Here is a 56,191-nt window from a genome sequence, read left to right on the forward strand (position 1 = left end):
GAGAACGACGGGCGCCAGGTCATGCGGGAGGGCGAGTGGCTCTGCTGACGCCGGCCGGCGGGGATGCCCACGAGCTCCCGGCCCGGGGCCTGTTCGGGGTGCTCAACCTGTTGACGGAGAAGCCCGGGACGCTGCGGTATGCCGGGTCCGTGGACGACGCGCGCAGGCTGGCCGAGGAGTACCGGGAGGCGGGCTTCTACTCGGTCGACCTGGGTGCCCAGTCCTCGCACTACGCCAGCCGGGGCCTCGGCGAGGCGGAGGAGCTGCAGGTCCTCCTGCCCGTCGTGGAGGCCCTGGCCAGGGAGGGGCACACCGTCTGTGTGGAGACGGCCCGGGCGGCCGTCATCGAGCAGTGCACCCAGGCGGGCGCCCGGGTGGTGAACCTCACCGGCGGCATCGGGGACCCGGACGTCGTGTCGGCGCTCGCCCGGAGCGGCTGCTCGGTGATCACCGCGTTCACCCCGCGGGACTCCCCGCACCAGGTGCAGGACGTCAGCCTCGACGAGGACCTGCGGGAGCGGCTGTCCCAGGGGCTCGCCGACAACATGGACACGCTGCGGGCCGCGGGGGTGCGCTCGATCATCGCCGACGCCGGCATCGGGTTCTCCTACCCCGTCCCCTACAAGGAGTTCTCGCAGTACCAGGTCGAGACCATCCGCCGCACGCCCAGGCTGGCGGAGGCGCTCGGCGCCCCGGTCCTGGTCGCCGTGCCCCGGTTGCGCAACCTGTGGACGACCGCCGCCTTCGCCACCCTGGCGCTGGAGTTCGACGCGCACTTCCTGCGCTGCCACGACCCCGAGGTCGCCAGCATCGTCCAGCTGCTCACCGAGGGCGTGGACGAGTAGCGGCTACGGCCGACTGCTCAGGAGCCCTCCCCCGCTTCACGCTGCCACGCGGCGTGCCAGTCGGCGATGGCCCCGGCCGCCGTGGCCCGGACCGTGCCTCCGACCCCGCGCACCGGGAGGGACCGCTGCGCCGGTGGCAGCGTCAGCTGACGGTAGAACTCGGTGTCCTCGAAGCCGGCGGGGGCGGAGTCCTCCAGCTCCGCGGCATACCAGACGGTGGCGACCTGGCTCCAGTAGCAGGCCATCAGGCACAGCGGGCAGGGGTAGGCGCTGGAGTAGAGCGTGGCCCCCTCCAGCAGGTGGTTGCCGATGGTGCGGCACGCCTGCCGGATGGCCAGGACCTCGGCGTGCGCCGTCGGGTCCACCAGCGCCCCGACGGAGCTGATGCCCTCGCCGATGATCTCGCCGTCCAGCACGACGACGGCACCGAACGGGGTCAGCCCCGGCTCGTCCTCGAAGCTGCGGGACAACTCGATCGCGCGGGCCAGGTACTCGTCGGTCGTCATGGTGGATCACCTTCCCAGTAGGCGTTGTGGTCCGGCCCGGAGGGGTCGTCCCGCCAGTCGTCCGGAGGGTGGATCAGGCGGGGGCGGATCCGCTCCAGGTGGGCCTCTGCCTCGTCGTCGACGAGCAAGGCGTCTCGGGGAGCCGGGTCCGTGTCGGTCGAGTGGTAGATCCGGATCCGCATCCCGTCCGGCAGCGTCCCGGTGATCGACACCACGTCGAGCCAGTCCCGGAACCGTGCCGGATCGGTGCTCGTGGCTCGGGCAGGCAGGTCATAGGGAAGGACTCGGGTCAGCCGGCAGCGATCGGCCCCGGGTGTGAGCTGCAGGCGGGCCAGTTCCCGCTCGAGCGCGACCAGCTCGGTCCACGCCCCGTCCGGGAACCAGTCCGGGGAGCACTGGACCAGCAGGACGGCTCGATGGGCGGTGACTGACTCCCGGAACTCCGGCAGGGAGATGGGCACGGTCATCCCTCCTCGGGGCCTGCTGCGGCCACAAAGCGCGGCCACAGCGGTTCGTCCTGGGTGGCGCCGAGCAGTCCCACCACCCTGTGCCGCACCAGCGGTGCGAGATCGGACGGCAGCAAGTCCAAGAAGTCCTGGCACCGGGCGGGCGCCCCCTTGTCCACGACCGCCAGTCGCGCCAGGTGGGAGACCGCCAGCCCGATCACCAGGGCCGGGCCGGACGGGCGTCTCGGTGGGTGCGCGAAGCCGGGGACCGGCTCGTGGATCCGCGCGCTGTGCGCCAACCAGGATCGGCGGGCGGCCCGGGCGTCGGTGAAGGCGCCGAGGCTGGCGGCGATCCGCAGCACCCCGCGGACGGTGCGCTCGTCGTCCGCGGCATACCAGTCGGCACCGGGCGGGTGCTGCCCCTCCCGGCTGGTGCAGGTGACGATCTGCTCGGCCACGATGAGTTCCAGCGCCAACGCGGCCTGGTCGGACACCTCGGGGGACGCCTTGAGTTCTTCCAGGATCGGCGCGCCGGCGTAGTAGTTGCCGCCGAACCGCTCACCGCGGACGTGCTGGTAGAGGGCGTAGCACACGCTGCTCGCATCGGGCACCGGTCGGATGGTCAGCGCCCGGTAGCAGGTCAGGGCCGTCTCCAGGTCGAGGTCCAGGGTGACCGACCCCTCGTCGTGCTCCGTCCGCTTGGGCTGGGGATCGAACAGCAGTCGCAGGTTCTGGTGCACGGCCAGGGCCCCGGAACGGACGTCCATCGCGTGGGCGACCGAGGCCACGCCCGCCCCGGCGAGCATCCGGGCGCGGTGCTCGAACCGGGCCACCGTGGGAGCCGACTCGACGATCACCCTCGTGAGCAGGTCGGCGCGGTCCTGCGCGGAGTCCCAGGTGGGGGCGTAGCCGAACAGCGCCTCGCGCACCGCGTGACCGGCGGTGCCCCCGTCGAAGTCACCGACCAGCGCGGCCCGCACCACCGTCGTCGCGTACGAGGCCTGGAGCTCCCGGCCCGCCGCCAACTCCGGGGCCACCCGGCGGACGTGGCTCAGTTGGCCGGTGAGGTCCCGCACCCGGACCGGGTCGGACTGGGCGAGTGCCTCGCGCGCGGCGAGGTGGAACGGCTCGAGCGAGCGCCCGGCCCGGACGGTGGCGAGGAGTTGCTCCGACATGACCCCGTTGAGGGTCGTGGCGTTCGACAGCTTCACCACCCTCACCAGGCTGAACGTGCCCAACAGCGCCGCCGCCACCCAGACCGCGGCCCCGGCCCGCCCGAGCTCGTCGCTATCGAGCATGGCGCCCAGCCAGGACAGGACCATCGCCACCGCTCCCAGGAACACCCAGGTCCGCAGCCAACAGTAGCGCGCGATCTGACCGATCGCGGGCCAGTACCGCGCGTGCGTGAAGGCGATCGCGAAGACGATGGCCGCGGCCCCGAGGAGGAAGCCGTAGTAGATGGCCGCCATCTCCCCCGCGGCGAGCGAGTCCCCGACGTCCGCGTCGACCAGGAGCACGGTCAGCACCCCGAGGGCGACGGCACCGAGGACCGCCAGGGCGCCGAGGACCCGTGCCCGCACCGCCCCGGGGTGCCGCCACCCCGCCGAGGACCCGTGGAGCCAGCGGCTCAGCCGGCCGGGCCGCGACGGTGTGCTCATGTTGGTCCCCTTCGGCGTGGCTCAGGCCCGGTCGCGGGTGAGGAAGTCTCCCACCTGCTGCTCCCAGAGGGCGGTGTCGGTGTTCCACTCACGGCAGTGCAGCGGGCCGTCCCACAGGTGCAGGGTGACCAGGTCGGGTCGCCGTGCCGCGAGCCGCTCGGAGGGTCCGTAGGGGACCATGGCGTCGGTGCGGGAGTGCAGGATCAGCATCGGGTGGACGAGTTCGTCGGCCCTGGTCACCCAGTTGGCGACGGTCAGGTCGATCGGCTCGGACACACCGACCAGGGGCCGGGCCCACCGGCGCCCCATCAGGCCGCTGGCCAGCAGGGCCATCGACCGCGGCAGCCGGTTGAGGTCCGCCTGGTGGGACAGGACGTCTCCCCAGTCGATGACGGGGCAGTCCAGCACCACGTCGTCGACCCACCCGGACAGCTCCGACCGGTTGAGGGTCTGCAGCACCACGGCGCCCCCCATCGACCACCCGAAGAGGACGATGTCGCGCGCGCCGTGCCCCACGGCATACCGGATCGCGGCCTCGACGTCACGCCACTCCGACATGCCGAGGTTGTAGCGGCCGTCGCTGCTGGGCGGGGCGCCGAGGTCGTTGCGGTACTTGGGCACCAGTGCGGTGTAGCCGAGGCGGTGCAGCAACGGGAGGGCGCGCAGCGTCTCCTCCTGGCGGGCGCTGCGGCCGTGCACGAGGATCACCCAGCGGCCGGTGGCCGTGGCAGGCGGGACCCGCCACGCGGGCAGTTCCCCGATGTCGGAGGTCACCATGACCTCGTCGAAGTCCAGGCCGAGTGCCGACCCCGGGTCGCCGGCGTAGTAGTAGGAGTTCCAGCGGGCGGGTCCCGGCTCCAGGACCCCGCTGTCGATGCCGTGCACCTCCCGGGTGACCGTCCGGTCGATCGCCCGCCGCGGCGACAGGTCCTGGGAGAGCACCTCCCCGAGCCGGGCGTGGCCCTGTCCCCCCTCGAGCCACAACCCGTAGCGGCCCGGTGACAGGGTGTGCGGGGCGGCCCGCAGGGTCACCATGTCCCCCTCCACCGCGAGCACCCACGTGTCGTCCTTCTTCTCGTGCTCGGGGGTCACCACGCGCCGGGCGAAGTAGGTGGCCGCGCCGAGGGAGGCCAGGGCGCTGGTCACCGCCACCCCGACGCCACCCACCGCGGCGGTCGCGGCCACCTTCGGGCCGGTGGCCCGGGCGGCATGGCGCGCGGAGTCTGCGAGTCTGCTCACGGGTCACATCGTGGCACGGAGTGGCTCATCCACTGGTGAGGACCTCGGACACGTCGAACGACACGGGCTGCTCCAACTGGGCGTAGGTGCAGCTCGCCGGCTCCCGGTCGGGGCGCCAGCGCACGAACTGTGCGGTGTGTCGGAACCGCGCCCCCTCCAGGTAGTCGTAGCGGGCCTCGACCACGAGCTCGGGACGCAACGGGACGAAGGACAGGTCCTTGCCGGCGTTCCACCGGCTGGTCTCGTTCTTCCGGGGCGTGCGCTCCCCCTCCAGGTGGGCGGCCCAGTTCCACGGGTGGTCCTCGAAGTCCGTCACCAGCTCCTGCAACTCGGTGAACAGCTCCTTGCGGCGCGCCATCGGGAAGGACCCGATCACCCCGACGCTGGCCAGGCTCCCCTCCTCGTCGTAGAGACCGAGCAACAACGACCCGATCGCATCCGGTGCCGACTTGTGGACCCGGTAGCCGGCGACCACGCAGTCGGCGGTCCGCACGTGCTTGATCTTGGACAGCACCCGCTTGTCGGGTTGGTAGGTGCCGGCGGGGTCCTTGGCGATCAACCCGTCCAGGCCGGCCCCTTCGAACTGCTCGAACCAGCGTTGCGCCACCTCGGTGTCCCGGGTGAGCGGGGTCAGGTGGACCGGTGGCGCCACGTCGGCGAAGGCCTCCTCCAACCGTGCCCGGCGCTCCGAGAGCGGCCGTCCGGTGAGGTCCTCGTCGCCCAGGGCGAGCAGGTCGAAGGCCACGAAGCTGACCGGCGTCTCCGAGGCGAGCTTGCGCACGCGAGACTCGGCGGGGTGGATCCGCTGCTGGAGCGCCTCGAAGTCGAGCCGGTTGGCCTCCGGGTCCGCGACCACGATCTCCCCGTCGACGACGGCCCGCTCCGGGAAGCTGGCCAGCACCGCCTCCACGAGCTCGGGAAAGTAGCGGGTCATCGGTCGCTCGTTGCGAGAGCCGATCTCGACCTCGTCCCCGTCGCGGAAGATGATCGAGCGAAAGCCGTCCCACTTGGGCTCGTAGAACTGGTCGGGCGGGATCCCCTTCACCGGCTTGGCCAGCATCGGCTTCACAGGCGGCATCACGGGCAGGTCCATCGGCTCACTCCTGGTCCTGGGCGTCCCGGTCGGGGACGTCCGGTGGGTCGGGCAGGTCGTGCCGCTTGCGGCTGGGTTGGACCCGACGCGGCTCCCCGGGCATCTTCGGGTGGTCCGGCGGGAACGGCATCTCCCCCAGGCCGCGCTCCAAGTCGGCCTCCCACAGCGCGTAGGCAGGGTCCAGGGAGGCGGCGGTGGTGTCCATCTGCTCCCACGGGTCACCGGACTCGGCGACGCGGTCCGGGACGGTATGCACGGTGAACCCCTGCGGGTCGACCTCCGGCAGCTCCTCCCACGCCAGCGGGGTCGAGACCGGAGCTCCCGGCAACGGCCGGGGGCTCCAGGCGGAGGCGATCGTGCGGTCCCGGGTCGCCTGGTTGAAGTCGACGAAGATCCGCTCGCCGCGCTCCTCCTTCCACCAGGCCGAAGTCACCAGGTCGGGCATCCGCCGCTCCAGCTCCCGGGCGATGCCGATCACCGCGTGCCGCACCTCGAGGAACTCCCGGTCGGGCAGCACCCGGGCGAAGACGTGCACGCCCCGGCTGCCGGAGGTCTTCACGAACGGGGTCAGTCCCAGCTCGGTGAGCAGCTCCCGCAGGCCGAGGGCCACCGTCACCACGTCGCCGAAGTCCCGCCCGGGCTGGGGGTCCAGGTCGATCCGCAGCTCGTCGGGATGGTCGTTGTCGGCGCTGCGCACCGGCCAGGGGTGGTAGGTGATGGTGTTCATCTGCACCGCCCACACCGCGGTCGCCACCTCGTCGACGACGACCTGCGGATGGCTGCGGCCGGAGGGGTAGGTGCACATCGTGGTGCGCGCCCAGTCCGGATAACCCTTGGGCGGGTTCTTGGAGTAGAAGGCCTCCCCGTCGATCCCCCGCGGGAACCGCTGGAGCGTCACCGGCCGGTCGCCGAGCACCCGCAGCAGCGGGTCGCCCATCGCGATCACGTAGGCCGCGAGGTCGGCCTTGGTGACGGCCTGTCCACGGTCGGTCTCCGCCCAGACCACCCGGTCGGGGCTGGACAGCCGCACGCTCCGCTCCCCCGCGGGGCCCCCGACCTGCAGCGTCGTCGCGTTGCTCGCCATACCGGCCACCGTAGACCCCGGGGCCGACAGGCGGGTGCAGAAGCGCGGGCAGACCGCATACGGCGGGTAGCATCCGGCGCATGACAGGACTGGTCGCGGGCTCCTTCCTCATCATCTTCCTCGGGGTCCTCGCCGTCTTCGCCGTGATCATCGTGCTGATCGTCACCCAGGTGCAGCGGGCCCGACGGGAACGCCAGGCCAACGAGGCGGCGCCCGTGCTGACCTTCCCCGCGCAGGTGGTCGCGAAACGCACCGGCACCTCCGGCGGCGGCGAGACGCGGACGCGGACCCACTACTTCGTCACCTTCCAGCGCCCCGACGGGATGCGGATGGAGCTGTCCGTCTCCGGCGAGGAGTACGGCATGCTGGCCGAGGGAGACACCGGCCAGGTCACGCACCAGGGCACCTGGTACCGCGGCTTCACCCGCCAGTAGCACTGGTCGCACCCCGGCGAGACCCGACGACACACCGGGAAAGACCCGCGTGTTGTCAGTCACTGACTGACAGGTTACGGTCGGGTACAGGAGCACCGAACCTGGGAGGACCCCGTGGCGGACGACCGCAGCTGTTCGTTCTGCATGAAGCTCGACGTCGAGGCGCGATACCTGATCGCCGGACCCGGCATCTTCATCTGCGACGACTGCGTCCGGCTCTGCGCCCAGATCCTGGACGACCAGCTGACCCACTCCCCCGCAGGCACCGCCTCGGCGGTCCTGCCCTGGGGCGAGTTGTCCGACGAGGAGATGCTCTACCGACTGCCCCGGATGCGGGCACTCGCCGACCAGGCCGAGGACGGCCTGCAGCAGTGGGTGACCGAGCTGCGCCGCCGCTCGGTCACCTGGGAACGTATTGGCAGCGGACTCGGGATGACCCGCCAGTCCGCCTGGACCCGCTTCCACCGGGAGGTTGTCTCATGAGCACCGGTAACGACCAGCCCACCTGCTCCTTCTGCGGGAAGAGCCAGAAGCAGGTCGGCCGCCTGATCGCCGGCGCGGGTGTCTACATCTGCACCGAGTGTGTCGAACTCTGCACGGAGATCATTGAGGAGGAGTTGGCGGAGTCTTCGGAGTTGGGGTTGGGGGAGTTGCCCAAGCCGCGGGAGATTTTTGGGTTCTTGGGTGAGTATGTGGTGGGGCAGGAGCCGGCGAAGCGGGCGTTGGCGGTGGCTGTGTATAACCATTACAAGCGGATCCAGGCGGGGTTGGGGTCGGTGGGCAAGGGCGAGGACGCGGTGGAGATCGCGAAGAGCAATATCTTGTTGATTGGTCCGACGGGGTGTGGGAAGACGTATCTGGCGCAGACGTTGGCGCGGATGTTGAATGTGCCGTTCGCGATCGCGGATGCGACAGCGTTGACGGAGGCGGGGTATGTCGGGGAGGACGTGGAGAACATTTTGTTGAAGTTGATCCAGGCGGCTGATTTCGATGTGAAGAAGGCCGAGACCGGGATCATCTATATCGATGAGATCGACAAGATCAGTCGGAAGAGTGAGAACCCTTCGATTACCCGGGATGTGTCGGGTGAGGGGGTGCAGCAGGCGTTGTTGAAGATTTTGGAGGGGACGACGGCGTCGGTGCCGCCGCAGGGCGGGCGTAAGCATCCGCATCAGGAGTTCATCCAGATCGATACCTCGAACGTGTTGTTCGTGGTGGGTGGGGCGTTTGCCGGGTTGGAGAAGATCATCGAGGCGCGGGCGGGGAAGCAGGGGTTGGGGTTCGGGGCCCGGTTGCACACGGCCAAGGATGATGCGCAACGGTTGGGTGAGGTGTTGCCCGAGGATCTGATGAAGTTCGGGTTGATCCCGGAGTTCATCGGCCGGTTGCCGGTGATCACGACGGTGGCCCCGTTGGACCAGTCCGCGTTGGTCTCGATCCTGACCGAGCCGCGCAATGCGTTGGTCAAGCAGTACCAGCGGATGTTCGCGATCGACAACGTGGAGCTGGAGTTCACCGACGAGGCGATCGCCGCGATCGCCGACCAGGCGTTGTTGCGGGCCACCGGGGCCCGGGGGTTGCGGGCCATCCTGGAAGAAGTGTTGAACCCGGTCATGTTCGACGTGCCCTCGGAGGAAGACATCGCCCGGGTCGTGATCACCCGCGAGGTCGTCCTGGACAACGTCAACCCCACCATCGTGCGCCGCGAGACCACCCGCACCCCCCGCAAACGCACCCCCCGCAAGGAATCCGCCTGACGGGCGTAGCGTTGACCTCACCATGACCGATTCCGCGCAGAGCCAGAGCACGTCCACCTACCAGGTCACCAAGACCGACCAGGAGTGGCGGGAGCAGTTGTCGCCCGAGGAGTACGCGGTGCTCCGGCAGGCGGGGACCGAGCGTCCGTTCGTCGGCGAGTACACCGACACCACGACCGAGGGTGTCTACTCCTGCCGCGCGTGCAACGCCGAGCTGTTCCGCAGCGAGACCAAGTTCGAAAGCCACTGCGGCTGGCCGTCCTTCTACGCGCCGCTGGCCGAGGACCGGGTGGAGTATCTCGAGGACCGCTCGCTCGGGCGGGTCCGCACCGAGGTGCGGTGCGCCACCTGCGGCTCCCACCTGGGCCACGTCTTCGAGGGCGAGGGCTACGACACCCCGACCGACCAGCGGTTCTGCATGAACTCGATCAGCCTGACCCTGAGCCCCCTCGGCGACTGACCCGCCGGGGCGAGCCGGTCAGGGCAGGCGCTCGACCAGGTCGGCCACCGCGACCCGGGGGCCGGTGAAGAACGGGATCTCCTCCCGGACGTGCAGCCGGGCCCGAACCGCCCGCAGCTCGCGCATCAGGTCCACGATCCGGTGCAGCTCCTCGGCCTCGAAGGCCAGCAACCACTCGTAGTCGCCCAGCGCGAAGGCCGAGATGGTGTTGGCGCGGACGTCCCCGTAGTCCCGGGCGGCCAGGCCGTGCTCGCGCAGCATGGCGCGCCGGTCGTCCTCCTCCAGCACGTACCAGTCGTAGGACCGGACGAAGGGGTAGACGCAGACGTAGGAGCCGGGCTCCTCCCCGCTCAGGAAGGCCGGCACGTGCCCCCGGTTGAACTCCGCTGGCCGGTGCAGCCCGACGTTGCTCCAGACCGGCTCCAGGAACGCCCCCAGGCGGGTGCGCCGCAACCGCTGGTAGGCGGACTGGAGGGCCTCCACGTTGTCGGCGTGCCACCACACCATGAAGTCGGCGTCGGCCCGCAGACCGGACACGTCGTACACGCCCCGGACCACGACCCCCTCCCCGGCGAGTCCGTCCAGCAGGGCGGAGACCTCGGCGGCCAGGTCGGCCCGGTCCTCGCCCAGCGGGGAGACGGTGCGGAACACCGAGTACATCGCGTAACGGATCTCGCTGTTGATCCGCTCGGTGTCGAGGGGGGCGGGCTCAGGCTGCTCGGTCATGGCCCCATTGTCCGATGAGCGCTTCCGGCTCGGACAGCCGGGTCAGGGTCGGTCGACCAGCCGCCGGGCGGCCGCGCGGGCGGCGCGGATGCAGGCCGGGATCCCGACCCCGTCGTAGGCCGCCCCGGTCACCTCGAGCCCGCGGACCGGGGCGGTCTCCGCGCGGACGGCGGCCACCCGGTCCAGGTGGCCCACGGCATACTGCGGCAGTCCCCCGCCCCACCGTTGGACGAGGGCGTCGACCGGTGCCGGGACCGGCCCGCCCAGGAAGTCGGCCAGGTCCGCCAGGGAGGCCGTGACCAGGTCGGCGTCCGACCGTTGCAGCGCCCGTTCCTCCCGGTGGCGGCCGAGCGAGGTGCGCAGGACCACGAGGTCCTCCCCCGCGGGCCCGGCGCCGACCCCGGCCTCGGCGACCCAGGCCCACTTGTTCGCGCTGAACGTGGCCGCCTTGACCGCGCGCCGCTCCACCGGCGGCACCAGAAGCCCGGTGCCGGTGAGCGGGGGCAGCTCCGCGGCGCGGAAGGCGAGGGCGACGACGGCCATCGAGGCGGTCTCGATCCCCCCGACGAGGTGGGCCGCGCCAGGGCAGTGGTCGCGGAGCAGCCGGGCCGTGGGAGCCGGCGGGAGCGCGAGGAGCACCCGGTTCGCCCGGTATGCCGTGGGGGCGGGCACCGGGCCCGTGACCAGCTCCCACCCGGCCCCGTCCGGGTCGCGGTGGAGCTCGCGGACGGTGCAGCCGGTCCGGATCGTGACCCCCCGCTCGGACAGTGCGGCCGCCAGCGCGGCGGGCAGCCGGTGCAGCCCGCCGCGGAGCCCGGCGAAGACCGGTGCGGGGGTGGCCGTGGTGTCCGGGGCCGGGAGCGCCCGCGCGGCGACGTCGAGCAACCGTTCGCCTGACCGGTAGGCCTCCCAGAGGACCGGCATCGTAGCCGCGGCGGAGATCGACCGGGCGTGCCCGGCATACACACCGCCGAGCAGCGGCTCGAGGAGCCGGTCGGTGACGGCCTCCCCCAGGCGCTGCGCCACGAGCGAGCCGATGCTGAGGTCCGGCTCGGTGCCCGGGGCGGCCGGCTCCTCCCGCCGCACCCGGTCGACCTCTGGCCCGGTGAGGAGACCGAGCAGCGCGTCCGGGTCCGCGGGCACCCCCATGAGGGTGCGCGGCGGCATCGGGTGCAGGGCGCCGCGGCTCCAGATGGCGGAGCCGCGGGTGGCGGGGTGCACGACGTGCTCGGTCAGTCCGACCTCGTGCATGAGGTCGACCGCCTCGGGCCGACGCGCCAGCACGGACTCGGCACCCACGTCGAGGGTGACCCCCGCGACGGTCCCGGCCCGCAGCTTGCCCCCGACCCGGTCCGTACCCTCCAGCACCGTGATCGAGGACGGCGGGACGTGCCGGGTCAGCTCCCAGGCGGCGGCGAGGCCGGAGATCCCCGCCCCGACGATCAGGTGGCTGGCGCCGGACACCGGATCAGGAGGCGGTGTCGGACTTGATCGCCGACAGTTCGTACTCGACGTTGATCCGCTCGGACACCAGGACCCCGCCGGCGTCCAGCGCGACGTTCCACTCCAGGCCGAAGTCGCGCCGGTTCAGCCGGCGGCTGCCCTCGAAGCCGGCCCGCAGGTTGCCGTAGGCGTCGCGCTGCACCCCGATCAGCTCGATCGGCATGGTCACCTCCCGGGTGACGTCCCGGATGGTCAGCCGGCCGGTGACCAGGTAGGCGTTCTGCTCGACCTCCTCGACGGAGGTGCCCACGAAGACGATCTCGGGCCACCGCTCGACGTCGAAGAAGTCGGCGCTGCGCAGGTGCTCGTCGCGCTGGGCGTTGCGTGTGTCCACCGCGGCCGTGGCCAGGGTGATCCGCACGCTCGTGTCGGTCGGGGTCGCGCCCACCGAGAAGCGGCCCTGCACCTGGTTGAACGCTCCCCGCACGGTGGTGACCATCGCGTGCCGGGCGGAGAACCCGAACCGGCTGTGGTCCGGGTCGATGGTCCAGTCCCCCGCGATGTCGTGGTGCTGTGCTGCGGCGTGACTCATCGTGGTGCGGCCTCTCGCTGGACGGACGTGTAGCCGGAGTGTATGTCGTGCCGCCCCCCGGGGGCCGGTCCCCGGGCGGCAGGGGGCACGATGTGCCGGTGGCGGAAGAGCATCAGGATCACACCGAGGCGCTGGGTCTGCGCCGGATGACGCCGGCGCAACAGCTGCGGGCGGGCCGCCTGCCGCGGCGCCTGGTCCAGCTCTTCGTCGGGCTGACCCTGTTTGGGCTCTCCATGGCGATGCTCATCCGGGCCGGCCTCGGGATGATCCCGTGGGACGTCCTGCACTTCGGGCTGGCCCGGCACCTGCCACTGAGCTTCGGGGTCATCGTGATCCTGCTGTCCGTGGTGGTCCTGCTGCTGTGGATCCCACTGCGGGAGATGCCCGGCCTCGGGACGGTCGCCAACGCCCTGTGGGTCGGCGTCGCGGCCGACCTGTCGCTCGCGCTGCTGCCCGAGCTGACCCGCCTCCCGGCCCAGGTCGGCCTGATGGCTGGGGGCATCGTGCTCAACGCCGTCGCCACCGGGCTCTACATCGGGGCGCAGCTGGGCCCCGGCCCCCGCGACGGGCTGATGACCGGGCTGCCCCGGGTGATCCCGCTGAGCCTGCGCACCATCCGGACCGGCATCGAGGTCGTCGTGGTGCTGCTGGGCTGGTTGCTGGGCGGCGTCGTCGGGGTCGGCACGGTGCTGTTCGCGATCAGCATCGGTCCGCTCACCCAGTTCTTCCTGCCGCACCTGGTGATCCGGCTGCCCGAGGGCCCCGGGACCCCGGAGGACCAGCCTCCCCAGGTCGCCATCTGAGGCCTCGCTCGCGGGCGCGGGGTCAGCGGGCCGAGACCTCGTGCACCAGCTCGACGACGCGGGTCAACACGGTCGGGTCGGTGTCCGGCAGCACGCCGTGGCCCAGGTTGAAGATGTGGCCCGGCGCCTGGCGCCCCTGCTCCACGACGTCCCTGACCTTGGCCTCCAGCGCCTCCCACGGGGCGAACACCAGCGCGGGATCGAGGTTGCCCTGCACGGCATACCGGCCGCCCGTCCGGGCCACCGCGTCGGTGAGGGACACCCGGTAGTCGACCCCGATCACGTCCGCGCCGGCCGCGGCCATGTCCGGCAGCAGCTCACCGGTCACCACCCCGAAGTGGATCCGCGGGACGCCCAGGTCCGCGACGCCCTCGAGCACGGCGCGGCTGTGCGGCTCGACGAAGCGCAGGTAGTCCGCCCGCGGCAGCGCCCCGACCCAGGAGTCGAAGAGCTGCACGGCGGACGCCCCGGCCTCCGCCTGCACCCGGAGGAAGGCGCCGGAGATCTGGGCGAGACGGGCGCACAGGTCGTTCCACAGCTCCGGGTCGCCGTACATGAGGGCCTTGGTGTGCTGGTGGGTCTTGGACGGCCCGCCCTCGACCAGGTAGGAGGCGAGCGTGAACGGCGCCCCCGCGAAGCCGATCAGCGGTGTCGCGCCGAGCTCGGAGACGGTCTGGCGGACGGCTTGGGTGATGTCCGGCACCGTCTCCGGAGTCAGCTCGGGCAGGCGATCCAGGTCGGCCCGGGTCCGGAACGGCTGCGCCACCACCGGCCCGGTGCCCGGCACGATGTCGAGGTCAACGCCCACGGCGTGCAGCGGGACCACGATGTCGCTGAAGAAGATGGCGGCGTCCACCCCGTGCCGGCGCACCGGCTGGACGGTGATCTCGGTGACCAGGTCCGGGGTGCGGCAGGCCTGCAGCATCGGCACGCCCTCGCGCAGGGCGCGGTACTCCGGCAGCGAGCGGCCGGCCTGGCGCATGAACCAGACGGGGGTGTGCGGCACCTGCTCGCCCCGGGCGGCGCGGACCAGGATGCTCTCGGACGGGCTCGGGGACGAGGTCGGACTCGGGTCGTGGGAGGCGGCAGGGAGGGTCACGGTCCGATCCTCGCATGCGGCCGCGGCGTGGCCTCCGGGCGTGCCGAGGTCAACCGGCATAACCTGTCATGGTGGTGAGCCGCATCGACGTCGGCCGTGACCGCACGGCGCCAGCCGGGACCGGAGTGGACCCGGCTGCTTTCGAGCGCGCCGTGGAGGCGATCCGTGCGGCCGCGCTCCGTCCGGAGCTCCTCGTCGAGGAGGTCCCGGCACCGACCCGTCTCGCGCCGGCGGCGCTCGCGCTGTCCGGCGAGGTCTTCCCGACCCGGGGCGAGGACGAGGAGCCCACCGCGACCGGACGCTTCGTCCTGCTCCACGACCCGGGCGCTCCCGAGCCCTGGGAGGGCGTCTGGCGCGTGGTGACCTACGCCAAGGCCACCATGGAGCCCGAGGTCGGCGGCGACCCGATGATGGGCCACGTGGGGTGGTCCTGGCTGACCGAGGCCCTGGAGTCGCGGGGGCTGGCCTTCGCCGCCGAGGCCGGCGCGGTGACCTGCGTCATCTCCGAGAGCTTCGGGGCGCTGTCCGACCGCGACCAGACCGTCGAGATGGAGATCCGCGCGTCCTGGACCCCGGTGGACGACGACACGATCGACCAGCACCTGCAGGCCTGGGGCGACCTGCTCTGCACCATCGCCGGGCTGCCGCCCCTGCCAGACGGGGTCGTCCCGCTGCCGGGGTCCCGGCGGTGACCGAGGACACGGCGCAGCCCGAGGGCCCGCCGATCGAACACCTGACCGAGCCCCGCGAGGGGTTGCCCGACCTGGTGACCGACGACGGCCACCTGCAGGAGGCCCTCGACGCGATCGCCGACGGCACAGGGCCGGTGGCCGTCGACGCCGAGCGCGCCTCCGGCTACCGCTACGGCCAGCACGCCTACCTGGTGCAGCTGCGCCGCCGGGGTTCGGGCACCTGGCTCATCGACCCCGTCCCCTTCGAGGAGCTCGCGGAGCTCGGGGACCTGCTCTCGGGGACCGAGTGGGTGCTGCACGCCGCCACCCAGGACATCCCGTGCCTGGCCGAGCTGGGGATGCGGCCCACCCGGTTGTTCGACACCGAGCTGGGTGCGCGGCTGGCCGGCCTGCCCAAGGTCGGGCTAGCCGCGGCCCTCGAGCACTACCTCCAGGTGAGCCTGGCCAAGGAACACTCCGCGGTGGACTGGTCGACCCGGCCGCTGCCCGAGCCGTGGCTGCGCTACGCGGCCCTCGACGTGGAACTCCTGGTCGAGCTGCGGGACGCGCTCGCGGCGGACCTGGAGTCCCAGGGGAAGGCCGACTGGGCCGCCCAGGAGTTCGAGGCGCTCACCCACTTCGAGGGCACCGCCGACCGACCCGACCCGTGGCGGCGCACGTCCGGCATGCACCGCATACGGAATCGCCGCGGAGCGGCCCTGGTGCGCGAGCTCTGGCAGGCGCGGGAGGAGATCGCGCGGGAGCGCGACGTCTCCCCCGGCCGGGTGCTGCCCGACGCCACGCTGATCGACCTGGCCACGCGCGCCCCGCGGACGGCCGCGTCCCTGGTCGGGGAGCGCAGCGCCGAGTCCACCCGGTCCCGGCAGCGGCGCGCCCACCAGGGGCTGACCCGCTACCAGGGCGACTGGCTCGCCGCCATCCGGGAGGCCAGCGCGCTGCCCGACCAGGACCTGCCCGAGCTGTCCCGCCGCTCCGACGCGCCGCCGCCGGCCCGCGCGTGGGCCGACCGCGACCCGGTCGCCGCGGCGCGGTTGGCGCAGGCCCGGCAGGACCTGGCGGACCTCTCCGAGGAGCACACCATCCCGGTGGAGAACCTGCTGACCCCCGACACCGTCCGGCGGGTCCTGTGGGAGCCGCCGGAGCCGTCCGACGGCGGGGAGCTCACCCTTGACGACCTCGGGTCGGTGCTCGGCGCGCACGGGGCCCGGCCCTGGCAGATCCAGCTGGTCGGGCCGATCCTGCACCGCGCGATCGGCGACCACGCCGACGACGCGTGAGGCAATATCTCATATGTGATCTACCATGGTGGGTATGACCGAGACCTACCTGTCGCGCATTGGCAACCTCATCCGGGACGCCCGGCGACACAAGGAACTCACCCAGGCCGAGCTCGCCGGCCTGCTGGGGACCAGCCAGAGCGCCATCGCCCGGATCGAGCAGGGCAAGCAGAACCTCTCCCTGGAGATGCTCGCCCGGATCGGCGAGAGCCTGGACTCCGAGATCGTCTCCGTCGGCAGCGCCGTCCCGCAGAACCTGCGGATCACCGGTGGGGTGAAACTGTCCGGCGAGATCGACGTGCGCACCTCCAAGAACGCCGCCGTCGCGCTGCTGTGCGCCTCGTTGCTCAACAAGGGCCGGACCACGCTGCGCAACCTGGCGCGGATCGAGGAGGTCAACCGGATCACCGAGGTCCTGACCAGCCTCGGTTTCAAGATCCGCTGGCTCGGGGAGAGCAACGACCTGGAGATCGTGCCGCCAGCCAAGATCGACCTGGCCGCGATCGACGAGGCGGCCGCCCGGCGCACCCGGACCATCATCATGTTCCTCGGCCCGCTGCTGCACCGGTTCGACAACTTCGAGCTGCCGTATGCCGGGGGGTGCGACCTCGGCACCCGCACCGTCGAGCCGCACATGACCGCGCTGCGCCAGTTCGGCGTGGACGTCACGGCCACCCACGGCTCCTACCACGCCACGGTCGACGCCTCCCGCCGCCCGACCCGGCCGATCGTGCTCACCGAGCGCGGCGACACGGTCACCGAGAACGTGCTGCTCGCCGCGGCGCTGCACCCGGGCACCACGGTCATCCGTAACGCCTCCTCCAACTACATGGTCCAGGACCTGTGCGTCTTCCTGCGCACCCTGGGCGTGCAGATCGAGGGCATCGGCACCACCACGCTGAAGGTCACCGGCGTGGAGGAGATCGACATGGACGTGGAGTACTCCCCGTCCGAGGACCCGATCGAGGCGATGAGCCTGCTGGCCGCCGGCGTCGTCACCGGCAGCGAGATCACCATCAAGCGGGTGCCGATCGAGTTCATGGAGATCGAGCTCGCGGTGCTCGACACGATGGGGCTGCAGTACGAGCTGAGCGAGGAGTACACCTCCGCCAACGGTTTCACCCGCCTGGTCGACCTGCGCACCATCCCCGGTCCCCTCAAGGCGCCGCTGGACAAGATCCACCCGCTGCCCTTCCCCGGGCTGAACATCGACAACCTGCCCTTCTTCGCGATCATCGCCGCGTGCGCCGAGGGCTCGAGCATGATCCACGACTGGGTCTACGAGAACCGCGCCATCTACCTCACCGAGCTCACCACGCTGGGCGCCAAGGTGCACCTGATGGACCCGCACCGAGTGATGGTGGAGGGCCCGACCAAGTGGCGTGCCGGCGAGATCATGTGTCCGCCTGCGCTGCGTCCGGGCGTCGTGATCCTGCTCGCGATGCTCGCCGCCCCCGGCGTATCGGTCCTGCGCAACGTCTATGTGATCAACCGCGGCTACGAGGACCTGGCCACCCGCCTGAACAACCTCGGCGCCAGCATCCAGACCTTCCGCGACATCTGACCCAGCCTCCCTTCCGACCGGACGCGTGAGCGGGCGGCGTTCCACCCCGACCGGACGCGTGAGCGGGCGGTTCTAAACGGCCACCGAACGCGCGATCTGGCGGCCAGAGGCGCCGCAGCGCTAGCCACGGCCGAGATTCGGGTAGTTTGAGTGACGTGGCAGCCACCCCATACCTGGAGCACGACGGCCCGATTCCGCTGGCGCACCGTGGCTTCTCGCAGGAGGGGCTGGAGAACTCGATGTCGGCCTTCGCAGCAGCCGTCGCCCTGGGATACCACTACGTCGAGACCGACGTGCACGCAACCCAGGACGGTGTGCTCGTGGCCTTCCACGACACCCGCCTGGACCGGGTCACCGACCGCACCGGCTCGATCACCGGTATGCCGTGGGCCGAGGTGAGCGGTGCCCGCATCGGGGGTGTCGAGCCCGTCCCCCGGCTCGAGGAGATCCTCGACACGTGGCCCGAGCTGCGGGTCAACATCGACATCAAGACCTCGGGCGCCATCGTGCCGCTGGTCCGGGCGATCGAGCGGACGAACGCCCACGACAGGGTCTGTGTCACCTCCTTCTCCGACCACCGGCGCGCGGCTGCCCTACGCCGGCTCAGCCGACCGGTCGCCACGTCGGCCGGCCAGCGCACGGTGGCCCGGTTCCTGGCCGCCGCCCGGCTCCCCCGACGACGCGAAGCCGCACTGGCGCGGGTGTTGCGCGGCGTGGATTGCCTCCAGGTCCCCGAGGATTTCGGCCGCATCAAGGTAGTCAACGCGGCGACCCTGGAGGCGGCCCACGCCGTGGGCGTCCAGGTCCACGTCTGGACGGTGAACGACGACGCCGAAATGCACCGGTTGCTGGACCTGGGCGTTGACGGACTCGTCAGCGACCGGGCCGATCTACTCAAGCAGGTCTTGCAGGAACGCGGCACCTGGTCCTGACCTGCGGGACCGGCCGCCCGGTCGCGCGCTCGGTCGGGGGTGGAGGCCGCCAGGTCAGACGTCCGGTCGGGGGTCGAGACCGCCAGGTCAGACGTCCGGTGGGGGTGAATGGCCGACAGGTCAGACGTCTGGTGGGGTGTGGAGGCCGCCATCTCACGCGTCCGGTCGGGAAATGGGGGGCGGGAGGGGGACACAAGATGTGGGGGGTTACATCGGTGTGATTTCGTGTATATAGTGGCGAACGCAGCTGGTTCGGCCGCTTCCCTTCGGGGAGGTGGTCGTCGCAAGAGGGAACCCGGTGAGATTCCGGGACTGCCCCGCAGCGGTGAACGGGAACGACCTTCGCCACGAAGCACTGGACCATCCAGGTCCGGGAAGCGGCGAACAGTAGGCGACCTGGCAACAGGTCTGGCCCGTGAGTCCGAAGACCTGCCAGTGCACCGCCGTCCCGACGACGGCGGTGGTCCGTTGACCGCGCGGGACGGTCAGGGCCCGACGCGACCACCTGCGGGCGGTCAGGCGTCCCGCCCTCCCCTCCCCCGGCATACGGGCTCGCTTTCGCATCCGAGTTCACGAGGGGTGAACCGATGAGCATCACGGTCATCAAGCGCGACGGCACGCGCACGGCATACGACGGGTACGAGGTCGCCCGGTCCATCGAGGCGGCGGCCCGCGGTCTGGACGACGCGATCACCCGCACCACCCAGCTGCAGTCCGAGCTGGAGATCACGCTGTTCGACGGCATCACCAGCGAGGAGCTGGACCAGGCCGTCATCCAGGTGGCGTTGCAGAACGTCAAGGACGACCCGGCCTACGACACGATCGCGGCCCGGCTGCTGGTCAAGTCGCTCTACAAGCAGGTCTTCGGGGAGACCCACGACCTGTTCGGCGACGTCGACCCCAGCACCATCGCCAAGCTGCACCGCGCGGCGTTCCCCGGCTACATCGAGGCCGGCGTCCGGTCCGGGCAACTGGACACCCGCCTGACCGAGGTCTTCGACCTGGAGCGGCTGGCCGAGGCCCTCGACCCCTCCCGGGACGACCTGCTCCGGTTCATCGGCGTGCAGACCATGCGGGTGCGCTACCTCCTGGACGGCGCCGACGGCTCGCCGCTGGAGGTGCCACAGTTCTTCTGGATGCGGGTTGCCATGGGGCTCTCGCTCACCGAGGACGACGCCACGAGCGCCGCGATCAGCTTCTACGACAAGATGTCCCGCCTCGAGTACCTGGCCGCCGGGTCCACCCTGGTCAACGCCGGCACCTCCTACAGCCAGCTGTCCAACTGCTTCGTGATGCAGATGGAGGACGACATCGAGCACATCGCCAAGAGCGTGCGCGACGTCATGTGGCTCACCAAGGGCACCGGCGGCATCGGCCTGTCCGTCTCCAAGCTCCGCTCCGAGGGCAGCCCGATCCGGTCCAACAACACCTCCTCGACCGGCCCGATCCCGTTCATGCACACCATCGACTCCACGCTGCGCGCGGTGAGCCGTGGTGGCAAGAAGTTCGGGGCGCTGTGCTTCTACATGGAGAACTGGCACCTCGACTTCGCCCAGTTCCTCGACCTGCGGCAGAACTCCGGCGACCCCTACCGCCGCACCCGCACCGCCAACACCGCCGTCTGGATCTCCGACGAGTTCATGAAGCGGGTCGAGCGGGACGACGAGTGGTACCTCTTCGACCCGCTCGAGACCCCCGATCTGGTCGAGGCCACCGGGGCCGAGTTCAGCAGGCTGTATGCCGAGTACGTCACCCGGGCGAGGGCCGGGGAGTTGCGGCACCGCCGGATGCGGGCCCGCGAGCAGTTCCGGGCCATCCTGATCTCCCTGCAGACCACCAGCCACCCGTGGCTGACCTGGAAGGACACCATCAACACCCGGGCGCTGAACCAGAACACCGGGACGATCCACCTGTCCAACCTGTGCACCGAGATCTGCCTGCCGCAGGACCGGGACAACACCGCAGTCTGCAACCTGGCCTCGGTCAACCTGTCCCGGCACGTCACCGGCCGGCGGGGGCAGGCCCGGGTCGACTGGGACCGGCTCGCCGAGTCCACCCGGCTGGCGGTGCGCCAGCTGGACAACCTGATCGACATCACGATCAGCTCGGTGCCGGAGTCGGAGCGGTCCAACGAGCTCAACCGGGCGCTCGGTCTCGGCGTGATGGGCTTCACCGACATCGTGGAGCGCTTCGGCTTCTCCTACGAGTCCGAGCAGGCCTACGAGCTGATGGACCAGATCATGGAGTTCGTCTCCTGGCACGCGATCGACGCCAGCTCGGACCTGGCCCGCGAACGGGGTGCCTACCCCAACTTCGCCGGCAGCCGGTGGAGCGAGGGCCTGGTGCCGGTCGACTCCCTCGATCTGCTGGAGGCCGACCGCGGCACCCCCGTCGACGTCGACCGGACCACCCGGCTCGACTGGGACGCGCTGCGGGCCAAGGTGGCCGGCGGCATCCGCAACTCCACCCTGATGGCGATCGCCCCGACCGCCTCGATCGGTCTCGTGGCGGGCACCACCCCCGGGCTGGACCCGCAGTTCAGCCAGATCTTCAGCCGGTCCACCAGCTCGGGCAAGTTCCTGGAGGTCAACCGCAACCTGGTCCAGGACCTGCAGGACGCGGGGCTGTGGGAGCAGGTGCGCGAGGAGCTGCTGCGCCACCAGGGCGACCTGTCCAAGGTCGAGGGCGTGCCCGCCGACCTCCAGGAGATCTACCGGACCTCCTTCCAGCTCTCCCCCTACGCCTTCCTGCACGTCGCGGCCCGCGCCCAGAAGTGGATCGACCAGGCGATCAGCCGCAACATCTACCTGGCCAGCCGCGACCTCGGCGACATGGTCGAGCTCTACTCCGCCGCCTGGCGGATGGGGGTCAAGACGACCTACTACCTGCACATGATGCCGCGCCACCAGGCCGAGCAGTCCACCGTGCGGGTCAACAAGGCCGAGGAGGCGGGCGGTAACGGCGCGCCGCGTCGCGGGTTCGGCGGCGTCGCCCGGGCGGGCGCTTCCGGGACGGCTCCTGCCGCGCGCGGGTTCGGTGCCGTGGCTCCGGCCCCGACCGTCCCCGCCACCGCTCCGGCCCCGGAACCGGACCTGACCCCGGACCCCGACACGACCCAGCTCGAGCTGATCGACGGACAGGCCTGCCCGATCGACCCGCAGGAGCGCCTCCAGTGCGACTCCTGCCAGTGAGCCCCACGCCCCGGCATACCCGAAAGGACCTGACATGAGCATTGACACCACTCCCACCACCGCTCAGACCGGCACCGGATCGCCCCGCGGCATCCTCGGCACCGGGATCCAGGAGGGCCTGCTCCTGAAGCCGGTCACCTACCCGTGGGCCTACGATCTCTACAACCAGGCGGTCGCCAACACCTGGTTCCCCAACGAGGTCCAGCTCGGGGAGGACCTGGGCGACTTCGAGCGGATGACCGACGACGAGCGGCACGCCCTGACCTTCCTGATGAGCTACTTCAACCCCAACGAGCTGCTGGTCAACAAGGCGCTCGCGTTCGGCGTCTACCCCTACGTCAACGCGGCCGAGTGCCACCTCTACCTGGCCAAGCAGATGTGGGAGGAGGCCAACCACTGCATGGCCTTCGAGTACGTCCTGGAGACTTTCCCGGTGGACCGGGAGCAGGCCTACGAGTCGCACGTGACGGTCCCCTCGATGGCGGCCAAGGAGGAGTTCGAGGTCCGCTACATCCGTCGGATGACCGAGCAGACCCTGGACATCAGCACGGTGGAGGGCAAGCAGGACTTCGTGCGGAACCTGGTGGCCTACAACGTGATCCTGGAGGGCATCTGGTTCTACTCCGGCTTCATGGTGGCGCTGAGCTTCCGGCAGCGGAACCTGCTGCGCAACTTCGGCAGCCTGATCGACTGGATCGTGCGCGACGAGAGCCTGCACCTGAAGTTCGGGATCAACCTGATCCTGACCGTGCTCGAGGAGAACCCGGAGATCGCCACCGAGGAGTTCGCCGAGGAGATCCGGCAGATGGTGCTCGACGGGGTCGCGATGGAGGAGCAGTACAACCGCGACCTGCTGCCGGGCGGGATCCTGGGGCTGAACGCCGACTACATCAACCAGTACGTGAAGTACCTGGCCGACCGGCGCCTGGAGGAGCTCGGCTTCGAGCCGCACTACCGGGTGGCCAACCCGGCCAAGTGGATGGCCGCGGCCAACGACACCCTGGAGCTGGTGAACTTCTTCGAGTCGACGAACACCTCCTACGAGGTGAACGCCCGCGCCCACTGACCGGACGGACCGGACGGGCCGGCCGCCCCGACGATTCACTCAGGCCAGGGCGGTCTCGATGATCTCCCGGGCCGGGTCGTGGACCGCCTGGGCGGCCGTCCGGCCGGTCACCGCCAGGTAGCGGTCGACGAGGCGGTTCCCCACGGCATACCCGGCGCCGGTCGGCAACCCCACCGGGGTCCCGCCGAACGCGGTGGCGGCCTCGTCCCCGAGCACCCACGCCCCGAAGTTCTCCATCCCGGTGACGCCCAGGCCCGTGACCACCTTGGCGAAGACCTCGTCGTCGGCCAGGTGCGGCACCCCAATGCGGGTATGGCCGAGCTCGTCGCCGTACAGCTGGCGGGCGAAGGCGTCGGCCAGCCCCTCGGAGACGACGTGGTCGCCAACGGTCACCGTGGCCGGGTCCCAGTCGGCGCCGCCGGGAGCGAACCGCACGTTGTGGTGCAGCTCGTGCACCGCCGTCGCCTCCACCCTGGCCAGCACCTCTTCGAACGGCCAGAAGGTGAGCGCGAGGTAGCCGGTGACGCTGCCGTTGCCGGTCATCCCGAGCGCGTGGTTCATGAAGTAACGGTTCGCCGGGTCGCCCAGCAGGATGTATGCCGTGATGTCGGGGATCGCGAAGCCCGGCACGGCCTCCTGCAGGGCCCCGAGGCCGCCCTCGAGGGCCCGGCCGACCCTGTCCCAGACGTCCGCCCCGTGCATCGCGGCCAGCGCCTCCAGGCACCGTCCCTCGTCCCGGTCCAGCGGGAACCCGCCGGTCATCCGGTGCATCGCCACGAGGTCCGGCTCACCGGGGAAGTACCGGTACAGACCCGCGGCGGGCTCGGCCATCCGGCGCAGCAGCTCGGGCCGGTCGGCCGCGGGTGCGCCGAGGATGTCGTGGGTCTGCCGGTAGGTGTCCAGCACCGTGATCGTCATGCCGGCCACGGTAGGCATTGACGCTGCGTCAGGGTCAAGGTGTTTTGTCGGCCTACCCTGGACCCATGAGCGAGAAGGTCTTCACCCCCGGGTCCGAGGTCGTCACGCCGCGCGGACGCGGCACCGTGGTCGACGTGCGGGCGACGGCCTCGGGCAAGTTCGTGATCGGGGTCGAGGTGGAGGACGGGGAGGTCAGGTACTTCGTCGAGGGGGCGCTGCGGGGCAATCCGCCGGCTGGGACCCGGTGAGCGGCTACCGGTCGCAGCCGGTGAACCGCCAGATCTGGGCCTGACCGCCCTCGTCGACCAGCTCGCCGAAGCCCTCCCGGTGCGGGTCGACGTCCCGCAGCCCGGGCGTGGTCTCCTCCCACTTGCCGCCCTCCTCGAAGGTGAGGTCGTCGGTGTAGACGTGGGTCACCCCGAGGGCGTTGACGGCCTCGCAGACGGCCGGGTCCTTCCACCACCCCGTGGCGGGCCCGTCGGCGGAGGCGGGCCGGTCGAAGTCGGTCTGCAGCAGCACCCGCTCGGGCGAGTCGGCGATGCCGGTCAGCTGCGGGTAGACCACGTCCACCCCGCTGCGGGCCAGCAGGTAGGGCGAGCCGTTGATCGGCTCCCCCAGCACCACGGCGTCCTCGGGCAGCGTCTCCCCCGCCCGGTCGATCATCGCCAGCTCGTCGTAGGAGTCGATCATGGTGCCCCAGGCGATCGGCCAGGTGGAGTAGACCGAGGACATCACCGTCGTCTGGCTGGGCCACCGCAGCCCGAAGGTCGCCACGACTACCACGACGGCCAGGGCGATCCCGCCCCGGACGATCCCCACCGAGAACCGGTCGGCCACCTTGCGCGCCACCAGCGACGCGCCGCCGGCTGCCAGCACCACGGCCGGGATGACCAGGAGCTGGTTGAGCCGGGATGCCTGGGTGTACCAGAAGCCGGCGAGCACCCGCAGTGGGTTCTCCGGCGGCCCGGCGGCGAGCAGGGTGAGCAGCCAGGTCGCCACCAGCGCCACCACCAGCCAACGGGCGTGGGTGTTGCGGATGGTGATCCACACCCCGACGAAGACCAGCGCGGTGACCACGATGTTGAACGACTGGAACGGGTAGACGTAGATCAGCGGGTGGTCGATCAGGGTCGAGCCGATGGCGCCCCAGTAGTTCGGCGACCCGCCCCGCTGGTAGCCCACGATCGCCTGCAAGGGCGGGAAATCTAGCAGGAAGAGGGTCAGGCCCACCACGCCGGTCACGATCACGACAGCCGCCACGGCGACCGGCACCTTGTGGCCCCGGCGCCAGAAGCGACGTCCCTGCCGGGCCAGCAGCACGGTGAGCAGCGGCGCCGCCAGCAGCGCGATCGAGAACAGGCCCGACCCGTGGGCCAGCACGACACCGGACAGCGCCCCGAGGAAGCCCAGCCCGTGGGCCAGGTGCAGCCGCCAGGGCTGGTCGCCCCGCAGCGCCACGATCAGCAGCGCCAGGGTGCCCGGCAGGCACGCCACGCTGACCGCGAACGGCCACACCCCCAGCATCGAGACGGCGATCGCAGGGAAGGCGACGTAGGTGGCGGCGAGCAGCGGGGTGAAGATCACCGGCAGCGGCCGGCCGGGCCAGACGACCCGGCTCAGCGCCACCAGGCCACCCATCCAGATGACCGTGCCGATCACGATGGAGGAGGCGTTGGCGGCCTCGGTCACGCCCTCGAAGCCGGGCACGACGGCCACGATGCTGTGCCAGACGGTCGGGTAGTACGGCGCGATCGTGTCGGCATACAGCGGCGCCAGGCCACCCAGGCTGGAGGCGTTGCCGAACTCACGGATCACCCACAGCGCGTTCAGGTGGTAGACGCCGTCCCAGGCCTGCAGCGGCATGTCGGCCCGGCCGATGCCGGTCATCATCGCCGCCGCCAGGATGCCCCCGCCGACCAGCGAGCTCAGCGCGAGCCAGCGCCGCTCCCGCATCGACATCCGGTGCTCACCGGCGATCCGTTCGCCCGCCGGGTCGTTCCAGGTGCCCAGCCGCCAGCCGAGCAGCGCCGCGATCCCGACCAGGACGAGGCACCCGCCCAGGAAGGTCCACACCGTCCACCGCAGCCCGATCAGGTCGTACCCGATCGCCAGGATCCCCGCCGCGCCCGAGGTCAGGGCCGGTCCGGCGCCCCAGGCGACCAGGCCGCGGACCCCGAGGGCCCGCAGCACGGCATACCCCGGCAGGACCCACAGGGCGGCCATCAGGACGAGGCCGGGCAGCACCACCCACCAAGTCATGAGGTGACCGGTTCACCCCCGCCGATGGTGAGTCGGGGGGTGCCGGTGAAGTTGTCCGGGTCGGTGATCCGGCGGCCGTCCAGCAGCAGCCGAAGGCCGGGCAGGTCGGCGGCGGTCAGGGTGGCGTACTCGGGGTGGTCGGCCTGGACGATCGCGACGTCGACCGGCTCGCCCAGGTGGTAGGGGGTCCAGCCGTATGCCGACAGCTCCTCGTCGGTGTACATCGGGTCGTGCACGGCCACCGTCGCGCCGCGGGAGTCCAGCGCGGTCACCGTGGGGAACACCCCGGAGAAGGCGGTCTCCTTGACCTTGCCGCGGTAGGACGCACCCAGGACCACGACCCGCAACCCGGACAGGTCACCCAGCAGCGCCTCGGCACGGGCCACGGCATACTCGGGCATCGCGGCGTTCGCCGCGCGGGCGGTGGAGACCACGGAGGCGTCCGGGTCGGTCGACAGGTAGAGCCGCGGGTAGACCGGGATGCAGTGCCCGCCGACCGCGATCCCCGGCTGGTGGATGTGCGAGAACGGCTGGGAGTTGCACGCCTCGATCACCTTGCGCACGTCGATGCCGGCCTTGTCGGCGAAGACCGCGAACTGGTTGGCCAGCCCGATGTTGACGTCCCGGTAGGTCGTCTCGGCCAGCTTGGCCATCTCGGCGGCCTCGGCGCTGCCCATGTCCCACACCCCGTTCGGGCGGGGCAGGTCCTGGCGCTCGTCGAAGGACAGCACCGACTCGTAGAACTCCACCGCGGCGGCCGTGCCCGCCTCGGTCAGGCCCCCGACCAGCTTGGGGTAGGCCCGCAGGTCGGCGAAGACCCGCCCGGTGAGTACCCGCTCCGGGGAGAACACTAGGTGGAAGCCTTCGGCGAAGCCCTCGGTCAGGCCGGAGATCTCCTCGATCATCGGCTTCCACCGCCCCCGGGTGGTCCCGACCGGCAGCGTGGTCTCGTAGGACACCAGCGTCCCCGGGGTCAGGTGCGCCGCCAGGCTCTGCGTGGCCTCGTCCATCCAGCCGAAGTCCGGCGCTCCGGTCTCCTCGTCCACGAACAGCGGCACCACGAGCACCACCGCGTCCGCACCCGGGATCGCCTCGGCATACTCCGTCGTCGCCGACAACCGCCCGGCGGGGACCAGCTCGGACAGCTTCTCCTGCAGGTGCGCCTCCCCCGGGAACGGCTCGGTGCCCCGGTTGACCAGGTCCACCACCTGCGCGTTCACGTCGACCCCCACGACCTCGTGGCCAGCGTCGGCGAACTGCACCGCCAACGGCAACCCGATCTTGCCCAGCGCGACAACGGCGATCTTCATGACACTCCTGTGCTCCGAGATGTGCGGTGGTCCGAGGATATGCGGGTTAGCTGGTCCGCACCGAAACGGCGCGCTCGTATGCCGCCTGGTAGCCCCGCGCGACGGCGTCCACCGAGAAGCGGGGCCCGACGGTGTCCGAGATGTCCTGCGCACTGAGCCCCTCGGTGCGGGTCAGCACCGCCTCGACGGCATCGGCGTAGGCCCCCGCCGTCTGCTCGTCGACGGTCTGGCCGACGGCCGGGTCGATGTACTCCCCCTGGCCCCCGGTCGAGCCGACGACCACCGGCCGGCCCGCCACCAGCGCCTCGGCGCAGGAGACGAAGAAGTTGTCCCCCCGGGTCGGCCCGAGGAACAGGTGCGCCCGGGTCAGCGCGTCGAGCACCCCGGCGCCGTCCAGCGACCCGGTGAGCCGGACCCGGTCGGCGATGTCGAGCAACCGGGCCCGCTCCACGATCCGCGGGCGCAGCGGCCCCTCGCCGACGAAGCTGATCCGGGCATCGTGCCCCCGCACCAGGAGCTCGGCGACGACGTCCACGGCCAGCACCGGGTCCTTGCGCTCGATCAGGCCGCCGACGCTGACCAGCCGCAGCCGGCGCCGGTCGGCCGACCGCGGCGGCACCGGGTCGGGCACCGGGACGATGCACGGGACCACGCTCACCGGTGCGTCGCCCCGGACCGCCCGGATCGGCTCCGCGAGGTAGTCGCAGACGGCGGTCACCACGTCCGGCCGCCGGTGCAGCAGGCGCAGCGCCGGCAGGGCACGGCGCCAGCTCGCGGGCAGCGTCTGCGGGGCGGTTAGCCCGGACCAGTGCTCGGTGTGCACCCAGGGGGCGTCCGGTCGCCACCAGGCGAGTGGGAGCAGGGTGGAGAAGGCCATCGTGTGGACCACGTCAGCGCCGCGGCCCATCGCCCTCAGCAGCCGACCCGCGGCGGCGATCTGGCGGGGGTCCGAGGTCGCCATCGGGATCCTGGTCACCGGCAGGCCCTGCACCTCGTGCTGCTCGGACCCGTCCCGGGCCCACTCCTGCACCCACTGGTGCGGCGGGCACAGGTGCACCACCGCCACGTCGTGCCCGAGACCGGCGATCGCCAGGGCGTCCTTGACCACGAAGGCACCCGTCGAGGACCCGTTCGGGGTGGGGAACCAGGTGGTCACCGCCAGGACTCGCATGGTCGCAACCTACCCGCCGGCGCCCGCCCGCCGGAGCGCACCGGACCACATACGGCCGGGTGTGGGCAAACACACAGCGTGAACGGCGCGGACTCGCTGGTCTGCCGCCGGTCGGCTGCCTAGAGTGCTGCCCCATGAGTCGCGAGCCGTCCCTGGTCCCCAGCACCGCCTACCTCGACCAGCTCGAGACCGAGACCGCGGCCAAGCTGCGGACCGCCGTGGCCGAGCCCTCGCCGTTCGCCGGGGCACCGCTGGAGGTGTCCGCCGCCGTGGAGGCCTCCGCCGAGTCGCTGCGCGACGACCTCACCCACATCGTGCAGACCCTGCACGCGGACCCCGAGACCGCCTACCAGGAGCACCGGAGTGCGGCGACCCTGGTCGAGGCGCTGGCCGGGCACGGGATCGAGGCGACGCTGGGGGTGCACGGGCTGGACACGGCCTTCCGGGCCGAGATCGGTGACCCCGCGAGCGGGTCCACCATCGCGATCCTCGCCGAGTACGACGCGCTCCCCGAGGTCGGGCACGCGTGCGGGCACAACGTCATCGCCGCGACCGGCGTCGGGGCCTTCCTCGCCCTGGCGGCGACCCTGCGGGAGCGCCCGGACGCCTTCCCCGGACGGGTCGTGCTGCTCGGCACCCCTGCCGAGGAGGGGCACACCGGCAAGGAGCTCCTGGCCCGCGAGGGCGCCTTCGACGACATCGACGCGGCGATCATGGTCCACCCCTACGGGTACGACCTGGCCGACCAGGTGTGGCTCGGCCGGCGGCTGCTGCGCTGGGAGTTCTCCGGCAGGGCCGCACACGCCTCCGCCCAGCCCTTCATGGGCCGCAACGCCCTCGATGCCGCCACCCTCGCCTACCAGGCGGTGGGCCTGCTCCGGCAGCAGCTGCCGCCGGCCGACCGGGTGCACGCGGTCATCACCGAAGGAGGCACCCGCCCCAGCGTGATCACCGAGAAGGCGGTCGTGCAGCTCTATGCCCGGTCCAAGTACGTCGAGACCCTCAAGGACCTGAGCGACCGGCTGGACGACATCGCCCACGGTGCCGCGCTGATGACCGGCACCAGCGTGGAGGTGTCCTGGGACGCCTTCCCGCCGTCCCTGCCGATCCGCACCAACAACGCGCTGACCGGCCGGTGGGTGGAGGCCCAGCGCCGCCGCGGCCGCGACCCGCTGCCGCTGGGCGTGGTGTCGGAGACGATCGCTGCGTCCACCGACTTCGGCAACGTCAGCTTCCGGGTGCCGGGGATCCACCCGTTGATCAAGATCGCGCCCCCGGAGATGGCCCTGCACACCCGTGACTTCGCGGCCGCGGCCGCCACCCGTGAGGCCGAGGACGGCGCACTCGACGGTGCCATCGGCCTGGCCCTGACGGCGCTGGACTACCTGACCGACAGCGACCTGCAGCGCGCCGTCACCCAGGAGTTCGCCGACCAAGGCGGGGCACTGGACGTCCCGACCTACTTCGACTGAGCATCCGCCGATGATGGCCAGGTCCTCGACCTGCTGACCGACCCGATCGTCCGGAGGGAGGACGGCAATGAGCCTCCCCACCTGCACCGGACGCGCGACCTGGCGGCGTTTCCCCTGCACCGGACGTCCCGTCTGGCGCTCCCAGCCGGCACCGAACGCGTGACCTGGCGATCCACCCGCCTGAGCGCCCGTCCCCAACTCCCGACGGGGCGTCCGGTCGGGGTCAAAGCCCGCCCGCTCACGCGTCCGGTCGGGGGCTCCGGGCTAGGGGCGAGGGGCCGAGGCCGCACCCTGCCGAAGTCGGGTCGACCCCCTCCGAAAGGCGCGGGGGCGAGGCCGGATCTAAGACATTCTCCCGATGTGCGGGACTGCCTTAGGGACGCAGGCTGAAGACAGTCGGAAGGGGAACCGCACGTGTCGATCACCAACCCGGACACCAACGCACTCGCGTATGCCGCCAGGGGGGCCCGTGACCTGGCCTGCCGGATCGAGCCGGACCTGTTCTTCGGGCAGACGCCGCAGGACGTCGAACGGGCCAAGGCCCTGTGCACCGGGTGCCCGCTGCAGGAACTGTGCCTGCAGACCGCGATCGAGACGGCCGAGCCCTGGGGCGTGTGGGGCGGCCAATTGATCGAGCGCGGCCGGATCGTGCCGTTCAAGCGCGGCCGGGGACGTCCCCGCAAGAACCCCGAAGCCGCCTGATCGGCCGCCCTCGCGAGGCGTAGGTTGAGAGGGTGACCAGCACCGCACCGACCTCCCCGCCCGCGGCTCGCACGGTCCGCGAGCTCCGCGCCTACGGACACGTCCAGCGCACCGTGCGCGACGAGCTGCGGGAGAACCTACTCGCCGCCCTCCGGACGGGGACCGACCCCTGGCCGGGCCTGCACGGCTTCGCCGACACGGTGCTCCCCCAACTCGAGCGCGCCCTGCTCGCCGGGCACGACATCGTGCTGCTGGGCGAGCGCGGCCAGGGCAAGACCCGCCTGTTGCGCACCGTCGCCGGACTGCTCGACGAGTGGACCCCCGTGATCGAGGGCGCCGAGCTGGGCGAGCACCCCTACGACCCGATCACCCCGGAGTCCCGCCGCCGGGCCGCCGAGCTGGGCGAGGAGCTCCCCGTGGCCTGGCGGCACCGCACCGAGCGGTATGCCGAGAAACTCGCCACCCCGGACAGCTCGGTCGCCGACCTGATCGGCGACGTGGACCCGATGAAGGTCGCCGAGGGCCGCCACCTGGGCGACCCGGAGACGATCCACTTCGGGCTCATCCCGCGATCGCACCGCGGCATCGTGGCGATCAACGAGCTGCCCGACCTGGCCGAGCGGATCCAGGTCGCGATGCTCAACGTGATGGAGGAACGCGACGTGCAGGTGCGCGGCTACCTGCTCCGGCTCCCGCTGGACGTGCTCGTGCTGGCCAGCGCGAACCCCGAGGACTACACCAACCGGGGCCGGATCATCACCCCGCTGCAGGACCGGTTCGGCGCCCAGATCCGCACCCACTACCCGGTGGAGATCGAGGACGAGGTCGCCGTCATCCGGCAGGAGTCGCACCTGACCGCGGACGTCCCCGACCACCTGATCGAGGTCCTCGCGCGCTTCACCCGGGCGCTGCGCGGCTCCCCTGCCGTGGACCAACGGTCCGGCGTCTCGGCCCGGTTCGCCATCGCCGGCGCCGAGACCCTGGCCGCGGCGGCCCTCCGCCGCGGGGCGCTCCGGGGCGAGGACGACCCCGTGGCCCGCGTCGTCGACCTGCAGGCCACCCTGGAGGTGCTCGCCGGGAAGGTGGAGTTCGAGACCGGCGAGGAGGGCCGGGAGATCGAGATCCTCACCCACCTGCTGCGCACCGCGACCGCGGAGACCGCCCGGCACCTGTTCGCCGGGGTCGACCTCGGCCTGCTCGTCCAGGCCTTCGAGGAGGGGTTGAGCATCGCGACCGGCGAGGCGGTCACCGGCCCCGAGTTCCTCGACGAGCTCCCGGTGCTCGGGGAGTCCGAGCTCTACGACACGCTCGCCGACCGCGCGGGGGCCACGACCAAGGGGCACCGGGCCGCGGCCATCGAGCTGGCCCTCGAGGGGCTCTACCTGGCCCGCCGCGTCGCCAAGGAGTCGGCCGGCGGGGAGACGGTCTACGGCTGATGGACGGCCGCGGGTTCGCAGCACGCTACGGGCGGTATGCCGGCGGCCCGGATCCGCTCGCCCCACCGGTCGACCTGGCCGAGGCCCTCGAGGCGATCGGCCACGACGTGATGGCCGGCTACGACCCGGAGCGGGCGATGCGCGAGTTCCTGCGCCGCGGCGGGCGCCAGCAGACCGGGCTGGACTCCCTCGCCGCCCAGGTGGCCGCGCGGCGCCGGGAACTGCTCCAGCGGCACAGCCTGGACGGCACGCTGCGCCAGGTCCGCGAGCTGCTCGACCGGGCAGTCCTGAGCGAACGCCAGCAGCTGGCCCGGGACCTGGACGAGGACGCCCGGTTCGCCGAGCTGCAGATCGAGAACCTACCGGCGTCCACCTCCGCGGCGGTCACCGAGCTGGCCCACTACCCGTGGCGGAGCGCCGAGGCCCGCGAGACCTACCAACAGATCCGCGAGCTGCTGGGTCAGGAGCTGCTCGACCAGCGGTTCGCCGGGATGAAGCAGGCGCTCCAGGGCGCCACCGAGGAGGACCGCCAGCGCGTCCAGGAGATGCTCTCCGACCTCAACGACCTGATCGAGGCGCACCGGCTCGGGGACGACACCGACCAGCAGTTCGCCGACTTCATGGACAAGCACGGCGAGTTCTTCCCGGAGCAGCCCCGCACCGTCGAGGAGCTGGTCAACGCCCTGGCTGCGCGGTCGGCCGCCGCCCAGCGGATGCTCAACTCGATGACCCCGGAGCAGCGCGCCGAGCTGCTGGAGCTCTCGCAGCAGGCGTTCGGCTCACCGGAGCTATCCCGGGCGCTGGGCCGCCTGGAGGACAACCTGCAGCTGTTGCGGCCGGGCATGGACTGGGGCGGGTCGGAGTCCTTCGACGGCGACCAGGGTATGGGCCTGGGCGAGGCGACCGGCGTGATGCAGGACCTCGCCGAGCTCGACGCGCTCTCCGAGCAGCTGTCCCAGGAGTATGCCGGGGCGCGGATGGGCGACGTCGACGTGGACGCCCTCGCCCGCCAGTTGGGCGATGAGGCGGCCGCGGACGCCCGGACGCTGGCCGAGCTGGAACGGGCGCTGTCCGACTCGGGCTACCTGCGCCGCAGCAGCGACGGGCGGCTCACGCTGTCCCCCCGCGCCATGCGCCAGCTGGGCCGCAGCCTGCTGCGCGACGTGGCCACCCGCCTGTCGGGACGTCAGGGGGCACGCGACACACGGCATCCCGGTATGGCGGGCGAGCCCAGCGGCGCGACCCGCGAGTGGACCTTCGGCGACACCGAGCCGTGGGACGTCACCCGGACGGTCGGCAACGCCGTCCTGCGGACCGTCGGCGAGGGGCGGGACGCCCGCCGCGGCGTGGCCCTGGACATCCGCGACGTGGAGGTGGTCGAGACCGAGGCGCGGACCCAGGCCGCGGTCGCGCTGCTGGTGGACACCTCGTTCTCGATGGCGATGGACGGCCGGTGGGTGCCGATGAAACAGACCGCCCTCGCGCTGCACACCCTCCTGCACAGCCGGTTCCGCGGTGACCGGCTCGAGCTGATCACCTTCGGTCGGTATGCCGAGCGCACCGGGATCGAGTCACTCACCGGGCTGGAGCCGGTGTGGGCCAAGGGGACGAACCTGCACCACGCGCTGCTGCTGGCCAACCGGCACTTCCGGCAGGTCCCGCAGGCGCAGCCGGTGCTGTTGATCGTCACCGACGGGGAGCCGACCGCCCACCTGGAGGCCGGGGGCGAGGTCTTCTTCGACTACCCACCGCACCCGGTGACGCTCGCCCACACGGTGCGCGAGCTGGACACCTCCCGCCGGCTGGGCGCGCAGACCACCTTCTTCCGCCTGGGCGAGGATCCCGGTCTGGCCCGGTTCATCGACCAACTGGCCCGACGGGTCGACGGCACGGTCGTGGCTCCCGAGCTGGACGACCTGGGCGCCGCCGTCGTCGGCAGCTACCTGGGCTCGCGCGGGTGGTCCGCGCGCGGCTTCGGGCTGGACGACCTCGAGGGCTTCTGAGCGCGCGAATCTGCCCGCCGCGACATCTCCAGCAACAGGTTGGCGTAGCCCCGTGCGTCATCGATGGCCCGGTGCGTGTGCGCCACGTCCCCGAACCACTCGGGAGGAATGTGATGGGTGTGCATCTCGGTGATCGAGGTGCCGGTGACCCCGGCGGCGTAGCTGCGGATGCACAGCCCGGGGCCATCGAAGAGCGGGTCGTCCTCGTAGGGTCCCTGGGTGATGCCGTAGCGGGTGAACCGCCGCAGGTAGTAGTCCACCCAGGCCGCGTCGAAGGCCAGCGGCGCCGCGGCAAACATCCGCGGGTGCGGCAGCGACCGCACCCACGCCGCGTACCTGGCCAGCACCGACGGCACCGGCTCGGGGTCGGCCGTCGCTGCCTCCCACGCCTCGGGGAAGTGCTGGAACCACTCCAGGGTCTTGGGGCTCGGGCTGGCACCGGGCAGCGGCTCGAGGACGGCCTCGAAGCTACCGCGCTCGGTGCCGTCCAGGGAGATCGCCACGGACGCGAAGGACAGCATCGAGTTCGGCCCCGGCCACGGCCCGTCGGCCTCGATGTCGGTCACCACGTAGGTCCAGGCCTCGCGCTCCGCCCGCGTCATCGCTGCACCGCCTCCACGGTCCCGCGCCGGTCGAGGGAGCCCAGGTCGGCAGCCACCTGCCGGGCCCGGGCCTCCCAGGTGTGCTCGTGCCGGGCCGCCAGCACCCGCTCGGTGGTGGCGGCGACCTCGCCCCGGTCGTCCCGCAGCCGGGTGAGCAGCGCGCGGACCTGCTCCTCGTCATACGGGACGGACCAGCCGAGCCCCGCCCCGGCGACCGTCTCCGCGGCCAGCGTCCCGGCGCTGGCCAGCACCGGCTTGCCATAGCCGAGGTACTCGTACAGCTTCACCGGCGAGGCGAAGTCGCGGTACTCCGAGGGCTCCACCACCAACGAGCACACGTCGGAGCGCTCGAACAGCCCCCGCAACCCCTCGCCGCGCCGGTGCACCACCTCCACCCGGTCGCCGAGCAGCTGCTCGTACTCCCCGCGCACCGCCTCCCACGCCTCGGGCGGCGTGCACAGCAGCATCCGCACCCCCGGGGTCTGCGCCACGGCACGGACCATGGGCTGCATCCGGTAGTAGGAACTGAGGTTGCCCACGTAGAGGACGGTCAACTCGGTGGAGGTGGACGGCGCGTCGACGACCGCCCCGCCGGGCGGCAGCGCGGCCGCCTGCCCGGGCCGCAGGTGCGGCACGTAGTCCGCGATCTGCAGCGACGGCAGGTAGACCCGGTCCAGCGCCCGGAACGCGACCAACTCGGCGTGGTAGAGCGTCCGGGTGCCCAGGGCGACGACCCGGTTGACCCGCTCCAGGTACTCCGGGAACCGCCAGTAGACGTCGCGGTAGAACATCCCCGTCGGTATGCCGTGCCGCCGGCACAGGTGCAGCAGGCGCAGGTCGACCAGGGGGTGGGTGGGCAGGTGGTGGGACTCGGTGAGCACCGTCGGCATCGTGGAGTTCTCGCCGTAGGCGAAGTCCACCCGCAGCCCGTCCTTGAGCTGCCCGGCGAGTTCCCGCACGGCCCGGCGGCGCTGCGCCCCGTAGCCGGTGATCCCGATGACGTCGTAGCCCAGGTCGTGGAAGGCCTGGTGCATCTTCACCGGCCGGACACCCGAGCCGGATCCGGCGCGCTCGCCGAGCGGGTACGGGGCGTGGAAGACCATGGTGGGCACCCACCCAACCTAACGGCCCTCTACGCTGACCCGCGTGAAGATCCTCAGTGTCGTCGGCGCCCGTCCGCAGTTCGTGAAGCTGGCCCCCGTGGCCGACGAGTGCCGGGCCCGGGGGGTGGAGCACGTGATCGTCCACACCGGGCAGCACTACGACCCCATGCTGTCCGACGTCTTCTTCGCCGACCTGGGGATCCCGGACCCCGACGTCCACCTGGGGGTCGGCTCCGGGGGGCACGGCGTGCAGACCGGGGCGATCCTGTCCGCGATGGACGCGGTGCTGGCCGAGCACGCCCCGGACTGGGTGCTGGTCTACGGCGACACCAACTCCACCCTCGCCGGCGCCCTGTCGGCGGTGAAGCTGCACCTGCCGGTCGCGCACCTGGAGGCGGGTCTGCGCAGCTTCAACCGGAGGATGCCGGAGGAGCACAACCGGGTGCTCACCGACCACGCCGCTGACCTGCTCCTCGCACCGACCGGGGTCGCCGCGGGTCACCTGGCCGACGAGGGTCTGGCCGACCGCACGGTGGTCGTGGGCGACGTCATGGTGGACGTGCTGCTCAAGGTCCGCGACCGGCTCACCGACGACGACGCCGTGCTGCAGGAACTGGGTATGCCGTCCGGCGGGTTCTCGGTGGCCACGATCCACCGGGCGGAGAACACCGACGACCCGGACCGGTTGCGCGCGATCGTCGCCGCACTGCAGGAGGTGGACCACCCGGTCGTACTGTTGGCGCACCCGCGCCTACGGGCCAAGGCCTCGGCACAGGGGCTGGACCTGGACGGCGGGTCGCTGACCACCCGCTACCCATTGGCCTACCCCTCGCTCGTGGGCGCGGTCTCCCACGCCCGGGGCGTGATCACCGACTCCGGCGGGCTGCAGAAGGAGGCGTTCGTGCTGCGCACCCCGTGCACCACGGTGCGCACCGAGACCGAGTGGGTCGAGACGGTCGACCGGGGGTGGAACGTCCTGGTCGAGCCCGGCCCCGACCTGGCCGCCGCCGCGACCCGCCCGGCTCCCCCGGCCACCGACGCGGCCCCCTACGGGGACGGCCACGCCGCGGCGGCCGTGCTCGACGCGTTGCTCAACCGCTGATCCGGAAGGCCCGGCCCGTCGTCTCCTCGGGCTCGATCCGCACGAAGCGGGGCTTGTTGCCCTGCTGCCACGGCGTGATCCCCAGGTCCAGCACCTCGATCGAGTCGTAGAAGTCCCGGACCTCGGTGGCCGGTCCCTTGACCACGACGCTCCAGGCGGTGTCACCGTCCCGGCCGTCGATCTCGTAGGCGACGTACTGCCCCACGGCGCCGGCCAGTTTGGTCCCGGTGGCGGTCCGGAACACCAAGGTCCCCCGGTCCACGACGTGGTTGACCGGGAAGATGTCTGGCCCGCCCTCCACGACGACGGCCAGCCTGCCGTATGCCGCGTCGCGCAGCCGCCTCCAGCACTCGTCCGCGGTCATCTGCTGGATCGCGTCCTGGTCCATCCTGCCCACCGGCCTTCCTCGCTCGTCGGTGCTTCGAGTACACCGGACGCCGCGCCTTCTGCCAAGGGCCCAAGGTCCCGTCCCGGCGATCCGGCGCCGCCCCTCAGCCCGGGTCGGTGAAGGTGACCGACTTTCCGGCGGCCCGGGCGTACCCGATCTCCCTCGTCGTGGACTCACCGACATAGCCCCCGGGATTGACCACGAGGACCCGGTCGGCCAGGTCGATCTTGTGCAGGTGCAGGGCGTCCAGCGCGGACTTCTGCTCCTCGGTGACCGCCCCGTCCGCCTCGGCGGGGGCGAGGACGATCGCGCCGGCGAAGGTCAGCTCGCGGTTCGCCGCACGCATCTGGTCGGCGAACCGGGCGGAGCCACAGATGCAGACGATCTCGGGTCGCGGTGTCACGGGACCCGCCGACTGGACGGGTTATGCACGGATATCGCCCCGGATCCGGCAATACCGCGTCCAGTCGGCGACGCGGACACGCCGGACCTCAGCCGGATGCCGGCCCGAAGTGTCATCCGAGCCGGGCCGCCAGCGCATCGACGGCGCGCGCCCAGCCCAGCACCTGTTCCTGCGCGGAGTACTCCTGCGCGATCGCATGGCTGGCAGCCTTGAACGCCGCGACCTGCTCCGGCGTCAGGTCGTCCAGCGCCCTGGCCAGCGACTCCGCGGTGAAGTCGGGCGTGACGACGCCCAGCCCGTGCTGCTCCACCAGCGCGGCCATCTCCGGGCTGGGACCCACGATGATGGCCAGGCGGGCCTGCACGTAGTCGAAGAACTTGTTCGGCAGCGTGTTCAGGTAGTTGAAGGTCAGCGGCGGCAGCACGAACACCCCGACGTCGCACCGCACGAGCCGCTCGACCAGCTCCCCCGGTGTCACCGGCTCGTTGAACCGCACCTGGGGCAGGTCCGCGGCCTGCTCCTCCAGCTCGGCCAGGTAGCCCGGGTCGTTGGGCACGACGTACAGGTCCAGGGTCACCGGCCGCTCCGTCAGGCGCACCGCGTCGAGCATCAGCCCGAGGCTGCGGTTGCGCCGGGCGGCGCCGGAGTGGACCAGCCGCAGCGGCTCACCGACGGGCGTGGGTGAGCGGTCGGCATACGGGGCGGCGTTGATCACCACCCCCGCCTCGACGCCGAACTCCCGCCGGTACTCCTGCGCCAGCTTCTCCCCCACCGTCGTGACCGAGGCGGCCCGGGTCACCCAGGTGCGCACCATCCAGCGACGGTAAGGCGCGACGAACCAACGCCACCGCCAGGACTCCTCGTTCTGCCGGGAGGCGTACTCGTGCAGGTCCGCGTGGACCCCGGCGGGCGGGCGCAGGGTCACCGCGAGGGGCACCGAGTCGACGTCGTTGGCCAGGACCACGTCCCACCGGCCGGGCTCCAACCGCGGCCTCAGGTGCTTGATCACGGGGGCGGTGTCGTATGCCGACTGGTAGCGCCGCAGGATCAGCAACCGCCGGTCGGTATGCCAGGCGATGATCTCGTCAGGCACCTGGATGTGCTCGACCACCCCGTCGGGGGCGGGGCCGTAGCCGACGGTGGTCACGGCATACCGGTCGGCGAACAGGCGGATCTGGCGCAGCACCCGGGCGTCGGCGACGAGCCGGCTCAGGCTGATGATCAGCAGGCTGCGGCGCTCGCTCATGGGCGACCAGACCCGGCCAGGACCCGCGCGTAGAGGCCCAGCAGCTCGGCCTCCTCGTGCTCCCAGGTGAGCTCGGTGGCCGCGCGCCGGGCGGCGGCCCGGTAGCGCTCCGGGTCGTCAAGGATGGTGCTCATCGTCGCGGCCATGTCGGCCGGGGACTGGGCGTCGAAGATCTCCCCGACGCCGTGCTCGCGCACCACCGCGGCGGTGTCCGGCAGGTCGGCGGCCGCGATCGGCAGGCCCCCGTGGATCGACTCGAAGAGCTTGTTGGGCAGGCTGAACTCGTAGGACAGGCAGACCGGCCGGACATAGACCACCGACAGGTCCGCGTCGGCCAGCGCGGTCGCGACCTCCGAGGGGGCGACCTTGCCGACGAAGTGCACCCGCTCCCCCAGCCCGAGCCGGCCGATCCGCTCGTGAAGCACGGCCAGGTAGTCCGGCTCGCCGTAGCCGAGCAGCACGAAGTGCACCCCCTCGGGCAGCAGCGCCATCGCTTCCAGGGTCTCCTCGATGCCGCGGGAGGTGGTGATCCGGCCGCCGTAGGCCACGACCTGGGAGTCGGGGCCGAGCCCCGCCAGCTCGCGCAGCCGCCCCCGGGCGGGGTCGACCGGGCCCCCGGCACCGCTGGGGATGTTGCGCACCAGCGTCGGGGCCTCCGGCAAACGGTAGGCGGTGCGGTACCAGTCCACGATCGAGGGGCTGACCGTGATCACGCCGGCGGCCCGCCGGATCACCGTGGACTCGATGGCCGTCTCGACCAGGGGCGCGACAGGCCGGTCCGTCCGCACGTTGCGGTGCCGCCACAGCTCGTGCGCGTCGTAGACGACGCGTGCCCCGGTGCGTGCGGAGATCCACCAGGCGGGGGCGAGGGTGTTGCCGTCGTTGGCATGCACGACGTCCGGCCGCCAGGCGATCGCCTCCCGGGCCGCCTCGAGCCAGTAGAGCCCGAGGTTGGCGGTGCGGAAGGTGCGCAGCCACACGTCGTTGGCCGCCAAGAGGACCCGGTCCTTCGCGGTGGGCCGGGCCGGCAGGGTCGGTATGTCGACCGCCGGCTCCGGGCGGCTGGGTGCCTGTTCGGTGGTCCCCGGGGAGGTCTGGTCGGCGGTGCCCCGGGCCACGGGCGTCTGCCGGCCGAGCACCCTGCGGGCGAGGTCGACCGCCCAGGGGGCGTAGCGGATGAGCTCGAACTCGGGGGCGCGCTGCACCTCGATGCCCTCGCCCACGGTGTCCGGGCCCTCGGCATACCCGGCGCGGGCTCGCGCCACCGCGAAGATCCGGACCTCGGCTCCGGCCGAGCGCAGCGAGGTGGCGGTCTTGATCACCCGGGCGTCGGCGTGCGCGTCGTTGTAGACCAGCAGGGCGACCCGCGGCGCGCGGCCGCCCACCCGGGGCAACGGTTCAGTCACGGCCTTCCTCTCCGGCGGGCGCGTCGACCGCGACCCGCTCCTGTCCCGGCGTGAGCCCGGCCAGGGCGGCCTGGGTGGCGAAGTCCGGCTCCGCGGCCACGACCTCCTCGAAGGTCCCCTGCGCGATCAGCCGGCCGTCGCGCATGAAGCACACCTGCTCGCTGTGCCGGATGGTGGCCAGGCGGTGGGCGACCACGATGACGCTCACCTCGCCGGCCAGCTCGCGGATCGCCGAGGTGACGGCGGCCTCGGTGCTGGTGTCCAGGGCCGAGGTGGCCTCGTCCATGACCAGGACGACGGGGTCGGTGTAGAGCGCCCGGGCGACCCCGAGCCGTTGCTTCTGCCCACCGGACAGGCTCATCCCACGCTCCCCCACCTTGCCGTGGATGCCCCCGGGGCGGGCCTCGATGACGTCGAGCATCTGGGCCCGCTCCAGGGCCCGGCGGACTCGGTCCTCGTCGACCTCGGAGTCCTTCCAGGTGAGGGCGACGTTGCGGGCCACCGACGCGTCGAACAGGGAGACCTCCTGCGGCACGTAGCCCACCTTGCTGCGCCAGCCGAGGAGCACCTCCTCCAGCGGGGTCTCCCCCACGAGCACCCGTCCCTCGGAGGGCTCCAGCAGGCCCAGGATGATGTCGACCAGGGTCGACTTGCCGGATCCTGACGCCCCGACCAGGGCCAGCGTCTGCCCGAACGGCAGTTCCAGGCTGACCTCCCGCACGGCCGGGACCTCGCTGCCGGGGTAGCTGAACGTCACCCGGTCCAGCCGCAGGGTGCGCGCGGCGTCGGGCAGGTCGCGGGCCCCGGCCGCGGCATCGGCGGCGACGTAGCCGCGGCCCCGCTCGATCTCCGCGAGCACCTGGTCGGCGAAGGGCATGTTCGCGCCCGTCTGGGCCATGATCGTCTGGAACCGGGTCAGCGACGGCACGATGCGGAAGCCGGCGACCCCGAACAGGGCCACCGCCGCGAGGGCGCCGCTCACGCCGTCCTCGCCGGAGGCGACCGCCTGGAGGTAGCCGATGGTCGCGCCGATCCCCAGGCCCCCGATCAGGCCAGCCTCCAGGACGTAGCGCGGGATGGCGCCGAGGAAGGACTGGTTCGCCCTGGCCTGCGAGGCCCGCTTGCGCACCGAGAGCACCACCTCGGCGACCTCGCCGGACTTGTTGCGCAGCGTGATCTCCTTCAGCGAGTGGATCATCTCACTGATCAGCCGGACGGCCCGGGTCGAGTAGTTGCGGTTGTCCTGACCCGCCTTGACCGCCTTGCGCAGCACCCACAGGTAGAGGACCGCGCCGATCAGCCCAAAGTAGACGATCGTGGCCGAGGCCAGCACCGGTTGGGCCACCAGCAGGACGCCCAGTACGGCGATGAAGGTGAACAACTCACCGGACAGTTGGCAGAACGGGATGAGGACGCCGGCGACGGTGGCGCCCACCCCGACGTCGGTGGCCCGCACGATCTCGGTGGAGTTGCGGGTCAACCGCTCGGTCCACGGGGCCCGGAAGGTCGTCTCCAGCAACTGCGCCCCGAGCACCTGCTCGAAGCGGGCGAAACGCCTCGTGGCCCACCATTGCAGGCAGATGGCGAGGACGCTCTTGCCGATGATCAGCAGCCCGACCAGGATCAGGATGTTGCGGAACTGCGCCGGCTCGCTGATCGTCACGCCGATGACGGGGACCTGGAACGAGGCCCCAGTCAGCATCGGCGCCATGATCATCGCGAGCAGGCCGAGGGCCAGCACGTCCAGGATCGCCAGCATGCTCTGCAGCACGGCGAAGGTGGAGATGAACCGGCGGGTTCCGGCCGGCAGCACGGTGAGCAGCGATCGGACGGTCCGCCACAGAGCGACCATCCACGCCTCCTCAGCAACCCGGGTTGTTGTCCGGCGTCAGCCTAACGGTGCTCAGCCGGTATTCCAGGTGCGCTGCCACCAGCGGCGGCGTGGCGCTGCGCCGTCGACCGTGGCCGGCTCGCCGGCCGACTCGGCCGTCACCGCCTGGTGCGCCTCCCGGGCCTCCCTCCAGGCCGCGACCATCTCCTCGATGTCGACCCGCCCGACGACCACCGGCGAGCCGGTGCCGAAGTAGGGCTTGCGACGGTCGGCCAGGACCCGTTCGTTGAAGTCCTCGAGCCGCTGCCGGACCTGGGCCTCCTCGGCCAGCTCGACCAGCGCCTCCGGGAAGGTCGAGCGCTCCCGGCGGAGCGCCAGGGCCGTCGGCAGCGCCCCGGTCATGTCCAGCTTCTCCCGCTGGATCAGCCCCTTGATCCACCAGTCGGGGTCGTCCCCCGCCCGGTCGATGCGGTCCAGCGGTTTGCCCGCCCCGGGCAGGTCGTCGAAGTCGCCGTTGCGCTGGGCCTGCTGGATGGCATGGTCCACCCAGGTCTCGATCTTCTGCAGGTCCATCCGCGGCCGCGCGGTCGCGGCCTCCGCCTGGTCGGGCACGGCGCGCGCCTGGTCCGTCCGTCCTGGTTCCGGTCCACTCATCCTGCCCACCCCTCGGGTCGGTGCTTCTTCGGCAACCGCGCGACCACCAGCCGGTAGGAGTCCTCGATCGCCTCGATCAGTTCATCGTCCGGGATCGCGCCGCCCCGGGCCAGCGAATTCCATCCGGACCGGCCGATGTAGGCCATCACGGAGGCATCGTCCGGATAGCGGTCGAGCCACTCGTCGGCCTCCTCCCGGGTGACCGCGGCCTTGATCCCGATCGACCCGGAGCCCAGGAAACAGAAGATCTTGCCCGCCCCCGCAGGCCCGACCTTGGCGACCTGGTCGCCCTCCCACGGCTCGTCCGGCCAGGCGCCGGGCAGGCCGAGTGCGTGGTCCCTGATGTGGTCCTGCGCCATGGCCCGCCTCCCGCGGTCGAGGTCCCTCCAGGCTAACGCGTGCGCCGGTGCAGCCAGAGGGAGAGCCCCAGGACGGCCAGGCCGGCCATCGACAGCGCCGCCCCGACCCAGCTGGCCGCCTGGTAGCCCCACCCGGCGTGGATCACCGCGCCCCCGAGCCAGGCACCCAGCGCGTTGGCGAAGTTCAGCGCGGCGTGGTTGCTCGCGGCGCCGATCGTCTCCGCGTCCCCGGCGACCTGCATCAGCCGCAGCTGCAGCACCACCACGAGCACGGACGCGGCGGCGGACACGGCGAAGACGGTCAGCAGGGCCGGCACCGCCCACTGCGAGGTCACCGTGAAGGTCGCCAGCAGCAGCCCCGTGGCGACCAGCGCGATGAGCAGCCCGCGCAGCACCGACCAGTCGGCCAGCCAGCCGCCGACGAGGGAGCCGACCGCGCCGCCGATGCCGAAGACGAGGAGGAACCACGGGACCGCCGACTCACCCAGTCCGGTGACCTCAGTGACCGTCGGGGCGATGTAGGAGTACATCGCGAACATCCCGCCGAAGCCCACGGCCCCGATCAGCAGGGTCAACCAGACCTGCGCGCGGCGGAAGGCCGCCAGCTCGCGGCGCCCGCTCGCGGTCCGGTCCCCCGGGGTGCGCGGGACCCACCGGGCGACGAGGGCGACCGTCAGCACGGCCACCGCCGCCACGAGCCAGTAGGCCGAGCGCCAGCCCATGGTCTTTCCCAGCCAGGTCGCCGCCGGCACCCCGGCCATGTTGGCGATCGGTATGCCGAGCATCACCCGGCTCACCGCGCGCCCCTTCTGCCCGGGGGCGGCGAGCGAGGAGACGATCAGCGCCGAGACCCCGAAGAAGGCCCCGTGCGGCACGCCGGAGAGGAAGCGGGCCAGCACCAACCACTCGTAGGAGGACGCCAGGGCGCTGGCGATGCTGCCGAGGGTGAAGACGGCCATCAGCGCCAGGGCGAGACCGCGGCGCGGCAACCGTGCCCCGAGCACCGCGACGACGGGCGTGCCGAGCAGCACGCCCACGGCATACGCGGAGATGGCGTGACCTGCGGTGGGGATCGAGACGTGGACGCCGTTCGCGATCTGCGGCAACAGGCCCATCGTCACGAACTCGGTGGTGCCGATCGCGAACCCGCCGACCACGAGGGCCGTGGTGACGAGGGCGAGGTGGGCCCGGGCCGGGGCGTCGAGGGTCTCGGGGGTGGGGTGTGGAGTGTGCGGGCGTGGCGGGGCCACGGTCATCCAGGGGCTCCTGTGGGGTTCGGGGACGTGGCCCGACGTCCCTGTCCGCGGCCGGCACCAGCACAATGCGCGTCCACCCCGCAATATTCCGAACGCCGTGGCCGCTGGTCCCGGACCGTGATCCGTGGTTGGCAGTCCACTACCCCTCACTGTCGAGGGCACCGGGTCGGAAGGGGATGTGTCCCATGGCTAGTCAACCGTCATCGACCGAGGAGCAGTACGCGACGGGGAGGGCGCTCATCCTGGCCGCCGTCGCCGCACTCGGCGGCTTCCTGTTCGGCTTCGACACGGCCGTGATCAACGGCACCGTCACGGCGGTGCGCGCGCAGTTCGAGATGGGCTCGGGACTCACCGGCTTCGTGGTGTCCTCGGCATTGCTGGGCTGCGTCGCCGGTGCCTATCTCGCGGGACGTCTGGCCGACCGGATCGGCCGCACCCGGGTGATGGTGATCGCCGCCGCCCTGTTCTTCGTCAGCGCCGCCGGGTCGGGCCTGGCCTTCGGTCCGGCCGACCTGATCGGCTGGCGGGTGCTCGGCGGGCTGGGGGTGGGCGCCGCCTCGGTGATCGCCCCCGCCTACATCGCCGAGATCTCCCCCGCCTCGATCCGTGGCCGCCTTGGGTCCCTGCAACAGCTGGCCATCGTGACCGGCATCTTCGTCGCGCTGCTCTCCGACGCCTGGCTCGCCGCGATCGCCGGTGGTGCCGCGGAGCAGCTCTGGTGGGGCATGGAGGCGTGGCGGTGGATGTTCATCGCCGAGGTAATCCCCGCGGCGGTCTACGGCGTGATGGCGCTGACCATCCCGGAGTCCCCCCGCTTCCTGGTGGCCCGGGGTGACCTCGAGCGCGCCCGCGCGGTGCTGGGCGAGGTGCTCAAGACCGGGATCGACGACCGGATCGCCGAGATCGTCCGGACGGTCAAGCGCGACGCCAGGTCCTCCTTCCGAGACCTGCTGAACCCCGGCGGCCGCGGGCTGCTGCCCATCGTCTGGATCGGCGTCGCACTCTCGGTCTTCCAGCAGTTCGTTGGGATCAACGTGATCTTCTACTACTCCTCGACGCTGTGGCAGTCGGTGGGCTTCACCGAGTCCGACGCGCTCACCCAGACCGTGATCACCTCCGTCACCAACATCGTGGTCACCCTGGTGGCGATCGCGCTGATCGACAAGATCGGACGCCGGCGACTGCTCACGATCGGCTCGGTGGGGATGTTCCTCACCCTGGGCACGCTGGCCTACATCTTCGCCACCGCCCCGCTGGTCCAGGGCGACGAGGGCCTGGAGCCCGCGCTCGGCGACACCCAGGGCGTCATCGCGCTCGTCGCCGCCAACCTGTTCGTGGTCTTCTTCGGTATTTCGTGGGGCCCGGCGGTGTGGGTGCTGCTCGGCGAGATGTTCAACAACAAGATCCGCGGCACGGCCCTCGGCCTGGCCGCCGCGGCACAGTGGCTGGCCAACTTCGCGATCTCGACCAGCTTCCCGGCGATGGCCGACGTCGGCCTGGGCTTCGCCTACGGGTTCTACACCCTGTTCGCATTCCTGTCGCTGGTGTTCGTGCTCAAGTTCGTGCCGGAGACGAAGGGCAGACAGCTCGAGGACATGTAGCCCGGGAGGCTGTGGACAACGGCCCCCTACTCCCCTCCAGGCACGGCACAGTGGTGCGGATGGGCAGGAAGGGGGCAGCATGGATCGCGTGACGCCCATCCCGCACAGCGGACCGCTCACCCGCGGGGACCTCGAGCAACTGCGCGGTGGCCACGACTCTGCGCGCTATGAGCTGCTCGACGGGAGCGTGCTGGTGACCCCGTCCCCCGGGCGGTGGCACCAGACCGCCCTGCTCAACCTGGTCCTCCTGCTCAACGACGGGCTCCCCGACGGGCTGGTGCTCCTGTTCGCACCGTTCGACGTCGTCCTGGCGGAGGACACCGTCCTCCAACCGGATCTCCTGGTGGCCCGACGGACGGACCTCACCGACCGGGACCTGCCGGCGGCACCGGTGCTGGCGGTCGAGGTGTTGTCGCCGAGCACCCGTCGGATCGACCTAGGCCTGAAGTTCGAGCGCTACCTGCGGGCGGGGTGTCCGTCGTACTGGGTCGTCGACCCGGTGGAGCCGTCCCTGAGCGCCTGGCGGCTCCGGGGCGGCCACTACCGCCTGGTCGCGGAGGTCACCGGCGAGGAGGTCGCGCGCTTGTCGGATCCGTTCCCGGTGGAGATCCGACCCGCCGACCTGGTCCGCGATTGAGGGAAACGGTGCTAGCCCTGCTGCGGCAGCTCGTCGTCGACGTAGCCCGGGCCGGCAGCGATGAGGCCGGACCCGGCCATCAGGAGGCCGACCAGCACGAGGAGCCCGAGGGGCAGGTTCCAGTTCCCCCCGAGGTCGAACAGCCAGCCGACCAGGAAGGGGCCCACGGCCGCCATCAGGTAGCCCATGGACTGGGTGAACCCGGAGACCCGGGTGGTGACCCGGGGATCGCGGGTGTGGATCGTGATCAGCGCGATGGCCAGCGGGAAGGCGGCCCCCGCCATCCCGAGGAAGACCGCCCACAGCCACGGGAGCGTGGTGGGGGCCAGCCACAGGCCCAGGTAGCCGGCGCTCAGCAGGGCACCCAGCAGCACGACGAGGACCCGCAGGTCGGAGTAGCGACCCACCATCCAGGGCATCAGGAAGCCGGTGGGGATCCCGAAGGCCGCGATGGTCGCACCGAGCACCCCGGCCATCGAGGGCGCCAGCCCGCTGTCCCGGTAGATCTGCGCGATCCAGGCGAACTGGATGTAGGCCTGGGAGGACTGCACCCCGAAGAAGACGGCCAAGGCGCATGCCTTCCTCGAGCGGAGCATCCCCCACATCGAGCCGGTCACCGCGCGCTGGCCGGGCAGCCTCCGGCGCTGCTCCACCAGCGCCAGCACCACCCACGGGATGCACGCCAATGCTGCGGTCACGCCCCACAGGCCGATGCTGCCGCGCCACTGCCCGGGCAGCGTGCCCGCGAGCGGGATGGCGAGGGCCGCCGGGATGCTGGCGCCCAGCGCGAGCCCGGTGGAGTACACCGAGGTCATCAGCGGCAGCCGGTTCGGGAAGTGTCGCTTGATGAAGGCCGGGATCAGCACGTTGCCGACCGCGACTCCCGCGAACGCGAGCAGCGAGAGCCCGATGAAGACGGCGACGTCGCCGACGACCGCGCGGGCCACCAGCCCGACGGCGGCGGCGAAGGCACCCACGGCGATGGCCGAGTTCAGGCCGATCCGGATCGCCAGGGTGACCGCCATCGCCCCGAACACCGCGAAGCCGAAACCGGGCAGCGCCCCCAGCACGCCGGCCGCGGCGGCGCTCATGTCCAGCCCGTCCTGGATCTCGGCGAGGACGGGTCCGATCGAGGAGGCGGCGGGCCGCAGGTTGAGGGCCAGGAAGAGGACGGCGATCGCCGCGAGCGCGGCGCGGCGGGCCGGCACGGCGGGGCGGGCGGGGGTGTCAGCCACAGGCCACGTTCCCCAGTCGGGCCAACCCGGCCAGGTCGCCGGTGCCGTAGGTCAGGTTGCGCGCCCCCTCGGCGTGCATCAGCTGGCTCTCGTCATCGACGTGGTCCAGCCCGACGAGGTGGCCGAACTCGTGGTCGACGATCGCCTGCCGGACCGCCGGCTCCCGCATGTCCTCGAAGGCGTCGACGTCGAGCACGACCACGCCGGACACGAACTGCTTGAAGCCGTTCGGCGCCTGCTGCACGGTGCTGCCGCCGATCCCGGCGATGCGCCCCTCGAGCTCGGACACCTCCTCCTCGTCGGCCCACATCACCAGGACCGGCTGGTCCCGGGTGCGGATGCCGCGCTCCCGGTCGGGAGTGGTGCCCACCAAGACGAAGACGAACCCGGTCGCCTCGCTGGTGCGCTCCAGGCTGGTGCGCACCAGCTCTTCGTGGTCCCCGGGGGCGCCGTCGGGATTGATCGCGACCTCGATCTCGCGGCACGGGTCGTAGCTCACCGGCGTCCCCGTGCCCGGTTGGGTGTCGACGAAGGCGTAGGCCGTGGCCGAGGACGAGGTCTCCGGCGCCGGGCGCAACCGGCTGGCCCCGCCCAGGCCCACCCGCTCCAGGGCGTCGGAGATCAGCAGCGGATTGAGCAGGAGCACCCCGACGAGCGCGAAGAGGAGGACCATGGCCAGGCCCGCCGGCGCCCTGCTCCGGCGCGGCCGTCCCATCGAGTCCCAACCGGGGGGCGGGGGCTCGGGAAAGGTCATGGTCGGCATTATCCGTCCCCGGGTGCCCCTGCCGGGCAGCACCCTCGACGTCCGCGCCGGTGAACCCGCTGCTAGGGGGCGGGAGCGAGCACCACGTCGGCGGCACCCTCCCCGGTGGCGGCCAGGGACCGGTGCGCCAGCACCCACGCCACGCGCCGGGCCCTCGCCTCCTCGTCCCCACCTGCCCGCAGCACCCGCAGGATGGCCGCCGCCACCTCGGTCTCGTCGTATGCCGTGGCCTCCCCGAGCCGGTGCGTCACCAGGTCCTCGGCCGCCGGACCGGGCCCGGCGTAGACCACCGGGGTGCCGCAGGCCAGGGCGGCGATCACCTTGGTGGGGTAGGCGAAGTCGTAGCCCAGCCCGGGTTTCACGCTGACCAGGGCGGCCGCCGCGGCCCGCTGCCAGGCGGCGGCCTCCTCCGGCGGCACGAGCGGGCGCAGCTCGATGGTGCCCGCGGGCAGGTCCTCGGCGATCCGGCGCAGTTCCGGCCACGAGCTGCCCTGCCCGAGGAAGACCAGCCGCGCGCCGGGTTCCTCGGCGACCACGTGGCGCATCGCCCGGGCGAAGACCTCGGCGCCCTGCCACTCCGAGGCGGTGCCGGCATACACCAGGAAGGGCGTGTCGGGAGCGGCGTCCGGTCGGTCCCCGTCGGGGGCGAAGGTGTCGGTGTCGATGCCGTTGGGGATGACCCGCACGGCCCGCCCGCCCAGGGCACGGACCCGTTCGGCGACTCCCTCGGAGACGGCGATCACGTCCCGGGCCCCGCGCAGGGCGTAGCGCTCGACGGCGCGCACCCCGGCCACCACGGGGGCGGGGGCGCCGGTGGAGGCGGACGCGTCGGACCAGATGTCGGCGGCGTAGTAGACGTAGGGCAACCGGCGCCGGGACACCAGCGACCGGAGCCCCGTCACCACCCGGACCACGGCGCCCGTCGTGGGCGGCGGCTCGACGAGGACGACGTCGGGCCGGCGCACGGTGAGCAGCCGCAGCGCCAGGGGCACGTCGAAGGAGAGGTACTGCAGGTAGCCGCGCACGTAGCCCGCCTCGTCCCGGAGCACCGGCCAGCGCCTCACCCGGGCTCCCGGCACGTGGCGGTCGTCCTCCGGTGCCCGGCCCGGGGGCGGGGCTGCGGTGAGCACGTCGACGTCCGCCCCGCGTCCGACCAGGGCCCGCACGACCGCCGCGAGCCGGAAGGTGGCCGCGGCGGCCTCGGGCGTGAAGATCCTGGTGGCGAGGGCGACCCGGGTCACAGGGCGATCGTCGTCCCGGTGGCCGCGGACTCCAGGATGGCCTCGACCACGGTGAGGGTGTGCACGCCCTCGTCCATGGTGACGGCCTCGGAGGGTTCGCCCCACAGCCGGTCGCGGAAGTTCTCTTGCTCCACCCGCAGCGGCTCGCGCTTGGCCAGGGCGTAGCGGATGGAGTCACCCTCGGACACGCCGCGGAAGACCGCGACCCGGTCCCAGTCGTTGGCCACGTCGCCGTTGGCCACGAAGGTCAGGTCCCCGGAGAGCATGTCGGCGATGAACGCGCCCTTCTCCCCCGTCGCGACGACCTGGCGGATCTTGACCGGGGACAGCCAGTTCACCACGTGGTTGACGATGATCCCGTTGGCCAGCCGGCCCGTGGCCACCACCATGTCCTCGTGCTCGCGCCCGGACCGGTGGGTGACCTGCGCCGACACCGTGGAGTACCCGGCCTGCGCGATCCACGCGGTCAGGTCCACGTCGTGCGTGGCCAGGTCCTTGACCACGCCCACGTCGGCGATCCGGGCCGGGAACGGGCCCTGCCGCGAGGTCGTGAGCTGGTACACCTCACCGAGCTCCCCTGCCTCGATCCGCTCCCGCATGGCCAACAGCGCCGGGTTGCACCGCTCGACGTACCCGACGCACCCGACCAGGCCGGCGTCGGCGAACGCCGCCGCCACCCGGCGGCCCTCCTCCACCGTCGCCGCGATCGGCTTCTCCACCATCGCGTGCACGCCCGCCTCCGCCAGCGCCAGCGCAACGGGCTCGTGCAGGTAGGTCGGCACCGCGACCATCGCCGCGTCGATGCCGGCAGCGATCAGGGCCGCCACGTCGGGCAGCACCTCCAACGGCCCGGCCACGCCGTGCTTGTCACCGTGCGGGTCGGCGACCGCCACCAGGTCCATCCCCTCCACCTCACGGATCACCCGCGCGTGGTGCCGGCCCATCGAGCCCAACCCGATCAGCCCCATCCGGATCGGCTGGCCCGCGGGCAACACTCCCCCGCCGGCGGCCCCCATCAGGACCCCGCCCCCACGACCGTGTTCACGGCCGTCGCGATCCGCTCCAGGTGCTCGGCCGTCAACGACGGGTGCACCGGCAGGCTGAACACCTCAGCCGCGGCCCGCGCCGTCACCGGCAGCGCCTCCGGATCCGCCGGGGCGAACCGGGCCAACGAGACCAGCTCGTGGTTCGGGATCGGGTAGTACACCCCGCAGCCCACCTTGTGCTCCTCCCGCAACGCGGCCACCACCGCGTCCCGCTCCTCCCGCGACGCCCCGGGGAGCCGGACCGTGTACTGGTGGTAGACGTGCTCACACCCCGGCCGGACCGGCGGCACCACCACCCCCTCCAGGTGCGCGTCCAACCACGCCGCGTTCTCCCGCCGCCGCGCCGTCCAGTCCGAGAGCTTGCCCAGCTGCACCCGCCCGATCGCCGCATGGAGGTCGGTCATCCGGTTGTTCAACCCCACGACCTCGTTCGCGTACTGCGTCTCCATCCCCTGGTTGCGCAGCAACCGCACCCCCCGGGCGATCTCCTCGTCGGCACAGGCCACCATCCCGCCCTCACCGGAGGTCATGTTCTTCGTCGGGTACAGGCTGAACATCCCGAACGTGCCGAACGAACCCACCGGCGCGCCGTCGATCCGCGCCCCGTGCGCCTGCGCCGCGTCCTCGAAGACCATCACCCCGGCCTCGTCGGCCACCTCCGCCAACCCCGCCATGTCGGCCGGGTGCCCGTACAGGTGCACCGGCATGATCGCCGCCGTCGCGTCCGTCACCACCGACCGCACCGACTCCGGGTCCAGGTTGAAGGTGTCCTCGGTGATGTCCGCGAACACCGGCCGGGCACCGGTCAACGCCACCGAGTTGGCCGTCGCGGCAAAGGTGAACGAGGGCACGATCACCTCATCACCGGCCCCGATCCCGGCCGCCAACAGGCCCAGGTGCAACCCCGAGGTCCCCGAGTTCACCGCCACGCACGTCCGGCCGTCCACCAGCTCCCGGGCGAACTCCTCCTCGAACGCCGCCACCTGCGGACCCTGCGCCACCATCCCCGAGCGCAACACCGCGTCCACGGCGGCCCGCTCCTGCTCCCCGATGATCGGCTTCGCCGCGGGGATCATCTCCAGGTCACTCATGCCTCCACCTTCCGGATCGTGTCGCCGTGCTGTTCGTATGTCGTGCCGTCGACCGGGCAGGTGAACCGCCCGTCCGGCGCCTGCACGAGGGGTTTGCCGGCCTCGCCGACCCAGCCGATCTGCCGGGCGGGGACCCCGACGACCAGGGCGTGGTCGGGGACGTCGCGGGTGACGACCGCGCCGGCGGCCACCGTCGCCCAGGCACCGATCGTGACGGGGGCGACGCAGACCGCGCGGGCGCCGATCGAGGCGCCCGTGCCGATCGTCACGCCGACCGCGTCCCAGTCGGCGGCGTCCTTGAGCGACCCGTCGGTGTTGACCGCCCGCGGGAAGGTGTCGTTGGTGAGCACGACGGCCGGGCCGATGAAGACCCCGTCGCCCAGCTGGGCGGGCTCGTAGACCAGGGCGTAGTTCTGCACCTTGCAGTGGTCGCCCAGGTGTACGCCGGGGCCGATGTAGGCACCGCGACCGATGATGCACCCGGCGCCGAGGCGGGCCCCGGAGCGCACCTGTGCCAGGTGCCAGACGCTGCTGCCGTCGCCGATCGAGGCGTCGTCGTCGATATCGGCGCTGTCCGCGATGCGAGTCGCCACCGGTGTCCTCCTGTGGGGTGGGAGACAATGCGTGCATGAGCCTAACGCCCCCGATGACCGACGCGTGGCTCGTGATCCCCCTCTTCAACGAGGCCAGCGTCATCGCCGAGGTGCTCGAGGGGGCCCGGGCGCGGTTCCCGCACGTGGTGTGCGTCGACGACGCCTCCACCGACGACTCGGCGCGGATCGCCGCGGCGGCGGGGGCCGTGGTGGTGCGGCACCCGTTCAACCTCGGCCAGGGCGCCGCCCTGCAGACCGGGATCCGCTACGTGCTCGAGGCCACGGACGCGACCTACCTGGTCACCTTCGACGCCGACGGGCAGCACCGGGTCGAGGACGCCGAGGCGATGGTGACCCGGGCCCGGGACGAGGACCTGGCCGTGGTCTTCGGGTCCCGGTTCCTGGACTCGCGCACCGAGCCGGGGTTCCTGCGCAAGATCGTGTTGAAGACCGCGGTGTGGATCACCAACCAGCAGACGGGGCTGCGCCTGTCCGACGCGCACAACGGCCTGCGGGTGGTGCGGCGCGACGCCGCGGAGACGCTGCACCTGAAGCAGGACCGGATGGCCCACGCCACCGAGATCGTGCTCCAGCTCGGCCGGTCCGGGCTGCCGTGGGCCGAGCACCCGGTCCACGTGCTCTACACCGACTACTCCCGGGCCAAGGGGCAGTCGCTGATCAACTCGGTCAACATCCTCATCGACACGATCCTGAAGTGAGGCGCTGACGTGCTGGACCAACCGCTGATCAAGACCCTGCTGCTGGTGGGCATCGTGGTGGTGACCGTGATGCTGACCCGCTCGACCAGCGGGTCCCGCCACCAGGCGGTCCGGCGGCTGCTGCTGATCGGGTTCGTCGGCCTGGCCGTGGTGGCCGTGCTCTTCCCCCGGCTGCTCACCCAGGTGGCCCAGGCCGTCGGCGTCGGGCGCGGCGCCGACCTGTTGCTCTACGGCCTGACGATCACCTTCCTGGGCTACGTCGCGGCCTCCTACCGGCGGATGCGGGTGCTCGAGCAGCACCTGACCACCCTCGCCCGGCAGCTGGCGCTGCGCGAGGCGATCGAGGATCAGGACCCCTCGCCGCCCGGGCCGAAGCCCCGGACCTGAGCCAGCTCCGGGCGCACCGCCTCGTAGCTGGCCCGGTCGGCCGCCGCCAGCAGCCGTTCCGGTTGTGAGCCGGCCCGGTAGGTCTCCCCCCGGCCGTCCCCGGCGAAGCCGCCCGCCTCCGTCAGCAGCAGGGTCCCCGGGGCGTGGTCCCACGGACGGCTGCGGCCGTAGACGATGAAGTCGGCCTCGCCCTCGACCAGCTTCGGGTAGTCCACGCCGCAACACACCCAGGTCAGTTCGAGCGCGGCCAGCCTTCCGTGCTTGGCCCCCACCTGTGCCCGGAGCGAGGTGACCCCGCGCAGCGCGGCCGGGTCGGCCGGCGGTGCGGGACGGGTGAGCCGCTCCCCGTCCCGGTAGGCACCGGCACCCAGCTCCGCGACATACGCCCGGTTGTGCTGGGGCTGCCAGATCCAGCCGCGGACCGCGGTCCCGAACCGGGTCTCGGCCACCATCACGGCGTGGTCCGGGGACCCGTGGACGAAGTTCTTGGTGCCGTCGACCGGGTCGACGGTAAACGCGTGCTCGGCGCCCAGGTAGGCCGCCATCAACGACGGCGCGGTCTCGTGCGCCTCCTCGCCGAGGATGACGGCACCGGGGTAGGCGGCGCTCAGCGCCCGGGTGATCAGCACCTCGGCCTGCTGGTCCGCGACGGTGACCAGGTCCCCCGGGTTCTTCTCGGTCACCTCCCCGTCGGCGAGGTCCCGGAAGCGGGGCACGATCACCTCCTCGGCCACGTCCTTGAGCAGGCTGAGGATCGCGTCGGTGTCCATCGCCGTCCCCCTTCGAGGTGCGTGAGCGGCGCGCCGCGGCGCGGCGGCCTCAGGAGTCCTGGCTGTCCAGGGCGGCCCGGTGGGTCCGGGCCAGGACCGGGTAGTGCGAGATGCCGGTCATCAGGCCGGCCCGCTCCTCCTCGGTGAGCTCACGGCGCACCTTGGCCGGGACGCCGGCGACCAGGGACCCGTCGGGCACCTCGGTGCCCTCGAGGACGACCGCACCGCCGGCGATCAGGCACTGGCTGCCGATCCGGGCGCCGTTGAGCACGACCGCGCCCATCCCGACGATGGTGCCGCTGCCCACGGTGCACCCGTGCAGGACCGCGTTGTGACCGACCGAGACGTCGTCGGCGATGGTGGCGGGGAACCCCTCGTCCGCGTGCACGACGACATTGTCCTGGAAGTTGGACCGCTCCCCGACGGTGATCTGCTCGTTGTCGCCGCGCAGCGACGCGCCGTACCAGACGCTGCTGCCGGGGCCGATCCGCACGCTGCCGCTGACCACGCTGTGCGGGGCCAGGAAGGCGTCCGGGTCGATCTCGGGCACCCGGTCTCCCAGGGGGAGCACCAGCCCGCGGGGGGTGTTGGTCGTCATCTGGTCAGCCACCTCGCTGTCTCGTCGGTATGCCCGACACTAGCCTGACCGCCCTATGCTCGGTCCATGAGTCCCCTGCCGACGCAGACCAGCCCGTGGGAGGACCTGGCGGACACCCTGAGCCGTGCGCTGGGCCCCGCCGCGGTGAGCCGCCGGGCGCTGGACCGGCACGCGATGGCCCACGACGCCTCGCACTACCTGCTCACCCCCGAACTCCTCGTGCGCCCGACCGACCGGGAGCAGGTCGCCGCGGTGCTGCGGGCCTGCGACGCCGCCGGCACCCCGGTGACCTTCCGGTCCGGCGGCACCAGCCTGTCCGGGCAGGGCATCACCGACGCCGTCCTGGTCGACACCCGGCGCCACTTCCGGGGGGTCGAGGTGCTCGACGGCGGCGCCCGGGTGCGGGTGCAGCCGGGCACGACGGTGCGCCAGGTCAACGCCCGGCTGGCTCCCTACCGGACCAAGCTCGGCCCGGACCCGGCCAGCGAGGGCGCCTGCACCATCGGCGGGGTCGTCGCCAACAACTCCAGCGGGATGCACTGCGGCACCGAGTTCAACACCTACGCGACGCTCGACTCACTGGTCCTGGTCCTGCCGACGGGCACCCTGCTGGACACGGCCGCCCCCGACGCCGCGGAGCGGTTGCGGACCCTGGAGCCGGACCTGTATGCCGGCCTGCTCCGGCTCCGCGAACGGGTCGCCTCCGACCCGGCCTCCGTGGCGACCATCCGGCGGCTCTTCGCGATGAAGAACACGATGGGCTACGGGTTGAACTCCCTGCTGGACTTCACCGACCCGCTGGACATCCTGGTGCACCTGATGATCGGCAGCGAGGGGACGCTGGGGTTCGTGGCGGAGGCGACCTTCCGCACTGTCCCGGTGGACCCGGCCATCGCGACCGGGCTCCTCGTCTTCCCCGACGTCACCACGGCGACCGGGTCCGTCCCCGACCTGGTCGGGACCGGGGCGGCGACCGCCGAAC

56 protein-coding genes and 1 riboswitch (2 of these 57 only partly in view) are annotated in these 56,191 nt (G+C 71.9%); of the genes, 24 read left to right on the forward strand and 32 right to left on the reverse strand.

Translation table 11 applies throughout. The features are described 5' to 3' along the window. Both FB467_RS12535 and FB467_RS12540 read left to right on the forward strand, forming a co-directional pair. Window positions 1-48 carry the final stretch of a pyridoxamine 5'-phosphate oxidase family protein gene (locus FB467_RS12535; RefSeq protein ID WP_141785395.1) on the forward strand. It extends 402 nt beyond the left edge of the window, so 48 of the gene's 450 nt are visible here — the last part of the coding sequence; its start codon lies beyond the left edge, outside the window; its stop codon occupies window positions 46-48. Next, a complete protein-coding gene (locus FB467_RS12540) occupies window positions 36-845 on the forward strand; it encodes a dihydropteroate synthase (protein ID WP_170230709.1) in 810 nt (269 codons plus the stop codon). Before FB467_RS12535 ends, FB467_RS12540 begins: the two co-directional genes overlap by 13 nt. Window positions 846-862: 17 nt before the next feature. Here the strand turns inward: FB467_RS12540 and FB467_RS12545 are convergent, their stop codons facing one another. Genes FB467_RS12545 through ligD form a run of 6 tightly spaced genes read right to left on the reverse strand, consistent with a single transcriptional unit; the run spans window position 863 to window position 6,871 of the window. Beyond that, a complete protein-coding gene (locus FB467_RS12545; protein ID WP_141785397.1) occupies window positions 863-1,351 on the reverse strand; it encodes a nucleoside deaminase in 489 nt (162 codons plus the stop codon). Next, window positions 1,348-1,812, reverse strand: coding sequence for a hypothetical protein (locus tag FB467_RS12550; RefSeq protein WP_141785398.1), 465 nt, complete (start codon window positions 1,810-1,812; stop codon window positions 1,348-1,350). Before FB467_RS12550 ends, FB467_RS12545 begins: the two co-directional genes overlap by 4 nt. A gap of 2 nt (window positions 1,813-1,814) precedes the next feature. Next, a complete protein-coding gene (locus FB467_RS12555) occupies window positions 1,815-3,455 on the reverse strand; it encodes a hypothetical protein (RefSeq protein WP_141785399.1) in 1,641 nt (546 codons plus the stop codon). Window positions 3,456-3,476: 21 nt separating this feature from the next. Further along, the gene (locus FB467_RS12560; protein WP_141785400.1) at window positions 3,477-4,694 is read right to left on the reverse strand and encodes an alpha/beta hydrolase; all 1,218 of its coding nucleotides are present in this window, start codon (window positions 4,692-4,694) and stop codon (window positions 3,477-3,479) included. A gap of 25 nt (window positions 4,695-4,719) precedes the next feature. After that, window positions 4,720-5,787, reverse strand: a complete 1,068-nt coding sequence (locus tag FB467_RS12565) for an ATP-dependent DNA ligase (RefSeq protein ID WP_141785401.1) — start codon at window positions 5,785-5,787, stop codon at window positions 4,720-4,722. 4 nt (window positions 5,788-5,791) lie between these two features. Continuing rightward, the gene (gene ligD / locus FB467_RS12570) at window positions 5,792-6,871 is read right to left on the reverse strand and encodes a non-homologous end-joining DNA ligase (RefSeq protein WP_141785402.1); all 1,080 of its coding nucleotides are present in this window, start codon (window positions 6,869-6,871) and stop codon (window positions 5,792-5,794) included. 80 nt (window positions 6,872-6,951) lie between these two features. Between ligD and FB467_RS12575 the strand changes: the two genes are divergently transcribed. The 4 genes from FB467_RS12575 (at window position 6,952) to msrB (ending at window position 9,522) form a co-directional block, all read left to right on the forward strand. Beyond that, on the forward strand, window positions 6,952-7,305 hold the full coding sequence (locus tag FB467_RS12575; protein ID WP_141785403.1) for a DUF2500 domain-containing protein: 354 nt from the start codon (window positions 6,952-6,954) through the stop codon (window positions 7,303-7,305). Between the two features lie 114 nt (window positions 7,306-7,419). Beyond that, complete coding sequence (locus FB467_RS12580) at window positions 7,420-7,788, forward strand: ClpX C4-type zinc finger protein (RefSeq protein ID WP_228393208.1); 369 nt, start codon at window positions 7,420-7,422, stop codon at window positions 7,786-7,788. Next, complete coding sequence (clpX, locus tag FB467_RS12585) at window positions 7,785-9,062, forward strand: ATP-dependent Clp protease ATP-binding subunit ClpX (protein WP_141785404.1); 1,278 nt, start codon at window positions 7,785-7,787, stop codon at window positions 9,060-9,062. The genes FB467_RS12580 and clpX overlap by 4 nt, the downstream gene beginning before the upstream one ends. Window positions 9,063-9,084: 22 nt before the next feature. Further along, window positions 9,085-9,522 carry a peptide-methionine (R)-S-oxide reductase MsrB gene (msrB, locus tag FB467_RS12590; RefSeq protein ID WP_141785405.1) on the forward strand — a complete coding sequence of 146 codons (438 nt, stop codon included), beginning with the start codon at window positions 9,085-9,087 and terminating at the stop codon, window positions 9,520-9,522. Between the two features lie 18 nt (window positions 9,523-9,540). Here msrB and hemQ read toward each other — a convergent pair whose 3' ends face one another. From hemQ to FB467_RS12605, 3 genes are read right to left on the reverse strand one after another with little or no spacing between them, the layout of a single operon-like run. Next, window positions 9,541-10,248 (reverse strand): hydrogen peroxide-dependent heme synthase, encoded by a 708-nt coding sequence (hemQ, locus tag FB467_RS12595; RefSeq protein WP_141785406.1) that lies wholly within the window; start codon window positions 10,246-10,248, stop codon window positions 9,541-9,543. A 42-nt stretch (window positions 10,249-10,290) separates the two neighbouring features. Continuing rightward, window positions 10,291-11,712: a protoporphyrinogen oxidase gene (gene hemG, locus FB467_RS12600; protein WP_211350605.1), complete on the reverse strand. Its 1,422-nt coding sequence runs from the start codon at window positions 11,710-11,712 to the stop codon at window positions 10,291-10,293. Between the two features lie 4 nt (window positions 11,713-11,716). Beyond that, a complete protein-coding gene (locus FB467_RS12605) occupies window positions 11,717-12,283 on the reverse strand; it encodes a YceI family protein (protein ID WP_141785407.1) in 567 nt (188 codons plus the stop codon). A gap of 146 nt (window positions 12,284-12,429) precedes the next feature. Here FB467_RS12605 and yczE point away from each other — a divergent pair, with 146 nt between their 5' ends. Further along, window positions 12,430-13,086 carry a membrane protein YczE gene (yczE, locus tag FB467_RS12610; RefSeq protein ID WP_141786650.1) on the forward strand — a complete coding sequence of 219 codons (657 nt, stop codon included), beginning with the start codon at window positions 12,430-12,432 and terminating at the stop codon, window positions 13,084-13,086. Between the two features lie 22 nt (window positions 13,087-13,108). Here the strand turns inward: yczE and hemE are convergent, their stop codons facing one another. After that, complete coding sequence (gene hemE / locus FB467_RS12615; protein ID WP_141785408.1) at window positions 13,109-14,245, reverse strand: uroporphyrinogen decarboxylase; 1,137 nt, start codon at window positions 14,243-14,245, stop codon at window positions 13,109-13,111. Window positions 14,246-14,253: 8 nt separating this feature from the next. Here hemE and FB467_RS12620 point away from each other — a divergent pair, with 8 nt between their 5' ends. The 6 genes from FB467_RS12620 (at window position 14,254) to FB467_RS12645 (ending at window position 22,907) form a co-directional block, all read left to right on the forward strand. Next, window positions 14,254-14,877, forward strand: coding sequence for a DUF3000 domain-containing protein (locus FB467_RS12620; RefSeq protein ID WP_141785409.1), 624 nt, complete (start codon window positions 14,254-14,256; stop codon window positions 14,875-14,877). After that, entirely contained in the window at window positions 14,874-16,154 is a 1,281-nt protein-coding gene (locus tag FB467_RS12625; protein ID WP_141785410.1) for a ribonuclease D, read from the forward strand. Before FB467_RS12620 ends, FB467_RS12625 begins: the two co-directional genes overlap by 4 nt. A gap of 34 nt (window positions 16,155-16,188) precedes the next feature. Continuing rightward, window positions 16,189-17,718, forward strand: coding sequence for a helix-turn-helix domain-containing protein (locus FB467_RS12630; protein WP_141785411.1), 1,530 nt, complete (start codon window positions 16,189-16,191; stop codon window positions 17,716-17,718). A gap of 155 nt (window positions 17,719-17,873) precedes the next feature. Then, entirely contained in the window at window positions 17,874-18,650 is a 777-nt protein-coding gene (locus FB467_RS12635) for a glycerophosphodiester phosphodiesterase family protein (RefSeq protein ID WP_228393348.1), read from the forward strand. 231 nt (window positions 18,651-18,881) lie between these two features. Next, window positions 18,882-19,101, forward strand: a riboswitch (cobalamin riboswitch). Window positions 19,102-19,237: 136 nt separating this feature from the next. Next, entirely contained in the window at window positions 19,238-21,841 is a 2,604-nt protein-coding gene (locus tag FB467_RS12640; protein WP_141785412.1) for a ribonucleoside-diphosphate reductase subunit alpha, read from the forward strand. Window positions 21,842-21,875: 34 nt separating this feature from the next. After that, window positions 21,876-22,907 (forward strand): ribonucleotide-diphosphate reductase subunit beta, encoded by a 1,032-nt coding sequence (locus tag FB467_RS12645; RefSeq protein ID WP_141785413.1) that lies wholly within the window; start codon window positions 21,876-21,878, stop codon window positions 22,905-22,907. A gap of 39 nt (window positions 22,908-22,946) precedes the next feature. Here the strand turns inward: FB467_RS12645 and FB467_RS12650 are convergent, their stop codons facing one another. Then, on the reverse strand, window positions 22,947-23,825 hold the full coding sequence (locus FB467_RS12650) for a DUF2268 domain-containing putative Zn-dependent protease (protein ID WP_141785414.1): 879 nt from the start codon (window positions 23,823-23,825) through the stop codon (window positions 22,947-22,949). A gap of 65 nt (window positions 23,826-23,890) precedes the next feature. Between FB467_RS12650 and FB467_RS12655 the strand changes: the two genes are divergently transcribed. Beyond that, a complete protein-coding gene (locus tag FB467_RS12655; protein ID WP_141785415.1) occupies window positions 23,891-24,073 on the forward strand; it encodes a hypothetical protein in 183 nt (60 codons plus the stop codon). Window positions 24,074-24,077: 4 nt separating this feature from the next. Here the strand turns inward: FB467_RS12655 and FB467_RS12660 are convergent, their stop codons facing one another. Genes FB467_RS12660 through FB467_RS12670 form a run of 3 tightly spaced genes read right to left on the reverse strand, consistent with a single transcriptional unit; the run spans window position 24,078 to window position 28,565 of the window. Further along, a complete protein-coding gene (locus FB467_RS12660) occupies window positions 24,078-26,084 on the reverse strand; it encodes a DUF6541 family protein (RefSeq protein WP_141785416.1) in 2,007 nt (668 codons plus the stop codon). Next, window positions 26,081-27,394, reverse strand: coding sequence for a nucleotide sugar dehydrogenase (locus tag FB467_RS12665; RefSeq protein ID WP_141785417.1), 1,314 nt, complete (start codon window positions 27,392-27,394; stop codon window positions 26,081-26,083). Before FB467_RS12665 ends, FB467_RS12660 begins: the two co-directional genes overlap by 4 nt. A gap of 46 nt (window positions 27,395-27,440) precedes the next feature. Further along, on the reverse strand, window positions 27,441-28,565 hold the full coding sequence (locus FB467_RS12670; RefSeq protein WP_141785418.1) for a glycosyltransferase family 4 protein: 1,125 nt from the start codon (window positions 28,563-28,565) through the stop codon (window positions 27,441-27,443). Window positions 28,566-28,699: 134 nt separating this feature from the next. On the opposite strand from FB467_RS12670, the gene FB467_RS12675 reads away from it, so the two are divergent. From FB467_RS12675 to FB467_RS12690, 4 genes are all read left to right on the forward strand, one after another. Then, window positions 28,700-30,037: a M20 family metallopeptidase gene (locus tag FB467_RS12675; protein WP_141785419.1), complete on the forward strand. Its 1,338-nt coding sequence runs from the start codon at window positions 28,700-28,702 to the stop codon at window positions 30,035-30,037. 414 nt (window positions 30,038-30,451) lie between these two features. Next, window positions 30,452-30,739, forward strand: coding sequence for a WhiB family transcriptional regulator (locus FB467_RS12680; RefSeq protein WP_342354718.1), 288 nt, complete (start codon window positions 30,452-30,454; stop codon window positions 30,737-30,739). Window positions 30,740-30,771: 32 nt separating this feature from the next. Then, a complete protein-coding gene (locus FB467_RS12685; RefSeq protein ID WP_141785420.1) occupies window positions 30,772-32,175 on the forward strand; it encodes a magnesium chelatase ATPase subunit I in 1,404 nt (467 codons plus the stop codon). Next, window positions 32,175-34,178, forward strand: a complete 2,004-nt coding sequence (locus FB467_RS12690; RefSeq protein WP_141785421.1) for a VWA domain-containing protein — start codon at window positions 32,175-32,177, stop codon at window positions 34,176-34,178. Before FB467_RS12685 ends, FB467_RS12690 begins: the two co-directional genes overlap by 1 nt. On the opposite strand, the gene FB467_RS12695 is transcribed toward FB467_RS12690, so the two are convergent. Together FB467_RS12695 and FB467_RS12700 are read right to left on the reverse strand one after the other, a co-directional pair. After that, on the reverse strand, window positions 34,115-34,780 hold the full coding sequence (locus tag FB467_RS12695; RefSeq protein ID WP_194288347.1) for a hypothetical protein: 666 nt from the start codon (window positions 34,778-34,780) through the stop codon (window positions 34,115-34,117). The two genes, FB467_RS12690 and FB467_RS12695, sit on opposite strands and share 64 nt — an antisense overlap. Beyond that, window positions 34,777-35,892, reverse strand: a complete 1,116-nt coding sequence (locus tag FB467_RS12700) for a glycosyltransferase family protein (RefSeq protein ID WP_141785422.1) — start codon at window positions 35,890-35,892, stop codon at window positions 34,777-34,779. The genes FB467_RS12695 and FB467_RS12700 overlap by 4 nt, the downstream gene beginning before the upstream one ends. 34 nt (window positions 35,893-35,926) lie before the next feature. On the opposite strand from FB467_RS12700, the gene wecB reads away from it, so the two are divergent. After that, complete coding sequence (gene wecB / locus FB467_RS12705) at window positions 35,927-36,985, forward strand: non-hydrolyzing UDP-N-acetylglucosamine 2-epimerase (RefSeq protein ID WP_141785423.1); 1,059 nt, start codon at window positions 35,927-35,929, stop codon at window positions 36,983-36,985. On the opposite strand, the gene FB467_RS12710 is transcribed toward wecB, so the two are convergent. From FB467_RS12710 to FB467_RS12745, 8 genes are all read right to left on the reverse strand, one after another. After that, window positions 36,975-37,373, reverse strand: coding sequence for a pyridoxamine 5'-phosphate oxidase family protein (locus FB467_RS12710; RefSeq protein WP_141786653.1), 399 nt, complete (start codon window positions 37,371-37,373; stop codon window positions 36,975-36,977). The two genes, wecB and FB467_RS12710, sit on opposite strands and share 11 nt — an antisense overlap. Window positions 37,374-37,476: 103 nt before the next feature. Next, window positions 37,477-37,776, reverse strand: a complete 300-nt coding sequence (locus FB467_RS12715; RefSeq protein ID WP_141785424.1) for a hypothetical protein — start codon at window positions 37,774-37,776, stop codon at window positions 37,477-37,479. A 112-nt stretch (window positions 37,777-37,888) separates the two neighbouring features. Continuing rightward, the gene (locus tag FB467_RS12720; protein ID WP_141785425.1) at window positions 37,889-39,022 is read right to left on the reverse strand and encodes a glycosyltransferase; all 1,134 of its coding nucleotides are present in this window, start codon (window positions 39,020-39,022) and stop codon (window positions 37,889-37,891) included. Next, entirely contained in the window at window positions 39,019-40,428 is a 1,410-nt protein-coding gene (locus FB467_RS12725; RefSeq protein ID WP_141785426.1) for a glycosyltransferase, read from the reverse strand. Before FB467_RS12725 ends, FB467_RS12720 begins: the two co-directional genes overlap by 4 nt. Next, a complete protein-coding gene (locus FB467_RS12730) occupies window positions 40,421-42,280 on the reverse strand; it encodes an ABC transporter ATP-binding protein (protein WP_141785427.1) in 1,860 nt (619 codons plus the stop codon). Before FB467_RS12730 ends, FB467_RS12725 begins: the two co-directional genes overlap by 8 nt. A 51-nt stretch (window positions 42,281-42,331) precedes the next feature. Beyond that, window positions 42,332-42,871 carry a DnaJ family domain-containing protein gene (locus FB467_RS12735; protein ID WP_228393347.1) on the reverse strand — a complete coding sequence of 180 codons (540 nt, stop codon included), beginning with the start codon at window positions 42,869-42,871 and terminating at the stop codon, window positions 42,332-42,334. A 38-nt stretch (window positions 42,872-42,909) separates the two neighbouring features. Further along, the gene (locus tag FB467_RS12740; RefSeq protein WP_141785429.1) at window positions 42,910-43,272 is read right to left on the reverse strand and encodes an MmcQ/YjbR family DNA-binding protein; all 363 of its coding nucleotides are present in this window, start codon (window positions 43,270-43,272) and stop codon (window positions 42,910-42,912) included. A 32-nt stretch (window positions 43,273-43,304) separates the two neighbouring features. Next, window positions 43,305-44,528, reverse strand: a complete 1,224-nt coding sequence (locus FB467_RS12745; RefSeq protein ID WP_141785430.1) for an MFS transporter — start codon at window positions 44,526-44,528, stop codon at window positions 43,305-43,307. A gap of 185 nt (window positions 44,529-44,713) precedes the next feature. Between FB467_RS12745 and FB467_RS12750 the strand changes: the two genes are divergently transcribed. Both FB467_RS12750 and FB467_RS12755 read left to right on the forward strand, forming a co-directional pair. Next, window positions 44,714-46,129: a sugar porter family MFS transporter gene (locus FB467_RS12750; protein ID WP_141785431.1), complete on the forward strand. Its 1,416-nt coding sequence runs from the start codon at window positions 44,714-44,716 to the stop codon at window positions 46,127-46,129. A gap of 79 nt (window positions 46,130-46,208) precedes the next feature. Then, a complete protein-coding gene (locus FB467_RS12755; protein WP_141785432.1) occupies window positions 46,209-46,766 on the forward strand; it encodes a Uma2 family endonuclease in 558 nt (185 codons plus the stop codon). 11 nt (window positions 46,767-46,777) lie between these two features. Here FB467_RS12755 and FB467_RS12760 read toward each other — a convergent pair whose 3' ends face one another. The 6 genes from FB467_RS12760 to FB467_RS12785 form a co-directional block, all read right to left on the reverse strand. After that, window positions 46,778-48,001: an MFS transporter gene (locus tag FB467_RS12760; protein WP_141785433.1), complete on the reverse strand. Its 1,224-nt coding sequence runs from the start codon at window positions 47,999-48,001 to the stop codon at window positions 46,778-46,780. Next, complete coding sequence (locus FB467_RS18510) at window positions 47,994-48,755, reverse strand: zinc metalloprotease (protein ID WP_153390299.1); 762 nt, start codon at window positions 48,753-48,755, stop codon at window positions 47,994-47,996. Before FB467_RS18510 ends, FB467_RS12760 begins: the two co-directional genes overlap by 8 nt. A gap of 71 nt (window positions 48,756-48,826) precedes the next feature. Next, window positions 48,827-50,005, reverse strand: a complete 1,179-nt coding sequence (locus FB467_RS12770; protein ID WP_141785434.1) for a glycosyltransferase family 4 protein — start codon at window positions 50,003-50,005, stop codon at window positions 48,827-48,829. After that, a complete protein-coding gene (locus FB467_RS12775; protein ID WP_141785435.1) occupies window positions 50,002-51,021 on the reverse strand; it encodes a Gfo/Idh/MocA family protein in 1,020 nt (339 codons plus the stop codon). The genes FB467_RS12770 and FB467_RS12775 overlap by 4 nt, the downstream gene beginning before the upstream one ends. Then, window positions 51,021-52,142, reverse strand: coding sequence for a DegT/DnrJ/EryC1/StrS family aminotransferase (locus FB467_RS12780; protein ID WP_141785436.1), 1,122 nt, complete (start codon window positions 52,140-52,142; stop codon window positions 51,021-51,023). Before FB467_RS12780 ends, FB467_RS12775 begins: the two co-directional genes overlap by 1 nt. Further along, a complete protein-coding gene (locus tag FB467_RS12785; protein WP_141785437.1) occupies window positions 52,139-52,735 on the reverse strand; it encodes an acyltransferase in 597 nt (198 codons plus the stop codon). Before FB467_RS12785 ends, FB467_RS12780 begins: the two co-directional genes overlap by 4 nt. 35 nt (window positions 52,736-52,770) lie before the next feature. Here FB467_RS12785 and FB467_RS12790 point away from each other — a divergent pair, with 35 nt between their 5' ends. Together FB467_RS12790 and FB467_RS12795 are read left to right on the forward strand one after the other, a co-directional pair. After that, window positions 52,771-53,454: a glycosyltransferase family 2 protein gene (locus FB467_RS12790; RefSeq protein WP_141785438.1), complete on the forward strand. Its 684-nt coding sequence runs from the start codon at window positions 52,771-52,773 to the stop codon at window positions 53,452-53,454. A 9-nt stretch (window positions 53,455-53,463) separates the two neighbouring features. Next, window positions 53,464-53,841, forward strand: coding sequence for a DUF2304 domain-containing protein (locus FB467_RS12795; RefSeq protein ID WP_141785439.1), 378 nt, complete (start codon window positions 53,464-53,466; stop codon window positions 53,839-53,841). Here the strand turns inward: FB467_RS12795 and FB467_RS12800 are convergent. Beyond that, on the reverse strand, window positions 53,802-54,611 hold the full coding sequence (locus FB467_RS12800; RefSeq protein WP_141785440.1) for an inositol monophosphatase family protein: 810 nt from the start codon (window positions 54,609-54,611) through the stop codon (window positions 53,802-53,804). The two genes, FB467_RS12795 and FB467_RS12800, sit on opposite strands and share 40 nt — an antisense overlap. A 49-nt stretch (window positions 54,612-54,660) precedes the next feature. After that, a complete protein-coding gene (locus tag FB467_RS12805; protein ID WP_141785441.1) occupies window positions 54,661-55,209 on the reverse strand; it encodes a gamma carbonic anhydrase family protein in 549 nt (182 codons plus the stop codon). Between the two features lie 66 nt (window positions 55,210-55,275). On the opposite strand from FB467_RS12805, the gene FB467_RS12810 reads away from it, so the two are divergent. Then, window positions 55,276-56,191, forward strand: the 5' portion of a protein-coding gene (locus tag FB467_RS12810; RefSeq protein WP_141785442.1) for an FAD-binding and (Fe-S)-binding domain-containing protein. It continues 1,916 nt past the right edge of the window; the window shows 916 of its 2,832 coding nt (coding positions 1-916); its start codon is at window positions 55,276-55,278; the stop codon falls past the right edge of the window.

Origin of the sequence: Ornithinicoccus hortensis, from assembly GCF_006716185.1 — a bacterium.
Classification (GTDB): Bacteria; Actinomycetota; Actinomycetes; order Actinomycetales; family Dermatophilaceae; genus Ornithinicoccus; species Ornithinicoccus hortensis.

Coding starts and splice junctions, on each gene's coding strand:
- yczE (WP_141786650.1), top strand. CDS start 12,430: ATGACGCCGGCGCAACAGCTGCGGGCGGGCCGCCTGCCGCGGCGCCTG.
- FB467_RS12775 (WP_141785435.1), bottom strand. CDS start 51,021: ATGGGGGCCGCCGGCGGGGGAGTGTTGCCCGCGGGCCAGCCGATCCGG.
- hemQ (WP_141785406.1), bottom strand. CDS start 10,248: ATGACCGAGCAGCCTGAGCCCGCCCCCCTCGACACCGAGCGGATCAAC.
- FB467_RS12545 (WP_141785397.1), bottom strand. CDS start 1,351: ATGACGACCGACGAGTACCTGGCCCGCGCGATCGAGTTGTCCCGCAGC.
- FB467_RS12755 (WP_141785432.1), top strand. CDS start 46,209: ATGGATCGCGTGACGCCCATCCCGCACAGCGGACCGCTCACCCGCGGG.
- FB467_RS12745 (WP_141785430.1), bottom strand. CDS start 44,528: ATGACCGTGGCCCCGCCACGCCCGCACACTCCACACCCCACCCCCGAG.
- FB467_RS12720 (WP_141785425.1), bottom strand. CDS start 39,022: ATGAGCGAGCGCCGCAGCCTGCTGATCATCAGCCTGAGCCGGCTCGTC.
- FB467_RS12620 (WP_141785409.1), top strand. CDS start 14,254: ATGGTGGTGAGCCGCATCGACGTCGGCCGTGACCGCACGGCGCCAGCC.
- msrB (WP_141785405.1), top strand. CDS start 9,085: ATGACCGATTCCGCGCAGAGCCAGAGCACGTCCACCTACCAGGTCACC.
- FB467_RS12730 (WP_141785427.1), bottom strand. CDS start 42,280: ATGGTCGCTCTGTGGCGGACCGTCCGATCGCTGCTCACCGTGCTGCCG.
- FB467_RS12665 (WP_141785417.1), bottom strand. CDS start 27,394: ATGAAGATCGCCGTTGTCGCGCTGGGCAAGATCGGGTTGCCGTTGGCG.
- FB467_RS12575 (WP_141785403.1), top strand. CDS start 6,952: ATGACAGGACTGGTCGCGGGCTCCTTCCTCATCATCTTCCTCGGGGTC.
- FB467_RS12640 (WP_141785412.1), top strand. CDS start 19,238: ATGAGCATCACGGTCATCAAGCGCGACGGCACGCGCACGGCATACGAC.
- FB467_RS12675 (WP_141785419.1), top strand. CDS start 28,700: ATGAGTCGCGAGCCGTCCCTGGTCCCCAGCACCGCCTACCTCGACCAG.
- FB467_RS12645 (WP_141785413.1), top strand. CDS start 21,876: ATGAGCATTGACACCACTCCCACCACCGCTCAGACCGGCACCGGATCG.
- FB467_RS12650 (WP_141785414.1), bottom strand. CDS start 23,825: ATGACGATCACGGTGCTGGACACCTACCGGCAGACCCACGACATCCTC.
- FB467_RS12740 (WP_141785429.1), bottom strand. CDS start 43,272: ATGGCGCAGGACCACATCAGGGACCACGCACTCGGCCTGCCCGGCGCC.
- FB467_RS12555 (WP_141785399.1), bottom strand. CDS start 3,455: ATGAGCACACCGTCGCGGCCCGGCCGGCTGAGCCGCTGGCTCCACGGG.
- FB467_RS12695 (WP_194288347.1), bottom strand. CDS start 34,780: ATGACGCGGGCGGAGCGCGAGGCCTGGACCTACGTGGTGACCGACATC.
- FB467_RS12750 (WP_141785431.1), top strand. CDS start 44,714: ATGGCTAGTCAACCGTCATCGACCGAGGAGCAGTACGCGACGGGGAGG.
- FB467_RS18510 (WP_153390299.1), bottom strand. CDS start 48,755: ATGACCTTTCCCGAGCCCCCGCCCCCCGGTTGGGACTCGATGGGACGG.
- FB467_RS12790 (WP_141785438.1), top strand. CDS start 52,771: ATGAGCCTAACGCCCCCGATGACCGACGCGTGGCTCGTGATCCCCCTC.
- FB467_RS12690 (WP_141785421.1), top strand. CDS start 32,175: ATGGACGGCCGCGGGTTCGCAGCACGCTACGGGCGGTATGCCGGCGGC.
- FB467_RS12565 (WP_141785401.1), bottom strand. CDS start 5,787: ATGGACCTGCCCGTGATGCCGCCTGTGAAGCCGATGCTGGCCAAGCCG.
- FB467_RS12655 (WP_141785415.1), top strand. CDS start 23,891: ATGAGCGAGAAGGTCTTCACCCCCGGGTCCGAGGTCGTCACGCCGCGC.
- FB467_RS12805 (WP_141785441.1), bottom strand. CDS start 55,209: ATGACGACCAACACCCCCCGCGGGCTGGTGCTCCCCCTGGGAGACCGG.
- clpX (WP_141785404.1), top strand. CDS start 7,785: ATGAGCACCGGTAACGACCAGCCCACCTGCTCCTTCTGCGGGAAGAGC.
- FB467_RS12660 (WP_141785416.1), bottom strand. CDS start 26,084: ATGACTTGGTGGGTGGTGCTGCCCGGCCTCGTCCTGATGGCCGCCCTG.
- hemE (WP_141785408.1), bottom strand. CDS start 14,245: ATGCCGGTTGACCTCGGCACGCCCGGAGGCCACGCCGCGGCCGCATGC.
- FB467_RS12780 (WP_141785436.1), bottom strand. CDS start 52,142: ATGAGTGACCTGGAGATGATCCCCGCGGCGAAGCCGATCATCGGGGAG.
- FB467_RS12800 (WP_141785440.1), bottom strand. CDS start 54,611: ATGGACACCGACGCGATCCTCAGCCTGCTCAAGGACGTGGCCGAGGAG.
- FB467_RS12605 (WP_141785407.1), bottom strand. CDS start 12,283: ATGAGTCACGCCGCAGCACAGCACCACGACATCGCGGGGGACTGGACC.
- FB467_RS12630 (WP_141785411.1), top strand. CDS start 16,189: ATGACCGAGACCTACCTGTCGCGCATTGGCAACCTCATCCGGGACGCC.
- FB467_RS12670 (WP_141785418.1), bottom strand. CDS start 28,565: ATGCGAGTCCTGGCGGTGACCACCTGGTTCCCCACCCCGAACGGGTCC.
- ligD (WP_141785402.1), bottom strand. CDS start 6,871: ATGGCGAGCAACGCGACGACGCTGCAGGTCGGGGGCCCCGCGGGGGAG.
- FB467_RS12710 (WP_141786653.1), bottom strand. CDS start 37,373: ATGGACCAGGACGCGATCCAGCAGATGACCGCGGACGAGTGCTGGAGG.